General features: G+C 38.2%; 59 protein-coding genes, 2 riboswitches and 1 other annotated feature (1 of these 62 running past the window's edge). Of the genes, 7 read left to right on the forward strand and 52 right to left on the reverse strand.

Annotation, left to right across the window (positions count from 1 at the left end; translation table 11 throughout):
* Window positions 1–780 precede the first annotated feature (780 nt).
* Window positions 781–3,141, reverse strand: a complete 2,361-nt coding sequence (locus CBF29_RS09745; RefSeq protein ID WP_425469897.1) for a DNA translocase FtsK — start codon at window positions 3,139–3,141, stop codon at window positions 781–783.
* A gap of 118 nt (window positions 3,142–3,259) precedes the next feature.
* On the opposite strand from CBF29_RS09745, the gene CBF29_RS14275 reads away from it, so the two are divergent.
* Window positions 3,260–3,451: a hypothetical protein gene (locus CBF29_RS14275; RefSeq protein WP_245987344.1), complete on the forward strand. Its 192-nt coding sequence runs from the start codon at window positions 3,260–3,262 to the stop codon at window positions 3,449–3,451.
* Window positions 3,452–3,551: 100 nt separating this feature from the next.
* Here the strand turns inward: CBF29_RS14275 and CBF29_RS09755 are convergent, their stop codons facing one another.
* From CBF29_RS09755 to CBF29_RS09795, 9 genes are all read right to left on the reverse strand, one after another.
* A complete protein-coding gene (locus CBF29_RS09755; RefSeq protein ID WP_126809535.1) occupies window positions 3,552–5,642 on the reverse strand; it encodes a DNA topoisomerase 3 in 2,091 nt (696 codons plus the stop codon).
* Entirely contained in the window at window positions 5,563–5,949 is a 387-nt protein-coding gene (locus tag CBF29_RS09760; protein ID WP_126809536.1) for a DUF1033 family protein, read from the reverse strand. Before CBF29_RS09760 ends, CBF29_RS09755 begins: the two co-directional genes overlap by 80 nt.
* A 206-nt stretch (window positions 5,950–6,155) precedes the next feature.
* Window positions 6,156–6,992: a MetQ/NlpA family ABC transporter substrate-binding protein gene (locus tag CBF29_RS09765; protein ID WP_126809537.1), complete on the reverse strand. Its 837-nt coding sequence runs from the start codon at window positions 6,990–6,992 to the stop codon at window positions 6,156–6,158.
* Window positions 6,993–7,011: 19 nt separating this feature from the next.
* Window positions 7,012–7,701, reverse strand: coding sequence for an ABC transporter permease subunit (locus CBF29_RS09770; RefSeq protein ID WP_126809538.1), 690 nt, complete (start codon window positions 7,699–7,701; stop codon window positions 7,012–7,014).
* Window positions 7,694–8,728 (reverse strand): methionine ABC transporter ATP-binding protein, encoded by a 1,035-nt coding sequence (locus CBF29_RS09775; protein WP_126809539.1) that lies wholly within the window; start codon window positions 8,726–8,728, stop codon window positions 7,694–7,696. The genes CBF29_RS09770 and CBF29_RS09775 overlap by 8 nt, the downstream gene beginning before the upstream one ends.
* Window positions 8,729–8,845: 117 nt before the next feature.
* Window positions 8,846–9,099 (reverse strand) — a binding site (T-box leader).
* Between the two features lie 54 nt (window positions 9,100–9,153).
* Window positions 9,154–9,486, reverse strand: coding sequence for a glycine cleavage system H family protein (locus CBF29_RS09780; protein WP_126809540.1), 333 nt, complete (start codon window positions 9,484–9,486; stop codon window positions 9,154–9,156).
* Between the two features lie 15 nt (window positions 9,487–9,501).
* Window positions 9,502–9,852, reverse strand: a complete 351-nt coding sequence (locus CBF29_RS09785) for an arsenate reductase family protein (protein WP_126809541.1) — start codon at window positions 9,850–9,852, stop codon at window positions 9,502–9,504.
* Between the two features lie 116 nt (window positions 9,853–9,968).
* On the reverse strand, window positions 9,969–11,141 hold the full coding sequence (locus tag CBF29_RS09790; protein WP_126809542.1) for an FtsW/RodA/SpoVE family cell cycle protein: 1,173 nt from the start codon (window positions 11,139–11,141) through the stop codon (window positions 9,969–9,971).
* A gap of 107 nt (window positions 11,142–11,248) precedes the next feature.
* Window positions 11,249–12,085, reverse strand: a complete 837-nt coding sequence (locus tag CBF29_RS09795) for a hypothetical protein (protein WP_126809543.1) — start codon at window positions 12,083–12,085, stop codon at window positions 11,249–11,251.
* A 289-nt stretch (window positions 12,086–12,374) separates the two neighbouring features.
* Here CBF29_RS09795 and CBF29_RS09800 point away from each other — a divergent pair, with 289 nt between their 5' ends.
* Window positions 12,375–12,602, forward strand: a complete 228-nt coding sequence (locus CBF29_RS09800) for a hypothetical protein (RefSeq protein WP_126809544.1) — start codon at window positions 12,375–12,377, stop codon at window positions 12,600–12,602.
* Between the two features lie 163 nt (window positions 12,603–12,765).
* Here CBF29_RS09800 and CBF29_RS09805 read toward each other — a convergent pair whose 3' ends face one another.
* From CBF29_RS09805 to CBF29_RS09940, 28 genes are all read right to left on the reverse strand, one after another.
* A complete protein-coding gene (locus tag CBF29_RS09805; RefSeq protein WP_126809545.1) occupies window positions 12,766–13,080 on the reverse strand; it encodes a DMT family transporter in 315 nt (104 codons plus the stop codon).
* Entirely contained in the window at window positions 13,081–13,413 is a 333-nt protein-coding gene (locus tag CBF29_RS09810) for a DMT family transporter (RefSeq protein WP_126809546.1), read from the reverse strand. It abuts the gene before it with no gap.
* Window positions 13,414–13,468: 55 nt separating this feature from the next.
* A riboswitch (guanidine-I (ykkC/yxkD leader) is annotated at window positions 13,469–13,571 on the reverse strand.
* An 87-nt stretch (window positions 13,572–13,658) separates the two neighbouring features.
* Window positions 13,659–14,288, reverse strand: coding sequence for a uracil phosphoribosyltransferase (gene upp / locus CBF29_RS09815; protein WP_126809547.1), 630 nt, complete (start codon window positions 14,286–14,288; stop codon window positions 13,659–13,661).
* Between the two features lie 149 nt (window positions 14,289–14,437).
* Entirely contained in the window at window positions 14,438–15,676 is a 1,239-nt protein-coding gene (gene glyA / locus CBF29_RS09820) for a serine hydroxymethyltransferase (protein ID WP_126809548.1), read from the reverse strand.
* Window positions 15,677–15,695: 19 nt separating this feature from the next.
* Complete coding sequence (locus tag CBF29_RS09825) at window positions 15,696–16,751, reverse strand: L-threonylcarbamoyladenylate synthase (RefSeq protein ID WP_126809549.1); 1,056 nt, start codon at window positions 16,749–16,751, stop codon at window positions 15,696–15,698.
* A gap of 35 nt (window positions 16,752–16,786) precedes the next feature.
* Window positions 16,787–17,626: a peptide chain release factor N(5)-glutamine methyltransferase gene (prmC, locus tag CBF29_RS09830; RefSeq protein WP_126809550.1), complete on the reverse strand. Its 840-nt coding sequence runs from the start codon at window positions 17,624–17,626 to the stop codon at window positions 16,787–16,789.
* A complete protein-coding gene (prfA, locus tag CBF29_RS09835) occupies window positions 17,619–18,692 on the reverse strand; it encodes a peptide chain release factor 1 (RefSeq protein ID WP_126809551.1) in 1,074 nt (357 codons plus the stop codon). Before prfA ends, prmC begins: the two co-directional genes overlap by 8 nt.
* A 197-nt stretch (window positions 18,693–18,889) precedes the next feature.
* Complete coding sequence (locus CBF29_RS09840; protein ID WP_126809552.1) at window positions 18,890–19,459, reverse strand: thymidine kinase; 570 nt, start codon at window positions 19,457–19,459, stop codon at window positions 18,890–18,892.
* Window positions 19,460–19,663: 204 nt separating this feature from the next.
* Complete coding sequence (locus CBF29_RS09845) at window positions 19,664–20,236, reverse strand: YdcF family protein (RefSeq protein ID WP_126809553.1); 573 nt, start codon at window positions 20,234–20,236, stop codon at window positions 19,664–19,666.
* Between the two features lie 101 nt (window positions 20,237–20,337).
* Window positions 20,338–20,925 carry a GNAT family N-acetyltransferase gene (locus tag CBF29_RS09850; protein ID WP_126809554.1) on the reverse strand — a complete coding sequence of 196 codons (588 nt, stop codon included), beginning with the start codon at window positions 20,923–20,925 and terminating at the stop codon, window positions 20,338–20,340.
* A 286-nt stretch (window positions 20,926–21,211) separates the two neighbouring features.
* Entirely contained in the window at window positions 21,212–22,297 is a 1,086-nt protein-coding gene (locus CBF29_RS09855) for an amidohydrolase (RefSeq protein ID WP_126809555.1), read from the reverse strand.
* A 52-nt stretch (window positions 22,298–22,349) separates the two neighbouring features.
* The gene (locus CBF29_RS09860) at window positions 22,350–22,652 is read right to left on the reverse strand and encodes a Dabb family protein (protein WP_126809556.1); all 303 of its coding nucleotides are present in this window, start codon (window positions 22,650–22,652) and stop codon (window positions 22,350–22,352) included.
* Between the two features lie 44 nt (window positions 22,653–22,696).
* Window positions 22,697–23,689: an aspartate-semialdehyde dehydrogenase gene (locus tag CBF29_RS09865; protein WP_126809557.1), complete on the reverse strand. Its 993-nt coding sequence runs from the start codon at window positions 23,687–23,689 to the stop codon at window positions 22,697–22,699.
* A gap of 96 nt (window positions 23,690–23,785) precedes the next feature.
* Complete coding sequence (gene dapB, locus CBF29_RS09870; protein ID WP_126809558.1) at window positions 23,786–24,484, reverse strand: 4-hydroxy-tetrahydrodipicolinate reductase; 699 nt, start codon at window positions 24,482–24,484, stop codon at window positions 23,786–23,788.
* A complete protein-coding gene (gene dapA, locus CBF29_RS09875; protein ID WP_126809559.1) occupies window positions 24,475–25,362 on the reverse strand; it encodes a 4-hydroxy-tetrahydrodipicolinate synthase in 888 nt (295 codons plus the stop codon). Before dapA ends, dapB begins: the two co-directional genes overlap by 10 nt.
* Window positions 25,363–25,425: 63 nt before the next feature.
* Entirely contained in the window at window positions 25,426–26,676 is a 1,251-nt protein-coding gene (gene lysA, locus CBF29_RS09880) for a diaminopimelate decarboxylase (protein WP_126809560.1), read from the reverse strand.
* 193 nt (window positions 26,677–26,869) lie between these two features.
* A riboswitch (Lysine riboswitch) is annotated at window positions 26,870–27,042 on the reverse strand.
* Between the two features lie 116 nt (window positions 27,043–27,158).
* Window positions 27,159–27,779, reverse strand: a complete 621-nt coding sequence (locus tag CBF29_RS09885; RefSeq protein WP_126809594.1) for an amino acid ABC transporter permease — start codon at window positions 27,777–27,779, stop codon at window positions 27,159–27,161.
* A 53-nt stretch (window positions 27,780–27,832) separates the two neighbouring features.
* Window positions 27,833–28,540 carry an amino acid ABC transporter permease gene (locus CBF29_RS09890; RefSeq protein ID WP_245987348.1) on the reverse strand — a complete coding sequence of 236 codons (708 nt, stop codon included), beginning with the start codon at window positions 28,538–28,540 and terminating at the stop codon, window positions 27,833–27,835.
* Between the two features lie 38 nt (window positions 28,541–28,578).
* Window positions 28,579–29,388: a transporter substrate-binding domain-containing protein gene (locus CBF29_RS09895; RefSeq protein ID WP_126809561.1), complete on the reverse strand. Its 810-nt coding sequence runs from the start codon at window positions 29,386–29,388 to the stop codon at window positions 28,579–28,581.
* 38 nt (window positions 29,389–29,426) lie between these two features.
* Entirely contained in the window at window positions 29,427–30,155 is a 729-nt protein-coding gene (locus CBF29_RS09900) for an amino acid ABC transporter ATP-binding protein (RefSeq protein ID WP_126809562.1), read from the reverse strand.
* A 644-nt stretch (window positions 30,156–30,799) separates the two neighbouring features.
* Window positions 30,800–32,059, reverse strand: a complete 1,260-nt coding sequence (gene ilvA, locus CBF29_RS09905; RefSeq protein WP_281272919.1) for a threonine ammonia-lyase IlvA — start codon at window positions 32,057–32,059, stop codon at window positions 30,800–30,802.
* Window positions 32,060–32,076: 17 nt separating this feature from the next.
* On the reverse strand, window positions 32,077–33,072 hold the full coding sequence (gene ilvC, locus CBF29_RS09910; RefSeq protein WP_126809563.1) for a ketol-acid reductoisomerase: 996 nt from the start codon (window positions 33,070–33,072) through the stop codon (window positions 32,077–32,079).
* 58 nt (window positions 33,073–33,130) lie between these two features.
* Window positions 33,131–33,607 (reverse strand): acetolactate synthase small subunit, encoded by a 477-nt coding sequence (gene ilvN / locus CBF29_RS09915; RefSeq protein ID WP_126809564.1) that lies wholly within the window; start codon window positions 33,605–33,607, stop codon window positions 33,131–33,133.
* 2 nt (window positions 33,608–33,609) lie between these two features.
* Window positions 33,610–35,301 carry a biosynthetic-type acetolactate synthase large subunit gene (gene ilvB, locus CBF29_RS09920; protein ID WP_126809565.1) on the reverse strand — a complete coding sequence of 564 codons (1,692 nt, stop codon included), beginning with the start codon at window positions 35,299–35,301 and terminating at the stop codon, window positions 33,610–33,612.
* Between the two features lie 12 nt (window positions 35,302–35,313).
* Window positions 35,314–37,005 (reverse strand): dihydroxy-acid dehydratase, encoded by a 1,692-nt coding sequence (gene ilvD, locus CBF29_RS09925; RefSeq protein ID WP_126809566.1) that lies wholly within the window; start codon window positions 37,003–37,005, stop codon window positions 35,314–35,316.
* 402 nt (window positions 37,006–37,407) lie between these two features.
* Window positions 37,408–37,515 carry a DUF3021 family protein gene (locus CBF29_RS14280; RefSeq protein ID WP_126809567.1) on the reverse strand — a complete coding sequence of 36 codons (108 nt, stop codon included), beginning with the start codon at window positions 37,513–37,515 and terminating at the stop codon, window positions 37,408–37,410.
* Window positions 37,515–37,601: a hypothetical protein gene (locus CBF29_RS14285; protein WP_425469898.1), complete on the reverse strand. Its 87-nt coding sequence runs from the start codon at window positions 37,599–37,601 to the stop codon at window positions 37,515–37,517. The genes CBF29_RS14280 and CBF29_RS14285 overlap by 1 nt, the downstream gene beginning before the upstream one ends.
* A gap of 84 nt (window positions 37,602–37,685) precedes the next feature.
* Window positions 37,686–37,985 (reverse strand): hypothetical protein, encoded by a 300-nt coding sequence (locus tag CBF29_RS09940; RefSeq protein ID WP_126809568.1) that lies wholly within the window; start codon window positions 37,983–37,985, stop codon window positions 37,686–37,688.
* Between the two features lie 368 nt (window positions 37,986–38,353).
* On the opposite strand from CBF29_RS09940, the gene CBF29_RS09945 reads away from it, so the two are divergent.
* The 4 genes from CBF29_RS09945 to coaC are packed head-to-tail and all read left to right on the forward strand — an operon-like array spanning window position 38,354 to window position 41,013.
* Window positions 38,354–38,953 (forward strand): TetR/AcrR family transcriptional regulator, encoded by a 600-nt coding sequence (locus tag CBF29_RS09945; RefSeq protein WP_126809569.1) that lies wholly within the window; start codon window positions 38,354–38,356, stop codon window positions 38,951–38,953.
* Between the two features lie 31 nt (window positions 38,954–38,984).
* Window positions 38,985–39,626, forward strand: coding sequence for an ECF transporter S component (locus CBF29_RS09950; RefSeq protein ID WP_126809570.1), 642 nt, complete (start codon window positions 38,985–38,987; stop codon window positions 39,624–39,626).
* Window positions 39,627–39,655: 29 nt separating this feature from the next.
* Entirely contained in the window at window positions 39,656–40,441 is a 786-nt protein-coding gene (locus CBF29_RS09955) for a phosphopantothenoylcysteine decarboxylase domain-containing protein (RefSeq protein ID WP_126809571.1), read from the forward strand.
* The gene (gene coaC, locus CBF29_RS09960; protein WP_126809572.1) at window positions 40,438–41,013 is read left to right on the forward strand and encodes a phosphopantothenoylcysteine decarboxylase; all 576 of its coding nucleotides are present in this window, start codon (window positions 40,438–40,440) and stop codon (window positions 41,011–41,013) included. Before CBF29_RS09955 ends, coaC begins: the two co-directional genes overlap by 4 nt.
* A gap of 367 nt (window positions 41,014–41,380) precedes the next feature.
* Here the strand turns inward: coaC and CBF29_RS09965 are convergent, their stop codons facing one another.
* Genes CBF29_RS09965 through CBF29_RS10000 form a run of 8 tightly spaced genes read right to left on the reverse strand, consistent with a single transcriptional unit; the run spans window position 41,381 to window position 48,642 of the window.
* Window positions 41,381–42,490: a Gfo/Idh/MocA family protein gene (locus CBF29_RS09965; RefSeq protein WP_126809573.1), complete on the reverse strand. Its 1,110-nt coding sequence runs from the start codon at window positions 42,488–42,490 to the stop codon at window positions 41,381–41,383.
* A gap of 21 nt (window positions 42,491–42,511) precedes the next feature.
* Complete coding sequence (locus tag CBF29_RS09970) at window positions 42,512–43,342, reverse strand: carbohydrate ABC transporter permease (protein WP_126809574.1); 831 nt, start codon at window positions 43,340–43,342, stop codon at window positions 42,512–42,514.
* Entirely contained in the window at window positions 43,342–44,229 is an 888-nt protein-coding gene (locus CBF29_RS09975; protein WP_126809598.1) for a carbohydrate ABC transporter permease, read from the reverse strand. The genes CBF29_RS09970 and CBF29_RS09975 overlap by 1 nt, the downstream gene beginning before the upstream one ends.
* Window positions 44,230–44,268: 39 nt before the next feature.
* Entirely contained in the window at window positions 44,269–45,615 is a 1,347-nt protein-coding gene (locus CBF29_RS09980; RefSeq protein ID WP_126809575.1) for an ABC transporter substrate-binding protein, read from the reverse strand.
* 19 nt (window positions 45,616–45,634) lie between these two features.
* The gene (locus tag CBF29_RS09985) at window positions 45,635–46,075 is read right to left on the reverse strand and encodes a NanQ anomerase/TabA/YiaL family protein (protein ID WP_126809576.1); all 441 of its coding nucleotides are present in this window, start codon (window positions 46,073–46,075) and stop codon (window positions 45,635–45,637) included.
* A gap of 12 nt (window positions 46,076–46,087) precedes the next feature.
* A complete protein-coding gene (locus tag CBF29_RS09990; RefSeq protein WP_126809577.1) occupies window positions 46,088–46,999 on the reverse strand; it encodes a dihydrodipicolinate synthase family protein in 912 nt (303 codons plus the stop codon).
* A 46-nt stretch (window positions 47,000–47,045) separates the two neighbouring features.
* A complete protein-coding gene (locus CBF29_RS09995) occupies window positions 47,046–47,933 on the reverse strand; it encodes an ROK family protein (RefSeq protein WP_211334274.1) in 888 nt (295 codons plus the stop codon).
* On the reverse strand, window positions 47,920–48,642 hold the full coding sequence (locus tag CBF29_RS10000; protein WP_126809578.1) for an N-acetylmannosamine-6-phosphate 2-epimerase: 723 nt from the start codon (window positions 48,640–48,642) through the stop codon (window positions 47,920–47,922). Before CBF29_RS10000 ends, CBF29_RS09995 begins: the two co-directional genes overlap by 14 nt.
* Window positions 48,643–48,878: 236 nt before the next feature.
* Between CBF29_RS10000 and CBF29_RS10005 the strand changes: the two genes are divergently transcribed.
* Window positions 48,879–49,691 (forward strand): MurR/RpiR family transcriptional regulator, encoded by an 813-nt coding sequence (locus CBF29_RS10005; protein ID WP_126809579.1) that lies wholly within the window; start codon window positions 48,879–48,881, stop codon window positions 49,689–49,691.
* 934 nt (window positions 49,692–50,625) lie between these two features.
* Here the strand turns inward: CBF29_RS10005 and purD are convergent.
* The 6 genes from purD to purL all read right to left on the reverse strand — a co-directional run.
* The gene (purD, locus tag CBF29_RS10010) at window positions 50,626–51,888 is read right to left on the reverse strand and encodes a phosphoribosylamine--glycine ligase (RefSeq protein WP_126809580.1); all 1,263 of its coding nucleotides are present in this window, start codon (window positions 51,886–51,888) and stop codon (window positions 50,626–50,628) included.
* Window positions 51,889–51,953: 65 nt separating this feature from the next.
* The gene (purH, locus tag CBF29_RS10015; protein ID WP_126809581.1) at window positions 51,954–53,492 is read right to left on the reverse strand and encodes a bifunctional phosphoribosylaminoimidazolecarboxamide formyltransferase/IMP cyclohydrolase; all 1,539 of its coding nucleotides are present in this window, start codon (window positions 53,490–53,492) and stop codon (window positions 51,954–51,956) included.
* Window positions 53,489–54,094, reverse strand: a complete 606-nt coding sequence (purN, locus tag CBF29_RS10020) for a phosphoribosylglycinamide formyltransferase (protein WP_126809582.1) — start codon at window positions 54,092–54,094, stop codon at window positions 53,489–53,491. Before purN ends, purH begins: the two co-directional genes overlap by 4 nt.
* 102 nt (window positions 54,095–54,196) lie before the next feature.
* Complete coding sequence (gene purM, locus CBF29_RS10025; RefSeq protein ID WP_126809583.1) at window positions 54,197–55,240, reverse strand: phosphoribosylformylglycinamidine cyclo-ligase; 1,044 nt, start codon at window positions 55,238–55,240, stop codon at window positions 54,197–54,199.
* A gap of 125 nt (window positions 55,241–55,365) precedes the next feature.
* Window positions 55,366–56,811, reverse strand: a complete 1,446-nt coding sequence (purF, locus tag CBF29_RS10030; protein ID WP_126809584.1) for an amidophosphoribosyltransferase — start codon at window positions 56,809–56,811, stop codon at window positions 55,366–55,368.
* Window positions 56,796–57,671: the 3' end of a phosphoribosylformylglycinamidine synthase subunit PurL gene (gene purL, locus CBF29_RS10035; protein WP_126809585.1), read on the reverse strand. 1,347 nt of this gene lie beyond the right edge of the window; 876 of the gene's 2,223 nt are visible here — the last part of the coding sequence; its start codon lies beyond the right edge, outside the window — the gene reads right to left on this strand; it ends in the stop codon at window positions 56,796–56,798. Before purL ends, purF begins: the two co-directional genes overlap by 16 nt.

Raw genomic sequence — 57,671 nt, forward strand, 5'->3', positions numbered from 1 at the left:
TTAGGCGCTTTAACCATAACAGATTGGGGCTCTTTTTGTACACCCAAAGGGTGTTAAAATAAAACAAGATAAACACCGTCACAAAAGTGTTTATCTTGTTTTTTCAAATAAGTATGAATTATCCAGGATTATCATTAAAAATTAATTCTCAACTTGAAAAAAGTGTCGTAAATTCAAAAGCACAATAAACTTTTAAAGTCCATAATCGCAAGGTGTGCAGTCTATAAAATATTTCCAAAACATTCTTACATTTTTGAAAAAAACGCATATTATCCGAATGTATAATTTAATGGTATCTTTAATTATAATCATTGTCAATTGAAAGTCGATATTATTTAACCATTTGCCAAGTTAACCGCTTACTTTCTTCATAATAGCATTAGGTATACAATCTCATCTCAAATCTATATCTAATTAAAAACATCATGATTATCAAAATAATAGTGACTGTATTAAGTAAGTCTATCTCTGCTAGTCATGTCTATACACAATTTTAACTCCTTATACCTCTTTTACTGTAAGATTAAATAAGTCAAAGTAAAAAAGTGTTTTGAATGTTCCACTATTGGCTTATTCCGTTTTGTGTCAGATAGACCATAAAGAACTTTATTTCATACAACGTGCGTTTAGCATTTTCAAGAACAAAAAAATCTACCCAGGCTAATTGCCTAGGTAGAAATCTAGCTTCATAGATTAAATTTACCCCTACCGGTATTATCCAACAAAAAGCCGGAAATTTTTCTGTCTTTAATTCTCATGTCAAACCCTATGTTCTACCTATTAGTCATTTTCTCCATCTAAGCTTTCTTCAGATGTTAAGGCCGATATTAAAACCTTTCTTGGTTTGCTGCCTTCTGAGGGACCTACAACGCCATGAGCTTCCATTTCGTCAATTAAGCGGGCGGCACGATTGTAACCAATTCTAAAACGTCTTTGCAACATGGAAATGCTCGCCGTCTCCAATTCTGAAATCATCGTCACTGCTTCTTCATACAACTCATCCTGAGACTCACCGGTAGAAGTTTGCGGCTCTTCACTCGGCATCATATCTTCTTGGTAATCAGCACCTTGCTGATTAGTAACATAAGTGACAATGTCTTCCACTTCCGAATCAGAAATAAAAGCTCCTTGTACACGAATCGGTTTATTTTCTCCCATCGGAAGAAACAGCATATCTCCTCGTCCGAGAAGTTTTTCTGCCCCGTTACTGTCAATAATCGTTCTTGAATCCGTACCGCTAGAAACAGCAAAAGCAATTCGTGACGGCACATTTGCCTTAATAATCCCAGTAATTACATCTACACTCGGACGCTGGGTTGCCAAAATCATATGAATCCCTGCGGCCCTTGCCATTTGTGCCAATCGTGTAATTGCATCTTCGACTTCATTGCTCGCAACCATCATCAAATCTGCCAATTCATCCACTATGACCACAATATAAGGCAGCACTGGACGATTTTCTCCATCTTCCATATTGTGTTTGATAATTAATTGATTGTAGCCCGTCATATTTCTGACGCCAGTAGAAGCAAACAGCTCGTAACGTTTTTCCATTTCTTGAACTACTTTTTGCAAAGCTTGAGAAGCTTTACGAGGATTAGTTACCACAGGCGTCAATAGATGAGGGATACCATTGTAAACATTTAGCTCTACCATTTTAGGATCGATCATCATTAACTTGACTTCATGAGGTTTTGCTCTCATCAAAATACTTGTAATGATACCATTGATACAGACTGACTTTCCGCTACCAGTGGACCCGGCAATTAAAAGATGGGGCATCTTGGACAAATCTGCTGAGATGACTTGACCGGAAATATCTCTTCCTAAAGGAACTTCTAGTATTTTGTCATCATCTTTTGCTTGAGATTCGACAATATCACGAAACGACACCGTACTCACTGTGCCATTCGGTACTTCGATTCCTATTAGAGATTTCCCTGGAATAGGAGCTTCCATTCGAATATCTTTCGCTGCCAAAGCTAGGGCAATATCATCAGAAAGATTGACAATTTTACTCACTTTTACTCCTACGGCAGGCTGAATTTCATATTTAGTGACCGAAGGACCTAAACTTGCCTTAACAACTTTGGCTTCCACGCCAAAACTCTTAAAGGTTCTTTCCAAAGTATCAACATTTGTCTGAATAGCATCATACTCAGCACTTTGATCCGTCAACGGAATCTCATTCAGTAAAGAAGAAGGAGGCAATTGATAATCACGATTTTCAATTTCTTGCGGAATTTCGAATTCCAAACTTTCTTCTTCCTCTTGTTGCATTCCAGACTTTTGAGCGGCTTTATCATTATAAGTATGCTGGTAGCTGTCGATTTCCAAAGATAGTTGTTCCGATTCCCCTAAGTCCTCGGAAAAATCTTTTTGCAAGGTTTCTTTTGCCAGTTCTTCCCCCGGTGTCAACCTTCGCACTTGATTACGTTCTTCTTCTTTTCTTTGTTCTTCTAAAGCTGCCATTTTCTCAGCTTTTTTGATTTTTTTTGCTTCAGCTTTTTCTTGACGTTTTGCTGCACTCTTTTGCATATAATCTTTGATTTTCAACCCAAAATGGGAGAAATGCTCCCATTTAAGATTAAAGAGTAAAACTAAACCAAAAGCTGCCAACAATCCGGCAAGGATATATGTCCCCAGCTGTGCAACTAGAAAATAAGTCACGGTATATAAAGCCCCACCGATCATGCCGCCTCCAACCGATTGTTTGATCGTATTCAAGCGGACGTCTGCAAGAAGTTTTTCCCAAGTCATACTTAAAATATTTGTTTCTCCAGAAACAGCTCCTTTAAATAACCACGCATGCAAGAATATCAAAACAGAGAGATAGACTAATAGACCGCCATAAAATAATTTTGGGTTTTTAAATCGGATGTCTTTCCCCATGATCATCAAGATAAATCCATAAATCATCAAGATCACACCGAAAAAACGAAAAGTATCTCCTACTAATAGTCGAAAGACATTTCCAATCAGCATGCCTAAAAACCCAAGCTTGAGTGCTCCAAATAATCCAAATAAAATGAATGCTAAACCAATGAAAAAGAAGGTGAGTTTTTCCTGCTTGGCTTGCTGTTTTTTTGTTTTTTTCTTTTTTTTGTTTTTCTTGGCCATTAAAACCCTCCTATTTACCATAAAGTCTTGGCACTTTTGACTATCAGTCGAACTAGATATACTAAGTCATCTGCCTTCACTTCCTTATTTATTATACACTAATTTAATAGAAATACATCCCAAAAAAGCAAATGGCTATTTGCTAGATTCTGATAATAAAAAACTGTCTACACAAAGATTGTTCTGTGCCAACAGTTTTGAATTGTTATTGAATCAAGGCAGAATTAAAATCATGCCTGGTGGCGGAGTAACTTACGAAAATTATCTAAGTGTCGCTGAAAATTTAAATGTCAACGAAGCACACGGAACAAAAATCGTAGCATTTGATTAGACTCAATAGAGACAACCGAACGTTTTAACAATGTTCTCATAAGTCAAATAAAACTTAGTTGATGAAACCAAAAAGCTGTCATTAAAAGACAGCTTTTTGATTATTTTTTATTTTCTTCCATCGCAGCTTTTAAGGCTGCTGCCAATGGACTTTCTTCCGGCTCCTGTGGTTGACTATACTTTTTCAATAATTTCTTTTCTTCATGTTTAGTCATTTTTTTCTTCCGATCCTGCTTCGTCCCAACTTTTTCAGTAATCACGCAATACTTGCAACGGAAAAAATCACCATTTTTCCCTGAATGGATTTCCATTTTCCGATGGCATTGCGGACACCTTTTATTTGAAACCTTCGGATCTTTGCGCCTTGAATAACTGCATTCTGAATTAGTACAAACATAAATTTTCCCTTGGCGTGTGTTTTTTTCACGAAGTTTTTCGCCGCACTCTGGGCATTTCTTTTCAGTGATTGAAAAATCCGTGTATTTTTGTTCGCTCTGCTTAATTTCGCTGACCAGTCGAGCAGTATCTTTTTCTATTGAGCGGATAAACGTCTGACGCTTTAACTTTCCTTTTGCAATTTCCTCTAGCTGGTTCTCCCACTTCTCTGTCAACTCAGGGGTCACAAGAGAAGGATTCACCAATTGAAGCAGCTGTTTTCCTTTTGGTGTTACCATCAAACGATTCTGATTACGCTCCATCAACTCGGCATTTATCAATCGTTCGATGATTTCTGCTCGTGTGGCTGGGGTTCCAAGATTATGTTTCTCCATTTTTGCCAGCAACGTGCCTTCATTTAAAGGACTAGGCGGCGAGGTGACTTCTTTTTTTATTTCAAAACTCGCAGCAACAGTCTCCCCTTCTTTAAAATCAACAGATTTCAAAGGACTCTCTTTCTCTTTAGCAAGCTTCCAGCCCGGTGTCACTACTTGTGTTTGCAGCAGATTGACTTTTTTATTTCCAAAAGCAATTTCCACTTTCTGTTGATTAACGACATGAGCACCTTGAAACAAGCCTAAAAAGCGTTCAGTAATCAGTTGATAAATCCGATGCTCCTCTTGGTCCATTTTTTCACTCCGTGGCGCCTGCTCGGTCGGTATCAATCCGTGATGGTCTGTCACTTTAGCATCCTGAAATACTTTTTTCTGCTTGACTATCGCACCGCCGCGCAATATTTTTTTTCCTTCTTCTGGAAAATAACTTGTGACAGCTTGTACTCTTTCTTTCATCGTTGCCGCCATATCCGTTGTTAAATATTTTGAATCTGTCCTCGGATAGGATACGATTTTATGAATTTCATAGAGTCTTTGAACGATAGACAATGTTTTTTTAGCAGAATAGCTATATCTTTGATTAGCTTCCCGCTGAATTTCAGTTAAGTCGTAAGGCAGAGGCGCAGCTTCAGTTTTGCGTTTTTCCGCCACTTTTGCAACTTTTCCTTGGACGGATTGCATTGATTTGACGACTGCCTCTGCAGCCTCATAATCTTTTAGGGAATGGGGCGGTTGGATTTGCACCTTCCCAACCAGTCCTTTCACAGTTGCCTCAATAATATAATATTGTTGAGGTTTAAATGTTTCAATCTGTTTTTCTTGTTCTCTGACCATGGCCAACGTAGGCGTCTGAACACGTCCGGCAGACAAATTATCTTCATACTTAACCGTCAAGGCACGAGTTACATTTAACCCGACCAGCCAATCAGCTTCAGAACGGGCAATCGCAGACTCGTATAAATTATCATACTTTTCGCTTGGCTGCAGCTTTTTAAAGCCATCTTTGATTGCCTTAGTTGTTTGAGAAGAAATCCATAAACGCTTGACCGGCTTATTGAAACGCACGTATTCAAGTATCCATCTGGCGACTAGCTCTCCTTCTCTTCCAGCATCTGTGGCAACTACCGCTTCTTTGATATCTTTACGCTGGGCAAGCCTCTGGATCGCCTTCAACTGTCCCATTGTTTTTGGCAGTGGTTTGATTCCCACATTTTTGGGAATCATCGGCAAAGTATCAAACCGCCACTCCCGCCATTCTTTTTTATAATCTTCCGGCATTTTTAAAGTCAATAAGTGCCCCAATGCCCAAGTCACCACCACATCTTTTCCCTCGATATAGTTTTTACTCTTTTGATTCGCTCCTAGAACTTTGGCTAAATCTCTGGCAACACTTGGCTTTTCCGCTATAATTAATCGTTTCATCTTTTCCCTTTCCATCAACAACAATTTTTTGATTGTCTTTTAAAATCATTAACCCGTGAAATAATTGTACCTCGTCATCGCACTCTTCGCAAAAATGGGTATTCCCATCTTGCCAAAAGGCAGTTAAAAACCCCGGTTTCTCATTAACATGGTCATTTTGACTTTTTAATTCACAAAATTTTTCCCCGAAACATACTTTTGCCTGTTCAAAATCTTTGAACTCTTTTTTTTCAATGATATCTTTTTCCCAATCCTCGAAAAACCACCAAGGTTCATTTTCCCCGTAGATTTTTATTACTTGGTACATACGCTATCACCCTCGATATCTAGTTTGGTTTAAGACTAGTTTAAAATTAATCAAGGGTTAATGCAAGTTTTCCGACTGATAGTCCCACTGCTGCCAGCTTTTTTTTCTGATGCTCGTTGTATCAGCACTTCGATGACCATCGTTGAAAGTTTCAGATAAATTAAAAACAGCCGGAGAAAAACAACATCTCTTCGGCTGTTAAGATTTTATTTTTTAACTGGTTTGATTTTGCCATTCCATTTTTCTTCAATCCATTGTTGAGTTTCTGAATCATGAAGGGCATCAACTAATTTCTTGATTCTCTCATCGTCTTTATCCTCTGAACGAACAGCCACAAGATTGGCATACGGTGCATTGTCGCTTTCTACGATAATACCGTCTCTTTCAGGTGCCAAATCAATTGTTCCAGCAAAATTGGCATTGATTGCAATCAAGTCTGCTTCATCATTTTGGTAAGCTGTGGTCAACAGTTCCGCATTGACATCATTTTTAAAGACCAGGTTTTTCGGATTTTCTACAATGTCCTCAAAAGTTGCAGTTTTGACATCCACGCCCTCTTTAACTTTCACTAGACCTGCTTCTTGAAGTATAGCGATGTTACGACCCCAGTCGGTTTTAGAATTACTGACTAATACCGTTGCACCATCTTTTAAATCTCTGATATCTTTAACACTTTGAGAATAAAAGGCCATCAGTTCTATATGAATATTGCCCGCATTCACAAAATCATAGCCATTTTCAGCTTTAGCTTCTTCAAAGAAAGGGATATGTTGGAAATAGTTGGCATCAATCTCTCCTTCTGCTAAAGTTTTATTAGGTAAAACATAGTCTTGAAACTCAACGATTTCTAGTTCGATACCCTCTTTTTCAAGCTTTGGTTTGACATGTTCCAAAATCTCCGCGTGGGGAGTTGGACTAGCGCCGACCTTCAAAACTTTATTATCAGCTTTTCCTTCTTCTTTTCCAGCTTCGCCACCTCCACAAGCAGCCAAACTAAAAGCCAAACATCCAATTCCTAAAACACTTAATAATTTTTTCTTCATTTTCTTTCCTCCTAATATTTTATCTTTTATCAACTCTTGTGACTAATAAATCACCAATCCACTGAATAATAAAAACAATCACTAAAATCAAAATCGTGGCAAATAGGGTCGTCGTTAAATCCCCCTGCATATATCCTTGGTAATAAGCCAGTTGCCCCAGCCCGCCTCCGCCGACTGCTCCTGCCATGGCAGTAAAACCAATCATTGTAATGGTAGTGACAGTAATTCCTGAAATCAACGCCGGCCTGCTTTCTGCCAGCAAGATTTTCCAAACAATCTCCAATTTGCTTGCACCCATCCCATCAGCAGCTTCCAACACGCCTTCATCTACTTCTCTAAAAGCAATCTCCACTAATCTTGCATAAAATGGCGTTGCGGAAATCACTAATGCCGGTATGGCAGCTTTCGCGCCTAAAAAAGTCCCCAGCAGCGCTTTGGTAAATGGTATCAGAAGCAATATCAAAATAATAAACGGAATGGAGCGAAATATGTTACTGAGAATTGAGACTACGGAATAGAAAAAACTTGATGATTTTTTGTTACTCTTAGCCAGACTATATAAAATCAGCCCTAGAAGAAGTCCTAAAACAATCACAAATACCATTGAAACAATCGTCATCATTAAGGTCTCCTGAGTTGCTGTCTTGAATTTTTCAGCATCTAAATTTGAAAAATCAAAATAGGTAGCCTTAATCCCTTTGTTATTCATCTCCTACCACCTCCACACCAACACCTTCAAGGATAAATTTATTTAGCGCTGCTCTGATTTCTTCTTCCTCACCAGTAAGTTCCACAATCAGCGTTCCAAAAGAGGAGTGATTGATTTCCTGAATTTGTCCTTGGATGACACTGATATCTACATCAAATTCTTTGATGACTTGAGACAAAATCGGATGTTTAGATTTTTCCCCTCTGAAAGTCAGTTGAGCAATTTTTCCTTGGGTATAATTTTTACTAAAGTAATCCAAGGTATTTTCTTCCACCACTTCGGGAAAAGTTTCCTGTTGAACAAAACGTTTCGTCACTTCTTCTTTAGGGTGACTGAATACTTCCATGACGTTCCCTTGCTCAACGATTTTTCCTTCTTCCATCACAGCCACTTTATGACAAATCTTGCGGATCACATGCATTTCATGGGTAATCAATACAATGGTCACCCCTAAGTCCTGATTGATTTGTTTCAATAATTGCAGCACTTCATCGGTCGTCTGAGGGTCCAGTGCACTGGTGGCCTCATCACACAGCAAGATTTTCGGATGATTGGCTAGCGCCCGGGCAATTCCCACACGTTGTTTTTGTCCTCCCGAAAGCTGTCCCGGATAGGCTGAACCTCTGCCGTCCAAACCAACAAGATGCAATAATTCTTCGGCCCGTTCACAGCGCTTGTCAGCAGGAACTTTTGCTAATTCCAAAGGAAGCATAATGTTTTCCAAGACGGTGCGTGACCATAGTAAATTAAAATGTTGAAAAATCATCCCGATGTCTTTACGAAACTGTCTCAACTCTTTTGCCTTTAAATGAGCAATTTCTTGCTGATTGACAGTTAATCTGCCTTCAGTAGTTTCTTCCAGACCATTGAGTAGTCTCAGTAATGTACTTTTTCCAGCACCTGAATAACCAACAATCCCGAATATTTCTCCTTCTTCCACCGTAAAATCTACTTGATCTACTGCCAAAATCGTATCATTTTTAACTTCAAATCGTTTTGTAACTTTTTTCAAGCTAATAAGCGACATGACGTTCCCTCCCAAAATATTAATCTTCTGAATTTTTCCGTAATTTTTAAATTTTGGCTTATCAGAAGAAAAATCTTCTTTTTACAAATAAAAAAGCTTCCGTCCTATTTCTAATGAAATAAGGACGAAAGCGTTGCTTCGTGTTACCACCTTTATTTGTTACTTTCTCACAAAAGTAACCTCTCCCAGTACGCAAGAAAACTTTTAATACTGTGACACGCTAACGGGTGTAGTCGTAACGGACTGACTGTTTACAGCTCATCCATTCTGCTCAAAGACCATTTTCCATAACTTTCCGGTTATCCCTTCTCACCAATTGGGGATTCTCTTTAAACTTTCCTGATATGTACTTTTCTTTTCAAAGCATTTATTTTTAAATTTGATTGTTAGTTTAACAGTATTCTGATAGATTGTCAACTATTTTTTCAAAGTGCCTGAAAATCTTCGTCGGTGACTTCAGAGATCACCAACAGCCACGCTTCGGCTTCATCCTCGCTATCCAGTAGTGAAGGTTCATCCACAGCTTTCTCGTTAACTTCCAGGACTTTGCCGTTTAGAGGACTTAATAATTCGGTCACAGCTTTTTCTGCTTCCACATCAGCAAATGCTTCATCTTTAATCAGCGTGCTCCCAACTTTAGGCAGCGACACAAATGTGATACTCCCTAATTCATCCTGTCCGTCATTTGTCAGTCCTAGACGATAATTTTGACCTTCTTCAGCAATCCAAAGATATTTTCCTGATGTTTTCTTTTTCATAAACTTCCCTCCAAATTACAGCAGTGTTTCGTATTCTGATTCTTTAAAGCCAAGTAATAATTGACTGCCATTTTCTAAAATAGGACGTTTGACCAGCATGCCCCGCTCGCTTAATTTTTGTGCAGCGTCTTCTTCAGATAATGAATAAACAACTTCTTTTAAATTTTCTTTACGATAAATGATTCCAGAAGTATTAAAAAATTTATGAATAGGAATGTTTGTCTCTTTCATCCACTGTACAAACTGCTCTTTTGTAGGCGTATCATTAATCAAATCTATCAATTGATATTCTACCTCATGTTGATCCAACCAAGCCTTTGCCCGTTTGCACGTAGAACATTTGTCATACCAATAAAAATTAATCATTTGCATCCCTCATTTCTAATTAGTCAGCATTCAGTATATCATAGAATGAATCGAGTTTTAAGGCACAATGAAACAAAAATAAAGTCTTATTAAATCGACAGCATGCAAACGATTATCTAGGCAGTTAAATAATCTTCTTGCTGGAATCTCATAGAAAGGATGATGCCGATGCCAATCATATTCCCCAACAAAGCAGAACCTCCCTGACTGATAAACGGCAAGGGGATTCCCGTCAGCGGTAAGAGTCCGATATTCGCACCGATATTTTCAAAAACATGAAATAAAATCATCATGATGATCCCAGTTGCAATATATGTGTAAAATTCATTGTTTGTGTCAAAACAAACACGGATCATCCGGTAAATTAAAAGAAAATACATGAAAATGACGAAGACACTTCCGATAAAGCCGAAATTTTCCGCAATTACTGTAAAAATCATATCCGATTCTCGTACAGGTATTTCAACTTCGGATACGTTAAACCCTTTGCCCACTAATCCGCCTGAGCCGATAGCGGTCAGCGCTTGTGCCTGTTGATAAGAATTTCCAGTGGGGTCATGAAAAGGATTTTGCCAAGAGTCTATCCGCAGCAACTGATATTGCTTTACGCCAAGTCCCTGCAAAAATTCCCGACCCGTTTCAGTGGTGACGGCATAAATCACTCCAACGACAAGTAAGATAGCCAGCCCAATCGATGGTAATAAGATTTTCCAAGATATCCCAGACATCAAGAAAACACCGCAAAAAATCGCAAAAAATACCAGCAACGTACCAAAATCATGTTGAAATCGCAGTAACACTGCAATAGGGATAGTGACCGCCACCATCTTTCCGATCAAGATAAAATCTTGTTTGGTTGTGTGTTCTTCTTGAAGATTGTGTCGCGTCACAATAAAAGCTAAAATCAAAATATAAGCAATTTTCATCAGTTCTGAAGGTTGAAAGGAAAGACCGCCTAGATACACCCAGTTTTTTGACCCCGTCAATGCTACGACTCTTGGGTCAGAAAAATACAAGGGCAAGACCATTAACACCAAACCTAAACCATAAAAAAGAACAGATAATTTCCACCATAATTTTGATGTGAACTGCATCAAAACCGCAATAGCAACAACCCCGATAGCCAACCAGAGGACATTTTTAAACATCTGGGCAGTCACATCTTGTTTTATCGGATTGACACTCAAGGCTACATATTGGGCAACCAGACCCACTAAACACAAAACAAAAACCGGCAAGATGATGCCGTAATCTATTCGATTATCTAAACTGATAGTTTTTTTATTCATTCTTATACTCTTTTCTTTTAGTCTGCATCTCATCATACACATCATTATACAAAAATTAATTTGTAAAAAATACTACGTTATGTTTATTTAAATGTTTTTTAACTTGATTAGCGATTTTGTAAAATCACATCGCTGGTGATAGGGACTCGTTCCAATGTGGCAACTTTTTCTTTCTTATCATCAAAAGAAATGTTTTCTAGATGCTCAGCCAATTTGCTTTGTCCGCTAAAGTCTTCTGTTGTAAAAATAGATGTATGTTTAAAATCTTTCAGCTGGTCAATGGCATTTTCGCAAGGTCCCTCTGCCATATAAGCTTGTTGGTACTTTGATGCCGCCAAAGAATCCAGCGTTTTATCTGAATTTTTTTCCATGTCTTCAAATGAAACGTAGGGATTGACCAAATAGACAGCATCACTTGTTTGATTTGTTATCAGTAAATAATCCAAAACAATCCGACTTCCGATGCCTTCACTGATCCAAGAGAAGGATGTCAAAGCGCTGTGGTTTTCCTCTGCAAGTTGTCGAATGACTTCTTGAACATTTGTCAATCGTTCAGTTGTCTTCGCAAATGAGTAATCATTTCCAGTGCTTTCATTCAGCTCTACAACCATATATCCTTGACGAGCCAGCACTGCCCCTTCAGTTTCAAGCCAGTCTGTCCGAGGACTTCCCAAAGGGTGATAATACACGATGGGGAACAAATGAGACTGGTTTTTCTGATAAATGGCAGTCAAACGATGGGCATGGAGCGTAGATTTGTAGTAGACCACATCTTCTTTAACGACCAACTCATCTTCAACAACGCTTTCTAATGAGGTTAAAACCTCTTTTTTACTTTGATTGTAATGCTCTAAAATCGGGAAAGGTGTGAACATGATAATATAAAAAGCAAATAGCAGTAAAACACCGCCCACAATTAGACTGTTTTTAAAAATTTCTTTCATCATTGCTTCCAACCTTCATTATCAAAAATTTTCATTAGTAATTGCAGGCAGCTCAAGGAAACGCCAAATCAACTAATATCACAAATGATGACTTTTTAAAAAATAACAATAAAAATCATCTGCTCTCACAGGTTAGTTCAAAACTATTTTACTACAAAAAACCTTCGTTGACGACTATCATCATCGAGGGCAGAATATTGCAAACATGTGTTTCCATCGAAATTATGTTATAATATAGTTAATAGACTGTTATTATGTCCATGTTTATACAGGAAGGTGGAAAAAAAGCATGTTTTATACTTCAAATAAAGACATTAGTCAAAACGGAAAAGAATTTTTACCTGACACGAAAGTTCGATTTTCAATCCAGAATGAAATTGAGACAGGAACTGTTATTAAACAAAAAGTCAACTCCGCAATTATCGAGATTGAAGAAACTGTCAATAATCGAGACCTTATTTTTCAAACTCAAGGAATGGTCGTTATCAGCTACAAAGATTTGACGATTATTAACTGATAAGCTCACCTCGTTAGTCTACTTTATCTGCTGGTTCTCCATGAAAACAGCTAAAAATGAAATAACGCCAGAACAAACAACAAAACCGAACAACGAAAGTGTTTTTAAGCACCTCGTTGTTCGGTTTTACTTTCTTGATTGTTATAAAGATAATTTCACTTATTTAAGAAATTACTTTTAATCCGACAGCTGCACCGATGATCAACAGTAAACAAGCAATCCTCTGCCAACTCTTCTCTTCGCCATACATAAGCATTCCCATGATTGCTCCGCCAGAAGCACCGATACCCGTCCAAATAGCGTAGGCTGTCCCCATGGTGATTTCATTCATTGCCAAATTCAGCAAATAAAAACTGACGCCAAAACCGAGAACCAAGTAAATGACGGATAAAAGATTTTTTTTCCTGTTAAAATAATTGATCAATGAAACACCTACCATTTCAAATAACCCAGCGAAAATCAAGTAAATCCAAGCCATCTATTTTTCCTCCTTCGTCTGATCTGTCAACATTTTTAAGCCAACAACGCCTACTAAAAGCAATCCGATAAACAAAACTTTCGCCAAAGATAATGGCGCATCAAACAAGAGTGTGTCCATCAGTACAGTCCCTGTTGTTCCTAGACCGACAAAAACAGCATAAGCTGTCCCCACAGGCAATTTTTGCGTCGCAGTGATCAATAAATAAAAACTGATAAATATAGCGATGAATGTCATCAGCCAGTGAAAAATCGAAGCAGAATGTTTTAAGCCAATCACCCATCCTACTTCAAATATTGCGGCAATAATAATCTTTGACCAGTACTTATTCATACAATCCATCCTTTCAATATAAAAAAGCCTGGGAAAATATTGTCTTTCAACAATATTCTCCCAGGCTTTTATCCTTCCGTGGTACGTAAATTTTTTACGCGTTTTCTCTTGGACCAGTCTATCTGTAATTAAGATACGGAACCCTAGAAAATCTTTCAAACCACTTCATTATAATAGAGTGGTAATATAAATCAATAAAAAACCAGCGAATGTTAGAAAATTCTTACATTATGTCTTTTAACTATTTATTTTGTACCAAACAATCTATCTCCCGCATCACCAAGACCAGGAACAATATAGCCATGCTCGTCCAGTGCTTCATCCAGTCCTGCTGTAATAATATCTACATCGGGATGAGCCTCTTGCAAAGCTTTTACCCCTTCAGGCGCTGCTACAAGACAAACAAACTTGATGTTTGTGCCGCCGCGTTTTTTCAAGGCATCTACCGCTAAGATTGCTGATCCCCCTGTCGCTAACATCGGATCGACAACAAACAACTGACGTGTTTCTATATCAGATGGCAATTTCACAAAATACTCTACTGGTTCCAATGTTTCATGATCACGGTACATACCGATATGTCCTACCTTAGCAGCTGGAATCAACTCTAACATGCCATCGACCATGCCAATACCTGCACGAAGAATCGGAATGATAGCAACTTTCTTTCCGGAAAGTGTTCTTTGCGTCGTTTTTCCCATTGGTGTTTCAACTTCGACTTCTTCCAAAGGCATATCCCTTGAAACTTCGTAAGCCATCAGCATTGCTATTTCGTTCACAACCTCACGAAAAACTTTAGTCCCGCAATTCTTATCACGAATAATCGTTAATTTGTGTTGAATCAATGGATGATCCATTACTTGAAATTTTCCCATTTCGATTCTCCTCTTTCATTTAAGTTTGGCTTCTGCTATTTTCCAGATTTTCCCCAATCATACTCTTAGAAATAGAAGCGATATTTAAATTTTACTCTTATCTATTGTAAAGCAAAAACGCAAGATTGACTAGTCAATCTTGCATTTTTTTAAGAATATAAAGGAAACTTTTCTGTAATCGCACGAACTTCCTTGCGAATATTGGATAGCTTCGTTTCATCCTGATAATTTGAAAGTGCCTCATCAATCAATTCAGCTACACGAGTTACGTTTGCTTCACGCATACCTCTCGTCGTCACAGCTGGTGTCCCAATCCGAATCCCGCTTGTTTGGAAAGGACTCAGCACTTCAAATGGAATAGTATTTTTATTGACCGTAATATTGACATCGTCCAAGATTTTTTCAGCTTCCTTGCCAGTCAAACCATAGTCTGTCACTTCGATCAACAAGACATGGTTTTCCACATCTCCGCTCACTAAACGGCCATTGGCAGAACGATTAAAGACTTTTGCCATCGCTTTGGCATTATCGATCACTTGTTGCTGATAATCTTTAAAGTCTTCCTCGAGAGCTTCCTGAAAGCAGACTGCCTTGGCTGCAATGACATGTTCTAAAGGGCCTCCTTGAATGCCCGGAAAAATATTACTATTGATTTTTTTAGCCAAAGCCTCATCGTTTGTTAAAATCAAGCCGCCGCGAGGGCCACGCAACGTTTTATGTGTGGTAGATGTCACGATGTCCGCATAGTCCACCGGATTTTGATGGAGTCCTGCCGCAACAAGACCGGCAATATGAGCCATGTCCACCATCAATTTTGCTCCCACGGCATCTGCGATTTCCCGGAATTTTTTAAAGTCCAGCAATCGGCCGTACGCACTGGCACCAGCCACAATCAATTTTGGCTTGACTTCCCGAGCTTTTATCATCACCACATCATAGTCGATCACTTCTGTCACAGGATCAACACCATACGGACGAAAGTTATATGTTTTTCCGCTGAAATTAACCGCCGAACCGTGAGTCAAATGCCCTCCATGAGTTAGATCCATCCCTAAAACTGTATCGCCAGGCTCAATTAAGCTTAAGTAAGCTGCAGTATTCGCCTGAGAACCTGAATGAGCTTGAACATTGGCAAATTTGGCGTTAAACAATTCTTTTGCTCTTTCGATTGCCAAATTCTCTACAACGTCAACAAACTCACACCCGCCATAATATCTCTTTCCCGGGTACCCTTCGGCATATTTATTGGTCAAGACGCTTCCTTGCGCGGCCATCACAGCTTCCGAAACAAAATTTTCTGAAGCGATCAGTTCGATATTATGTTCCTGTCTATCCTTTTCATTTGCAATTGCTTCCCATAACACTGGGTCTTGTTTTTTAAAACTCATGGCTTGCACTCCCTTGTAGTTAATAATCTGATTGTATCATATTACCTTCGGAAGATTGAAAGTATTTTTGGTTTGCCGCTTTTTTAAGCCGATTCATGTAAGCTAAACCTTTTCCCTTATCAGAATAAGTTTCAACAAAAATAACATCCAATTTTGGGGTCACTTCGTCTAATGCACGCAAACCCGAAAATAACTGTCTCATACTCTCAGTTACATCGCTTTCTTCACTTAAATAAAATATCTCTAGACTTTTTCCGATAAAAGGTTTCAAACGTGCCTTTGATCCTAACAAACCAGCTCTCAAACCACTATCTTCTGCCCACTTTACAGCCTCCTGCCAATTCTGTTTTTTTGCATCAATCATATAGACAGGAACTTCTGGTGCATAATGTTTATATTTCATTCCGGGTGATTTAGGTGTCTCCTCTGCCCCAGCCAATGAACAATCTATCGCTGCCTTGTCAATCACTTGTTCCAAGTCTTCTTTTGTCACTGCTCCAGGGCGCAAAATCATCGGCGGGTTAGTGGTCATATCAAGAACCGTCGACTCAACACCGACCTTTGTCGGTCCATCATCCAAAACACCGGCAATTTTACCTCTCAAGTCATGCAGAACATGTTCGGCGGTTGTTGGGCTAGGCTTTCCCGAAATATTGGCACTAGGTCCCACTAAAGGTCGACCTGTCTTTTTGATTAACGATAACGTCAGATGATTATCAGGCATCCGAAAAGCGGCTGTACTTAAACCGCCTGTGACCACAGGATTAAAAGCATCTGGCTTGATTTCAAAAATCAACGTCAGCGGTCCCGGCCAAAAAGCAGCCATAATTTTTTTTGCTTCTGAAGTTATCCCTTGGGCGTAAAGAGACACATCCTCTTTTGATGCCACATGGACAATCAACGGATTATCAGAAGGACGTCCTTTAGCCTCAAACACTTTTTTTACCGCTTCAGAGTTGGTGGCATCGGCCCCCAAACCGTAAACTGTTTCAGTTGGAAAGGCCACTAACTCGCCCTTTAATAACGCAGAAACCGCCTGTTGCAGCTGCGGTGTCCCCCATTTTTTGTCACTCATTTTTTTCGCCTCTATCGTCATTAAACTTAAATTCTTTATTTCATTTCCAACATCCGGTCATGTCCACTCAAATCTTTATGGACTAGAATCTTTTTCGTTGGGAATGCCGCCTGATACATCTGTTGAATGGCTCTTCCCTGCTTATAACCATATTCAAAATACACCCGACCATCAACGGCTAAAACTCTTGGAATTTCTCGTACAAAACGCTCATAAAAATCTAGTCCCTCATTCTCAGCAAATAAAGCCGTTTTTGGTTCATACTTACGAACACTCTCGTCCATTTCGTCCCATTCATTCTCGCTGATGTAAGGGGGATTAGAAACAATCAAATCGACCTGTTCGTCCTTTACCGGTTCCAGCAAATCACCTAAGCGAAAATCGATATCCAATCCTTGACTTGCAGCATTTTCTTTAGCTACCTTCAAAGCCTCTTCCGACACATCAACAGCAATCACCTGCCACGAGGGTTTCAAGCGTTTCAACGTGATAGCAATCACACCTGTGCCAGTTCCCACATCTACCACCGTCAGATGTTCTTTTTCTTCGTTTTCACGCAAAATCAATGCCACGAGCTCTTCTGTCTCTGGTCGTGGAATCAGCGTATCCCCAGTGACTTTAAATTTTTCACCATAAAAATATTCATGCCCGATAATATATTGAGCCGGTTTATCCAATGCAAATTCGTAAATATCTTTTTCAAATTGTTCCCTAACTTCTACAGGCATTGGTTTCCTTAACTCCATCACAAGCTCGGTTTTTTTCCAGTCTAACCGTCTCATCATCAGATATTCAGCGGCTTCCCGTTCTTTTTTTCTTTCGGTTAAAAAAGAAGAAGCCCAATAGAGGGCCTCCCCATAAGTTTTACTATCCATTCTGCATCTGCTCCAATTTTTGAGTTTGGTCGTAGATGATTAAAGCATCGATGATATCATCTAATTCACCAGATAGAATTCTGTCAAGTTGTTGAATAGTCAAACCGATACGGTGGTCTGTCACACGATTTTGCGGGAAATTATACGTCCGGATTCTCTCAGAGCGGTCCCCTGTTCCTACAGCGGATTTACGATTGGCATCATACTCGCTTTGTGCTTCCTGTTGAAGCTTGTCATATATCCTGGCACGCAATATCTGCATCGCTTTTTCCCGATTTTGTAATTGAGAACGTTGATCCTGCATGGCAACAACAATACCGGTAGGTTCATGAGTCAAACGAACCGCCGAAGCTGTTTTATTGACGTGCTGACCCCCTGCACCGCTGGCATGATAAATATCCACTCTGATATCTTTTTCATCCAACTCCATTTCAACTTCTTCTGCTTCTGGAAGCACAACGACAGTTGCCGTCGATGTATGAACTCGTCCTTGAGACTCTGTGGTTGGGACACGCTGTACACGGTGAGCACCGTTCTCATATTTTAGTTTAGAATACACGTTGTTTCCGGTAATCATGGCTATGACTTCTTTATAGCCGCCAATCCCAGTCACATTAGCTTCCAGTATCTCAAACCGCCAGCCTTGAGACTGGGCATAGCTTTGATACATATCAAGTAAATCTCCTGCAAATAATTGAGCTTCATCTCCACCGGCAGCCCCACGAATTTCCATGATAATATTTTTATCGTCGTTAGGGTCTTTCGGCAACAACAGTATTTTTATTTTTTCTTCCAATTCATCTTTTTCATCTTTTAGTTCGTACAACTCTTCTTTTGCCATTTCTGCCAGCTCATCTTCGAGATTTTCTGCCAGCATTTCTTCAGCATCGCCAATGCCTTTCATAACTTCTTTATAACGACGGTATACTTCTACCGTTTCTCGTGTGTTCGCCTCTTCTTTGGATAATTCCATAAAGCGGCGGTTATCCGTAATAACTTCCGGATCGCTTAACAGCTCACCTAATTCCTCATAACGGTCTTCTACCGCTTGTAATTGATCAAACATGTATAGTCTCCTCTTCTTTCAGTACTCAAGATTATTTTCCATATGATGACATACCGGAAAGTTATCTCCTCAGCGCTTAAGCACTCACACCTAAAACTGATAGTATTAGAATGCTTTTTTTTACATTAAAATTTTTACCCAGCGTTGGCAAGACACTTTTCCTAGTCGTTTAATTTTTTAGTTCTATCATGACACAGCTACAACTTTGGGTCCTTATAGTGTTTTCTGCAAACAGGAAAATATGATTCATTCCCTCCGATTTGAACTTGTTTGCCATGATAGACAGGATTGCCATCCATCATCCGTAAATTCATTGTTGCTTTTTTATGACAAAACCAGCAGATGGTTTTTAATTCTTCGATTTTTTCTGCATAAAGCAGCAAATACTTCGACCCCTCAAAAAGTTCATTACGAAAATCATTTTTTAAGCCAAACGCCATGACGGGTATATCAAGTTCATCCACAACTTGTGCTAATTCAAGGACATGCTGTTTTTCCAAAAACTGAGCTTCATCAATCAGCACGCAATATGGCTTAAATGATAGTCCTTTGATTTCATCGTAGATATTAGTCTCACTAAAAATCGGCATGGCTTCTCTTGAAAGTCCAATCCTGCTGGAAATCATCCCAACACCATCACGTGTATCTAAACCACTGGTCATGAGAATCACCGGTTTATTCTGTTCTTCATAATTATGGGCTACTTTCAAAATTTCAATTGTTTTCCCACTATTCATTGTACCGTATTTAAAAAATAATTGAGCCATTTCCTACAACCTACTTTATTATTTTCTTCCTCAAATAGTATAACGGAAAATCCAGTAAAAATCATCTTATTTGGAAAATTAAATTCCAAGCTCAACTTTAAACAGGCTCTGTCTGCCTCAAGAGATGCAACTTGATTAACGCAAAAAATAACGGTTGACAAGCTGATGAACGCCTATCAATCGTTATTTTTATGTTTTAAACACTTACCAGTCAAAGATCAACCCATAACCTAAAGCCGCGATTTCTCGTAAATTCATCTTGAGTGTAGCAGAATTTTCAGATTTTGCCGGCAATCCTGTCACGTCCTCCAGTCCTAAACGCTTTGCTAACAGTATCGCACGGTATTGATGAAAATCACTGGTACAAATAACAGACTTTCCCAAATCTTTCTTATTCATGGCATTTTGGATATTTTCTTTTGTTCTTGTGGAAGTCCCTTCTTTTATGATTCTTTCTTCACTGATGTTATTATTTTTCAAGTAATTTTCCATAACATTGGCTTCAGTATCAGTTTCATCCGATCCTTGTCCGCCACAAACCACGACTTGAGTGTTAGGATTTTCTTCAAGATAGATAAGACTTTCATCCAACCGTTCTTTTAAGGATACACTTGGATAGGCTGGGTCACCCTTTACCTGTGCACCCAAAATCAGCAACGTATCTGCATCTGCTGCAGGCTGAAAATTTTTACCTGTGTGAATCAAATAAAAAATTATAGTTAAATAAACTAAACCTATGCCTAATATCAGCACGACGATTCTCTTTAGGAATTTCACTGCACAACGACATCCCTTCGATTATTTCTTTGATTAGATTATGAAGGAGTTCGCCCCAAAGGTCGAGTTAAATTTTCATAAAGATATCACTAGAAATGATATTAGTCATTCTTTTCAAAAAGGTCTCTAAATATATCGCTGGTCAGCCACTCTTCCCGCAAAAGACCAAAACTGATTGAATCAAAATATTCGCCCTCATAATATCGTACCTTACGAATATTTGCCTCCAGCATCATATTTAATTTCTTGCCGATTTTTACCATGCGATAATTACCTGACCAAGTGGTAAAACCGATTTTGAGCAACTCCGTCTGAGTAGAAAAAATATGATGAATCCACATCCGGCAAATTTCTGTTCCAAGCCCTTGATTCCAATACTCATGAACAAATATGACGACACCGAATTCCAGCCATTTTTTTAACTCGCCATCTTCCCATTCCCACGATACCGCGCCAATGATTTGGTTTTGATATAACACTAAATAAGTTTTAGGACTTTCAACCCAAGAAGGTCCGATCAAACAGGTAAACTGCTCCAAACTATATTTAGGCTCGTTGAAATATGGACCGTTCCATTTCATCCATTGGGGTTCATCGGTATCATAAGCACGATGCCAGATGTCCGATAAATCTGCGCCATCAACCGGCCGTAAAAGTAAATCTCCATTTTTAATTGATTTCAATGCCATTTGCCCAACCTCCCACGAAGATTATCCCATTACAGCTATTATAACAAACCTTTATTTTAAAAGATAATTGATTCTGTTTCAAAGACTAGGGAGCTTTTTGGATTTCTGTAAAAACTTGGAACGAATAGCCAATGTAAAAAAATTCAAAACCTTTTAAGTCTAAACTAATAGTTCTTCTTTGAATTATCAGTACAAAAAAATACCCTTACTAATCTTCGAAATGACTAATAAGAGTATTCACGACATCAAACTTTGAGTTAATGAAAAAATTATTTTTCACTGCTATTTATTTCAAATACAAAATATTTTTGTAAAAATCAAACCCTTTATACAAGACGCGAGAATCAAAATCAAAGGTTGATTCGTGAAGTGACGGCGTGTTTCCAATACCTAGAAATGAAAAAACTGATGGAATAAATGACGTGTAATTGCCAAAATCTTCAGACTGCATCACTGGCTTTTCTAAAGGATGAATGCCAAGTTCCTGTGATAACTTTGAAAATAACTTTTCATCGTTAATGACTGCATCACACCCGTCCTTATAGTTGAGTGTTATCTGACATTGGAACTTCTCTTGACTTACTTCAACAATCTTTTCAAGTGCTAGTTTCATCTCCTGGTGAACATGATTATCATAAGAACGTATTGTTCCATAGACTTTAGCTTCACTGGCAATCACGTTTCTGACGGTTCCAGCACCCATCTGACCGAACTTCAACAAATGATCAACGGTCGGGTCGATCGTTTCTTCATAATCGTAGATAGCATTTAGCAACCGGCAGGCAACTTGCAACGCGTCCACACCTTTACGTCTTTCAGCAATATGCATCGACTTTCCATGAACGGTAATATTCACATCAGAAGCTTGAGACATCAATTCCTTGCCTTTTGAAAAAACATTTCCCTTTGGCAATCCCGGCCATAAATGGAAACCATAAAATTCTGATACACTATATTTCTGAAGCAAGCCAGAATCAATGATACTTTGAGAACCTCCCAATGCTTCTTCGGAAGGCTGGAAAACCAAGACAATATTTTTTTCTAATTTGTGAACATGTTTTTCCAAATAATCGAATATTCCCAAAACCATCGCCATATGCCCATCATGCCCGCAAGCATGCATAAAACCAGAATGTTGGGAAACAAAGTCATGGTCAGTCTCTTCCGTAATCGGCAATCCATCAATATCTGCACGAAAACCGATTGTTTTATCTTTTCCATTATCATAGAAAATGATTATTCCAGTTTCTCCAACTTCGTGTAAGATACCCGATGTTTTTTTCACATGATCATAAAGATACGATTTGGTTTCAAATTCCTGAAATCCTATTTCAGGTATTAAATGCAGTTCTCGGCGATACTGTTCTAACATTTTTTACCCACTTTTCTACCCTATTATTTCCTAGTGTATTTTTTATCTCAAGCTATCCTTCAAAGAAATCAAGACACACTCGGTCAGTTGTTACTTGTTTAATGAACTCACTGACACGAAGGTGATCAGGATGAACCTGATAGTCTGCCAAGGATTTTTCATTTTCATAAAGTCCATTCAACATGAGCCCATGAGTGCTTGAACGAAGTAAAGAAATTTCTACCTCAATTGAAATAACACCAGGAATGGTCGAACCCAAAGCTTCCACAGCTAATTTTATTTTACGTGCATTCGCTAAATTTTCTTCCTCAGAAGACCCCTCTTTGAAATTCCAAGCAACAATATGCCGAATCATTTAAAAGCTCCTAACATTTTTATTTTTATCCCTAGAAATATTGACTAAATCAAATCATGTTGAGCCATTTTTAATGCAATTTGAGCAGCGTTGCTGGCAGCTCCTTTACGAATATTGTCAGCCACACAATATAAAAGCAGACCTTTCTCGGCAGCAAGGTCACGGCGAATCCGTCCAACAAACACATCATCTGTTCCGTTAGCTAATGTTGAAACAGGATAAAGATGATTTGGTCCATCATCCACTACTTTAATTCCTTCAAAGTTGCTTAAAACTTCCCTGACCTGATCTAAATCAAAGTCTTTCTCCAATTCGACAGAGATACTGACACCGTGTCCATTAAGAACAGGGACTCTGACACAAGTCGCACTTATCGGCAAATCAGGAGTATGCAGCATTTTTTTTGTTTCATTGATCATTTTCATTTCTTCTTTGGTATAGCCGTCTTCAAGAAAAACATCAATTTCGGGAATACACGTTTCAGTGATATTATGGGGATAGAAAGCTGGTTCGTTACCTTTTCTAGTTTCCAGCAAGTCATTGATGCCATTTTGACCGCTGCCGCTGACTGCTTGATAGGTAGCATAGCCCACCCGAGTCAAACCGAAAGATTCTTGTAATGCTTTTAACGGTAAAACCGCCTGTGTCGTAGAACAGTTTGGATTAGCAATCAGTGAGTGTCCTTCCACATCATTGAAATTCACTTCAGGAACCACTAAAGGAATTGTCGGATCTTCACGAAACATACTGGAATTATCGATGACTTTGGCACCAGCCTTGACAGCAATCGGTGCAAATTTTTCGGCGATACCCCCACCGGCGCTAAATAATGCTAAATCTATCCCTGAAAAGGACTCTTCTGTCAGCTCTTCTACAACTAATTCTTGTCCTTTAAATGCTAAAGTTTTCCCTGCACTTCGTTTTGAAGCCAAAAGTTTTAAGGATGCCAACGGAAAATCATACTCATCCAAGACTTGCAAAAAAGTTTGCCCGACGGCTCCAGTGGCTCCAACAATACATACGTGATATTTTTTCATCTATTTCCATCCTTTATCATTCTTTTGATGCTTCAAGCACCTCAAATTATTCTAATTTATTCCTTTGATTCGCAGACTAAACTAGCTTTATGCAGATTAAAACAAACAATCTTCCATAGAATACAAACCTGGTCCCTGTTTCATCAACCACTCTGCTCCGACGAGTGCGCCTTTGGCAAATATCTTCTTGGAAAAAGCTTCATGCTTGATAGAAAGCAATTCATCTGTTCCTGCAAAAATCACCTCATGTTCACCGACGATGGTTCCTCCACGCAAAGCATGAACGCCAACTTCTCTAGCCTGTCTAGGTGCAATCCCTTCACGACCGTAAACCGGAGTGAACTCCCCTGTTTCCATAACGCTGTCTAATAACATCTTAGCTGTTCCAGAAGGTGCATCTAATTTCTTATTGTGATGCTTTTCTATGATTTCAATATCAAAAGTTTCTCCTAGGCTTTCTGCTAATTGTTTGACCACCTGATTCATCACAATAACACCCAAACTATAATTCCCGCTAAAAAGAACAGGGATTTTCTCTGCTGTTTTTTCGATCAGCTCAAGTTCCTGATTGCTATATCCTGTCGTAGCAATCACAACAGGGATATTATTTTTTACCCCATAAGCTAAAATATTAGTTAAATTTGCTGGATTAGAAAAATCAATCAGTACATCAGCGGTTATCGTTTCGTCTTGCGGGAAAACATCCCACATTTTGACCATCTGATAGGAAGTGTCTTTGATAACCTCCTCCAATGTCATCCCCATTTGTCCATTGCCGACCACACCTATTTCCATTCCAATGCCTCCCTATAACTTTTCAAAACTTCAGACAATAATTTCTCGTTAGCCTCTGATAAATCCGCTAAAGGAAGACGCAAAGGTCCGACTTGGAAACCTAACATATTCATGGCATTTTTGACTGGGATTGGATTTGTTTCAACAAATAAAGTGTTGATTAATTGTAAATGATTTTGCTGAATCTGCAGTGATGTAGCAATGTCCCCGTCTTCAAATGTTTTGACCAATTCATGAACTTCTTTTGGCATGATATTGGCCCAAACACTGATAACACCAGTGCCTCCAACGCTTAATAACGGAAAAATAGTGTCGTCATTACCACTCAGCAAGCTGAAATCATCCGTAATAAGTTTAGAAACTTCCATGACATAAGAAATATCGCCCGAAGCTTCCTTGATTGCCACAATATTTGGATGCAGACTCAATTCTTTCAACACTGGAATAGATATCTGACAGCCTGTTCGGCTTGGTACATTGTAAAGGATGATAGGGATATTAACTTTGTCAGCTACTGTCAGGAAGTGTTGTTTCATCCCTTCTTCATTGGTCTTATTGTAATAAGGAGTGATTAGCAATAAACCGTCCACACCCATCCCCTCAAACAGCAGACTTCTGTGCAGTGCTTCTTGCGTACTATTACTGCCGCTTCCGGCAATAATCGGAATCCGCCCGTTAGACGTTTTTACAGCACAAGCGACAATTTCTTTTTCTTCATCTATGGTCAAAGTTGGTGATTCTCCCGTGGTCCCAAAAACGACGATACCATCAGTATCATTATCTATATGCCAGTTAATCAGTGTCTCTAATTTTTCAAAGTCCACTTTCCCTTCCTGCGTAAATGGCGTTACAAGCGCAACAATCGACCCTTTAAACATAATGTATCTCCACCTTTTTATTTTTTCGCTATTTTAATTTTCTTTTGACTAAGACAGAATATTTTATCTTCTGACATCGTTTCTCAACAGATCTTTAAATGTTTGTCGTTTAATGACTTCTTTTGCAACGCCATCTTTTACAAAAATCACAGCTGGGGTAGTCGCCCGATTATAATTACTGCTCATGGAATAACCATAAGCACCCGTGGAATAGACAGCCAAGATATCTCCTTGAGCTACTTCAGGCAAATATGTATCTTCGATGACCACATCGCCAGATTCACACATTTTACCTGCAATAGTCACTTTATTGGTTTTTTCTTTTCCTAATTGTGTCACAGCATCACAACTATATTTAGCTTGATAAAGCGCCGGACGAATATTATCCGTCATCCCGCCATCTACGAAAACGTAATGTTTATTAGGAGTTTTTTTCTGATAACCGATAGTATAAAGTGTTGTCCCGGCTTCCCCAATCAAACTTCTGCCCGGTTCGATCATCAGCGCATTTATTTGAATTGCTCGTTTGGCCAAAGCTGCTTCTGTTACATGAACCAGCTGTGCAACAACTTCTGGTATACTTAAAGGTTTATCTTCCTTCGTATATCTGATACCAAAGCCGCCGCCAATATTTAATGACAAACGCTGAGGAAATCCCGCAACTAAATCAACAAGTTTGTCAATAGCCGCAAACCAAGCATCCATTTCAAAAATCTGAGAGCCTATGTGAGAATGGAAGCCTTCCAGCTCTAACCAACGGCTTGATTCTATTGTTGCTATACTTTCTAAATATTCTTCACTTTCCAAGGCCATGCCAAACTTAGAATCCACATAGGAAGTGATGATATATTCATGGGTGTGTGCCTCAATGCCTAAATTTAAGCGCAACATCACAGAAATACTTTTTTCCTGTTTTAGTGCTTCCTGTTCCAATCCTTTCAATTCCATTAAATTATCACAGACAAAATGAGTGATTCCTTCTGAAACTGCAAATTCGATTTCTTCCGGTGTTTTATTGTTGCCATGAAAATATATCTTATCAGCAGGAAAATCAGCTTCCAATGCTGTGAAAATTTCCCCGCCGCTTACCACATCCAAGTAAAGACCGGCATCTTCTATCTTATGAAGCAGTTCAATACATTGAAAAGCTTTTGAAGCATACAATACTTTCGTCTCAAATAATTCAGACTTGAAATTTTCGGTATATTCACAGATTCGATTATCAATCTTAGCTTCATCATAAACGTATAGCGGCGTGCCATAGGTTTTTGCTAAAGACTCAGCTGAAATCCCACCAATTATTAACTCTGACATCCTATCATTCTCCTTTTTCTTTTGGCTCGGCTTCAGCCTGTTCTAAAATATAACACTTATCCTTTATAAAACTGTCACCAGAGAGTTTCTCCAATGAAAATCGCAAACAATTAATTTTTTCTTCACTTGGATAAAAATGTTATACAAAAAAGGCCCATACGTCAAGTATAGGCTCCATCACTATGTTTCAAACTTATGATTCAGCGCCTCTACTTATACAAGTAGGAGTGATATAGGTCTTCCCCATACCCCCACGATTCTTATCTGCCGATAAAGCCTCGTTCGGCAGTGATTACCTTTCGGGTATGATCAACAAATGCCTTCTCCCATACCTTACTCATTTACACTGCAACCTCTTTATGAAATTAAATTGATGATATCATGTAACATTAAAATTGTCTATGGCAAAAATTAAAAAATTTTCATCCACTCTCTCTGTTGCCAAACGATAAACTGAAAACGACAAAATAACCAAAATTTAGTTAGTAGGCTTTTGACCATTTTTTGGATAAGCGCCGAGCATATTGGGAAATCGTAAAGTTTACAATAAAATAAACAATTGCCACAATACCGTACAACGCAAATACTTGAGAGGTAGCAGTGTAACGTCCCATTAAGATATTCGCTTTTCCAAGAAGCTCTTGTAAGGCCAACACTGACCATAAAAAACTGGTATCTTTGATAACTGTTACAAATTGAGACATAATTGCCGGCAACATACTGCGAAATGCTTGAGGTAAAATAATGTAGCGCATTACCTGGATCTGGTTAAAGCCTTGTGAAGTAGCAGCTTCAATCTGTCCAGTCCCCACACTGTTTAATCCCCCGCGAATGATTTCTGCCAAAGCAGCTGTTGTGAAAACTGTAAAGCTCACAATCCCTGCTGGAGTGGATTTTAAACGGAAAACTAAAAAAATCACAAAAATCCACAGCAGATTTGGGACATTTCGAACGACTTCTATATAGATAGTAGCTAAAAGTTTCAGAGGCCCTTTCTCCATATTTCTGAAAATGGCTAAAACAGTCCCAAAAATCATACTTAATAAAATAGCAACAGCTGATATATAAAGGGTCAGACCTAAACCTTCCAGTATAAATCTCATATTATTGAAAGTGAAAATTTGTCCTATGGTATCCAAAATGTTTTCCTCCTCTCTTATTTGCTATACAACTTTTTATTTTTCTCTTCCAGTTTTCTAGCAACTGATGCAAGGGGAAAACAAAGAATGAAATATAAGATTGCAGCAAACGCAAATGCAGGTATGTAATGCAGATTGACTGATGACCAACTATTTGCCGTAAACATGATATCCGCACCGGAAATAATGGCGATAACAGATGTGTTTTTAATTAAGTTTACCGCCTGGTTCGTCAAAGGAGGCAGCATCACGCGCCAAGCCTGAGGCAAAACAACATAACCCATGGCCTTCCAATAAGTAAATCCTTGAGACATGGCTGCTTCCAGCTGACCTCTAGGAATTGATCCGATGCCCGATCGTACAACCTCAGATATATACGCACCGTGGTATAAGCCTACACAGATGATTCCGATCAAATAGACTGGCATGACCACTCCCACCAGCGGCAAACCATAATAAACAAAAAAGACCTGAATCAACAGAGGTGTATTTTGGAAAAATTCGACATAAATTCTTACCAATCCTCTGGTCACTGGATTTTTTGCCTGTGAGACAATCCCAAATAACAAGCCGATAATAAAGGCAAGCAAGATAGCCCCGATAGAAAGAACAATTGTATAACCAAAGGACTTCATAAAGACTGGGAGGTCTTTAAATAAAGCCTCCCAACGGAATAAGGCAAAGGGCCCTGTGTTTAAAAAAGAAATAAATCCAACTAACAAAATATTTTCCCCCTTCACATGATAATTGACGGGATGAAAATTTATTTTAACCCGTTATTAGCATAGATTTCATCTAACGTCCCATCAGATTCCCATCCTTCGATCAATTTGTTTAGATGTTCATGTAATTCTTTATTGCTTTTCTTTGTTGCCACGCCATATTCCTGTGGTGAAAAGCCGTCGTCTAAAATCTTCGTGCCTTTGTCTACATAACCTGTCAAAATCGACTTGTCTACGGAAAAAGCATCAATTCTTTTAGAAGTCAACGCTGTTTTTAATTCAGGATAAGTTGAATATTCGCTGAATTCAAGTGTGATACCTATTTCTTTAGCTTTTTCTTCCAATGATTGTTTGGTTGTCGCTGTCTGTGCTACACCAATCATTTTCCCGTCTAAGTCTTTCATTGAATCTACACCCTCGTCATTACGGACCAAAAATCCAATTTCATCTTGATAGTATGGTGTAGAAAAATTGTATGTTTCTTTACGTTCATCTGTAATGGTAAAAGTTGCAATAATCATGTCCACTTCTCCATTGTCCAATAAAGGACCGCGAGTCTTTGCAGTCACTCCGACAAACTCAATATTGTCTTCACTGCCAGTTAAATCTTTGGCAATTTTCTTAGACAATTCAATCTCCATACCTTCATGCTTATTAGTATCAGGATTCAAAAAACCAAAATTTGGTACATCTTCTTTGATCCCTATTTTTACGACACCAGCTTTTTTTATTTTTTCCAGACCGTTGTCTGCACTTTTCTTATCGCTGTCATCATTGTTTGAACAACCTGCTATCAAACCAAGAGACAGCACGACTGCCATACCTAATAAAACGGCTTTAAATTTTTTCATAACTTCTTCCATCCTTTCTTATGATTAATGATTAATGATTAGTGATTAATAATTTTGCTTAAAAATCCTTGGACTCTCGGATTTTGAGTTTTATTGAAAAACTCATCTGGTGTCCCTGTTTCTATGATTGAGCCGTTGTCCATGAAAACAATCCGGTCAGCCACCGAACGGGCAAAGCCCATCTCATGAGTCACCACTACCATGGTGATATTCATTTCGGCTAATCCGGCAATAACATCCAGCACTTCTTGAATCATTTCTGGGTCTAAAGCAGACGTTGGTTCATCAAAGAGAATCGCCAACGGATGCATATTCAAAGCTCTCGCAATCGCCACACGCTGCTGCTGTCCTCCAGACAGTTGAGCCGGGTAAGCATTTGCTTTATCGGCAAGTCCTACGCGCTCTAAATATTCCATCCCAGTTCTTTCAGCATCTTCTTTTTTCACCTTTTGAACTTTTATCGGCGCAAGTGTCAAGTTTTCCAACACTGTCTTATGAGCATAAAGATTAAAATCTTGAAACACCATGGCGACTTTTTCACGAACTCGGTGGATAGGGGCCGATTTTTTTGTCACATCTATATTGTTGATGACAATTCTGCCGTCAGTCACATCTTCGAGTTTATTCATACAGCGAATTAGAGTACTTTTTCCTGAACCAGAAGGCCCTAGTATAACGACTTTCTCCCCAGCTTCTATTTCCAGAGAAATATCCTTCAGTGCTTGAAAATCACCATAAAATTTATTTACATTTTCTATTTCAATCAATTTGCGCAACATCCTTTCTCTAAAAAATGAGAATACTCTAATTTTAGGTACGTGTAAGATTATATCACATTTAATCATTTTGACCTAGAATTATTCAAAAATTAAATGATATTTCCTAACCCTTCAAACCCTTGATTTATCAACTCATATATTATGAAAACAAGCCATTGTTTTAGTCTTTACTGATAAAACATCAAGAAAAACGAATCATAACGATTAAAATAATCTCCCTTTTTATTAGAGAATTATTAAATCTTTGGGCATAAAAATTATAAAATGAAAGTTTAAATCACTCAAAAAAACGACTGAAAAGCCGTTTATATCGAAAACTGTTGATCAAAACTTTCTAAATATCCGATTTGCCAAATTAAGCTCAGATATCGAATTTAAGTTAGAATTTTTACAAACTTCTAAAACTATGACATCCCCACATCTCTCTATTATATTTTTTAAGATAGGCTTTTGTCAAATGACTTTTAAATTCCCCGCTTTATCTTACAGTTTAAAATAAATTTATATATAAGTTACTTTTTGTGAAAAACAACATTTGTTTAAACTCCAGATGAAAAACACAGCAAGCTAATATAGTTTCTTGCTGTGTTTCCTTCAAATAATATCTTATTTCAGATAAAACTCATGTTTTTTTAGACCAACAGAGTAAACAACGATTGATTTTCATTGAGATTGATATAGTTTGGATCAAAGACTGACATCCGTTCCAATAGACTTGCAATATCCTTCTGATCATTTAATAAAATACCAATCACCACTGGTCCGCTGCCCCGATTGACTTTTTTCGTATATTCGAATTTTGTTATATCGTCTCTAGGACCTAAAACATCTGTAACAAATTCCTTCAAAGCACCTGCTCTTTGAGGAAAATTAATAACAAAATAATGTTTTAACCCTTCATAAAGTAGAGAGCGTTCTTCGATTTCCTGCATACGGCTGATATCATTGTTTCCGCCGCTGATCACGCACACCACTGTTTTTCCAACAATTTTTTCTTTGTATCTCTCCAAAACAGAAACGCTTAACGCTCCCGCCGGCTCAGCGACAATCGCTTGTTTCGTATAAAGTTCAAGTATCGTGGAGCAAACCAATCCTTCGTCTACTGCGACAACATCGTCTACGAAATGTTTGGCGTGCTCAAGATTTATTTCCCCGACTTCTTTGACAGCTGCCCCATCGACAAATTTATCGATTTGATTTAGAGGAATAACTTTTCCCTGTTCGATCGATGTTTTCATTGATGCGGCACCATTAGGTTCAACTCCCACAATTTTGGTGTAAGGACTTTTTTCTTTTGTGTAAGCTGAAATACCGCTGATTAATCCGCCTCCGCCTATGGCAGTGAAAATGTAGTCCAATTGACGTTCTTCTTTCGCTAAGTCCTGAAAAACCTCAACAGCTACTGTTCCCTGTCCGGCGATGATATGTTGATCGTTAAAAGGATCTATGAAAGCTTTATTCTTTTCTTGGGCGTAACGTTTGGCAGCTTCGGCGGAAGCATCAAACGTGTCCCCCACTAATCGAATTGTTACAAATTCTTCCCCAAAAAATTTTACCTGTGATATCTTTTGATTGGGTGTTGTGGTGGGCATAAAGATCGTCGCATTTACCTTCATTTTATTACACGTGTATGCTACACCTTGTGCATGATTGCCGGCGCTTGCACAAACCACGCCATTGTCTAAAATCGCTGTCGGTGTATTGGCGATGGCATAGTAAGCCCCCCTAAGTTTAAAAGAACGAACTTTTTGCAAATCTTCTCTTTTAAGGTACACATGGCAATGATACTTATTCGACAAGTAGTCATCATACTGTAATTCAGTATGAGTGACCACTTTTTTAAGCATCTCATGTGCTTTCAGGACATCTTCCTTTCTTACTAATTCAACCAAAAGACTTCACCCCTTTTTTATGCATCCTTTTTAACAAAAGGCATCATAGCACGCAACTCTGCTCCAACCTTCTCTATTTGATGTCCTTTTTGCTCTTCACGCATTCTGTGGAATTCTTTAAATCCATTCGCATTATCTGCAACAAAATCCTTAGCAAACTTTCCACTTTGAATATCTGCTAATACTTCTTTCATATGAGCTTTTGTTTCTGATGTGACAATACGAGGACCAGAAACATAATCACCGTACTCTGCAGTGTTCGAGATAGAGTAACGCATTTTTTCCATCCCACCTTCATACATCAGATCCACAATAAGTTTCAGCTCATGAAGTACTTCAAAATAAGCAATTTCAGGTTGGTAACCGGCTTCCACTAACGTTTCAAAACCAGCTTGAACTAAGTGAGTCGTCCCACCGCATAGAACAGCCTGTTCACCAAACAAATCAGTTTCTGTTTCTTCTTTGAAAGTAGTTTCCAAAACTCCCACACGAGTGGCGCCAATCCCTTTAGCGTAGGACAATGCAACTTCTCTTGCCTTGCCGGTTGCGTCTTGATAAACTGCGAAAAGTGCTGGCACTGCAAAGCCTTCTACAAAAGTTCTTCTAACTAAATGCCCTGGTCCTTTAGGTGCAACCAGGAAAACATCCACGTTTTTCGGAGGAACAATAACATCAAAATGAATATTAAAACCATGGGCAAACACTAGCGCATTACCGTCCACCAAATTAGGCTCGATTTCTTCTTGATAAAGTTTCCCTTGAACTTCATCAGGCGCTAAAACCATTACGATATCCGCTTTTTTAGTTGCTTCAAAGACTGGATATACATCAAAGCCGTCTTTTGAGGCCGCATCAGCTGATTTCCCTTTGCGAACCCCAATGATGACCTGATTGCCGTTATCACGCAAGTTTTGCGCATGAGCATGTCCTTGTGAGCCATACCCTAAAATAGCGATAGTTTTCCCTTCTAATTCATTTGTTGTCACTGCGTCTTCATAATATACTTTTGTCATTTTTCTTCCTCCTAATTTGTCTGCTTCATAATTGATGTTCGAGACATCATTTAATCATTTATAAACTTCTAGCCAAGCCAGTCACACCGGTACGAGCTAATTCTTTGATTCCATACGGTTTGACCAACTCAACGAAAGCATCTACCTTATCACTGGTGCCTGTCACTTGAATTAAAATCGTTTTGCTTCCCACATCAATCACACTGGCCCTAAATGGCTCTATCAAAGCAAATAACTCTGAACGGTTGGCTGTGGGAGCATTGACTCTTACTAAAGCCAATTCCCTTTCTAAATAAGCAACTTCTGTTAAATCAACAACTTTCAGTACATCGATTTGTTTGTTTAACTGTTTTAAAACTTGTTCGACTTCTTCTGATGATCCTACCATAACAAAAGTGATTCTAGAAATACCTTCTTTTTCTGTCACTCCCACTGAAATACTTTCAATATTAAATTGTCTTCTTGTGAGGACGCCACTGACCCGATTTAAAACTCCGGAACTGTTGCGGACTTTTGCCGAAATGATTCTTCTCATGATTACTCAACTCCAATCATTTCATCATTATTTTTACCAGCTGGAACCATTGGCAAGACGTGTTCCGTTGGTGAAATTACTACTTCGATTAGCATCGGTCCTTCCTCATTAAAGGCCTCTTTCAAGTCCTCCTCAAAAGTAAGGGGATCGTCGATTCTTTTTCCTTTGATATGATAAGCTTCCGCAAGTTTGATGAAATCCGGCTGATCAGCAAAGACTGATTCAGAACGTCGTTCATCAAAAAAGCATTCTTGCCACTGTCTGACCATTCCTAAAGAATGATTATTTAACAGGACAAACTTAATAGATAATTGATTGAGATTTAAAATTGCCAATTCCTGATTGGTCATCTGGAATCCGCCGTCGCCGACAAAAACCACAACTTCTTTATCAGGACAAGCAATTTTTGCACCTATAGCTGCAGGAATCCCATAACCCATGGTCCCTAAACCGCCACTAGTAATGATTTGCTTTTCTCTAGAAAAAGGATAATATTGAGCCACCCACATCTGATGCTGTCCCACATCCGTGACAACGATAGCTTCTCCCTGCGTTATTTCTCCAACAAGTTCAATCACCCGCTGTGGTTTGATTTCATCTTGCTGCTGTCGATCAAAGGTAAACGGATAGGCCTTTATTCTGGATAGATTATGTTCCTTCCATTCATCATGACTTACTTTCTCAACATCATCATTCAACAAATGCTGCAACACTCTCTTGATATCTCCTACAATCGGAATATCCGTATTGATGACCTTGCCGATTTCTGCGGGGTCAATGTCTACATGAACTATGGTTGCCCCTGCAGCAAATTTTTCCGGACAGCTGGCAAGGCGGTCATCAAACCGTGAGCCAAAATTAATCAGTAAATCACATTCAGTTATTGCCATGTTGGCCGGATATGAGCCGTGCATGCCACCCATTCCTAAAAACAAATCGTAATCATAAGGAACTGTCCCCAGTCCCAGCAAAGTATTCACCACTGGCAGTTCATACTTTTTAACGAATGTCGTCAATTCTTGACTGGCCTCACTGCCAATCACTCCAGCTCCTGCCAGAACCAAAGGCTTTTTTGAATTAGATAAACTTTCCAATAGTTTAGTCATCTGCATCTTATTAGGTTCATAGGTCGGCTGATAGCTTTCCAACTCTATATCATCAACTTTAGGCTCATCTGTCTCCAGTGTTGTAATATCCTTAGGCAAGTCAATCACGACGGGGCCTTTTCTTCCGCTTGTTGCAATATGAAAAGCCTCATTGATAATTTTCGGCAAATCTTTTACACAACGAACTTGATAATTGTACTTGGTAATCGGCATGGTCAATCCCATGATATCTGCTTCTTGAAACGCATCTTTGCCGATTCCAGCAGTTCCTACTTGTCCTGTGAAAACCACTAGTGGGACTGAATCTCCCATGGCATCCGCAATCCCAGTCAAAACATTCGTCGCTCCCGGTCCGCTTGTGGCAATCACCACTCCCGGTTTTCCGCTGGCTTTTGCATATCCTTCAGCGGCATGGACAGCTCCCTGCTCGTGTCTAGTCAGTACGTGGCGGATATCACTATCATAAAGTTCGTCATATAAAGGAAGAACTGCTCCGCCGGGATAACCAAAAATTACTTCCACTTGCTGTTTTTCCAAAGCTTCAAGTAAAAGCCGCGTGCCTTTTTTTATTTTGTTCTCCTCCTCCATTTACTTCTCCTCCTAGTTTAGTAATTCATCTGGAATCTTCATCACGCCGCCTGTATGGGCAGAAGTGACTAACGCTGTGTAACGTGCCAAATAACCAGTTTTTACTTTTGCTTTAAACGGCAACAACTTTTGCTTTCTTTCAGCCAACATATCATCATTAACTGAAACATTGATTGTACGTTCAGTTAAGTCAATCACAATCTCATCCCCATCTTCTATCAAAGCAATAGGTCCACCGGCAGCTGCCTCAGGAGACATGTGTCCTACAGCGATTCCTCTGGTAGCTCCTGAAAAACGGCCATCTGTAATTAGAGCCACATCTTTGCCTAACCCTCGCCCGATGATACTTGAGGTTGGAGCAAGCATTTCCGGCATTCCCGGTCCCCCTTTTGGCCCTTCATAGCGGATTACCACCACGTGCCCTTTCGTCACTGTATGGTCATCAATGGCTGCCACAGCTTCATCATGGGAAGAAAAACATATCGCCTTTCCTTTAAATACTTTTATCGAAGGATCCACACCGCCGACTTTGATAACTGCACCTTTGGGGGCAATATTTCCATAGAGTATCGACAGACCACCCACCGGACTGTAAGCATTCTCCTTTGGCCGAATAACTTCCGGATTTTTTATTTTTGCATCTGCTACATTTTCCCTCAAAGTTTTCCCGGTGACAGTGATTCGATCCGGGTGAATAGCACCCTCGATATCAACCAGTTCCTTGATAATCGCTGGAACACCACCAGCTTCATGGACATCATGCATAGAATATGCAGATGAAGGAGCAATCTTTGAAAGATAAGGTATACGTTCAGCAATTTTATTAATATTTTCTAAATCGTAATCAATCTCTGCTTCGTTGGCAATGGCTAAGGTATGCAACACCGTGTTAGTCGAGCCGCCCATTGCCATATCCAAAGCGAAAGCATCATCAATCGCTTCCTTAGTAACTATATCTCTTGGTTTGATTCCTTTTTTAACAAGATCCATCAAATGAAAGGCGGACTGTCTGACCAATTCTTTTCGTTCATCAGAGACAGCTAAGATAGTTCCATTACCCGGTAACGCTAATCCTAAAATTTCCATCAAACAGTTCATTGAATTGGCAGTAAACATCCCGGCACAAGATCCGCAAGTTGGACAAGCATTTTGCTCCATTTGCCTAAATTCCTCAGGCGTCAGTTTTCCTTCTTTAAAAGAACCGACAGCTTCGAACATCGTAGAAAGTGTCATCGATCTTCCTTGAGGGTCAATCCCAGCTTTCATAGGCCCTCCTGAACAAAATATCCCCGGCACGTTCGTCCTCATTGCTGCTAAAATCATTCCGGGAGTGATTTTATCGCAATTAGGAATATAAAAAACTCCGTCAAACCAATGGGCGTTGATCACTGTTTCAGCTGAATCAGCGATAAGTTCACGACTTGGTAATGAATAACGCATACCGATATGCCCCATGGCAATCCCATCATCTACTCCAATCGTATTAAACTCAAATGGGATGCCCCCTGCTTCTCTGATGGCTTCTTTGGCAATGTCTGCTAGTTCACGCAGATGCACATGTCCCGGCACAATATCAATATAGGAATTGCAAATTGCAATGAAAGGCTTGCCCATATCCTTTGCACTTTTTACTTGTCCTGTTGCGTAGAGCAAACTTCTGGCAGGTGCCGCATCTATACCTTTTTTTATTTTGTCACTTCTCAAATCCATTCACTCCTTCAGTTATAATGACTCAAGTGTCTTGTTCTCAATCTTGTGTCTCTTTCTTTTGCAATATTTGCTTCTTTAGTTTAAGAAATAAAAAAGCACTCCATCTTGATTACTCAAAAATGGAATGCTTCGATGAATAAGAATCCCATTATCTTATGACAAACAGGACTCGAACATTTGCAAACTTCTCAAATGGTCTAAGCCCTCGGTTGTAATAAAATAATGACAAATAGATTCTTATAAGATTTCATATCAGATAACTACTCCTTAAAATTAAAGATTCATTAGAAAATTAAAACTTATTAATAAATAGGATACATTCCCTTGCGTGAAAAGTCAACACTTTTTTATTAAATAGTTGAAATATTCTGATAATTCAACTATATTGGTGAAAAATCACCTTTTTGATAGCCTTTTATTTATTTCTGAAGCTGATTTTTTCCCTTTTAAATATTCATTTAACCAAATAATAATGTAAATGACGATAAATACTGGAAGAACCACTAAAAAAAATCAGGCCAGTTATTAAAATAAGATGTGATAAAAACAAATAACATGGTTAATAAAAAATGAATGATCAGCTGTGTCAATGTAGAAATTTTCCCCTATCATAAATTTGTGGCAAAAAACCAATACATCCACTCATGATGATAATACTGATGATTTCTTTCTTCTCAATTAAAAATACTGTATCTGATGAAACGATACATCGGTTCTCTTGCCTGATATTTCCCTTGTATTGCGTAGATGGTCAGTTCGTCACCAAAGTCTTCAACTGCAATGACATCAACTTTCTTTAGCATGATTATTTTGTCAAAGAGTGTTACAGGGACAACTTCGGATTGACTGCCCAACTCTTTTTTTTCAATGGTTTGCATAAGTTCTTTAACTTCTTCTGTTAATTTATTGGCGGATATTGTGAAGACGACCTCATCAGATGGTAATTTACCATTAACGTTAAATTTAACTTTCAAAGGACTGCCACCTCCATCTATTTTCTCTCTTATAAATCTGGCAAAGAATTATAGTTATGTCGTTTTTTCAAAACCACCAAAACACAAAAAGTTAATAGAATTAAACTGAATCTGACCAGTAATTCTTGACTGTAAGTGGTAGGTTTTTGTTAAATTTTTAATTGTCAGAAATGTCACAACGTTCAACCCCTTCCTGAATCCAATGATAATAGAGTTTTCTGAAAATGTATCGATAACTAAGCTAAGCGGAAGAAAATATCAGATGAAAGAATTTTTATCAGTATGAAAACAAATGATTGACACTTCCTTCAAGACATGGTAAATTATAAAAAATGACACGCGTGTCATTTTAAGAAAGGGATGCGTATATGTCACAAAAAACTAGCGGAAAAATTCGTGAGGAAAAACGAAAAATGATTCTAGAAAAATCTCGGAAAGTTTTCGGACAAAAAGGATATTCTAACGTGACCATGAAAGACATTGTAGATGCCTGCCAAATCAGTCGGGGGGGACTATATCTTTACTTTTCTTCAATAGAAGAACTTTTTCAAGAAGTTGTGATTGACCAGTCGAAGAAGAAATTCAATATCATCAATCAAATGGTAGAAGAAAATCAGCCTTTCGATAAAATTCTTTCTTTGTATCTGGAATTACAGAAAAATCGTTTGCTGAATATTGATGATGTGATATTAGTTGCAACCTATGAGTACTATCGCTCTCACCAGACAGAAGAACAAATTCAGTTCCAGCATAGTTATGTTTCCTATTTAAAAGAGATTATTTACAATGTTCTTGCCTTAGGTGTCAAGCAAAAGGCAATTACCAATCAAAATATTGATGAAATTGCGGATACCTTTATTTTTTTACTTGAAGGAATGAGTGTGTTTCGTACGTTTAATCAATTATCAGAAATACAAATCACTCAGCAACTTAATCTTTTAGAAACATTATTAGAAAAAAGCAATTAGCTTCAAGAAAAAATTTAAGGAGTGGGTTCCGATTAAAAAAATCAAAACTCAAAGCTTAGTTATCTTAGCCATTTTCACCGCCATCATCTTTTTATTGAGTTTCACACCTATCGGCTTTATTCAGTTAGGTTTTATCAAAGCAACAATTATCCATGTTCCCGTCATCATCGGCTCGATTTTACTAGGACCAAAAAAAGGAGCTTTTCTGGGATTTGTTTTCGGTCTGACCAGTTTCATCAGCAACACTACTGCTCCGGTCGTCAGTTCCTTTGTTTTTTCTCCATTTATTCCCTTACCGGGGACGGATCATGGCAGTTATTTAGCGCTGATTATTTGTTTTGTTCCTAGAATTTTGACAGGTGTTGTGCCTTATTTCGTTTATCATTTTTTTAAAAAATATATTAAAAACAAAGATTCACTATCGTTTGCTATTGCAGGGGTTCTTGGTACAATGACCAACACTCTCCTTGTCATGAATGGGATATTTTTTCTTTTTGGCAACGAGTATGCGCTTGTCAAAGATATCAATATCAACGCAGTGTATACAGTTATTCTGAGTATCATTGTCACCAATGGCGTGATGGAGTCGATTGTGGCAGGCGTTATTGTTACACTTGTTTGCAAATCACTATTGAAAAATAAAAAAATCACGCAGATGCTTGAAACACTCTAAATTGACATAGCCAAAGGAGCAAATAAAAGATGAATATCTTGATTACAGCAGGCGGTACAAAAGAAAAAATAGACGATGTCCGCTACATTGCCAATCACTCCACAGGAAAACTGGGAGCAGCTATGGCAGAAGCTTTTGCAAAAGACGCTGAAAATAGTATCGTATATCTTCATGGAACTGGTGCCATCGTCCCGCGGCGCCCTAATGTTTTTCCAATCGAAATATTTTCCACAGAGGATTTAAAAAACCAGCTGGAAAATCAACTAAATAATAAACAGTTTACTGCGGTCATCCACAGCATGGCTGTCAGTGATTACACAGTATCAAATACTTTCAGTGAGTCAGACTTTTTATCGGCATTCAGTGAAAAAATCCCCATAACTCAGGAAACAAGTCAGCTTCTGTGGACCAAAGACGAACTGCTAGCCGCCTTGGAAAAACAATTTGAAGCAATGGCGGTTCAGGAAAAAAACAAAATCAGTTCTAATTTTGATCATCTGCTGATAAGGTTGGAAAAAAATCCTAAAATCATTCAAAAAATTAAACTTTTGCAGCCTGAAACGATTTTAGTCGGTTTCAAACTTCTTGTGGATACTTCGGAAACAAACTTAGTCAGTGTTGCCCGCAATTTGTTGGAGAAAAACAACTGTGACTATGTCTTGGCCAATGATTTGACCACTATCAAAGGAGACAAGCATCATGGAATCCTAGTTGGCAGCGACCAAAGCACTCAAATAGCTGAAACTAAGCAAGAAATTGCTGAAATAATCGTAAATACTATTAAAGACAAATCAAAAACGAGGGAAAATAAATGACAAATATTTTACTAGGCGTTTCGGGCAGTATCTCTGCTTATAAGGCAGCTGACATCACAAGCCAGTTTGCCAAAAAAGGATGGACGGTCGACGTGGTCATGACAAAAAACAGTCAAGAATTCATCACACCGTTAACTCTCCAATCATTGTCAAAAAAAACGGTTCATTCTGATTTGATGATTGAGCATTCACCAGAAAACATCACCCATATCGACTTGGCTAAAGCAGCTGATTTATTCATTATTGCCCCTGCCACCGCTAATATCATTGCTAAACTGGCAAACGGACTTGCCGATGACTTGCTCTCCGCAGTGGCATTGGCCTTTCCCAATCCCAATATGCCGAAGTTAATTGCTCCTGCAATGAACACCTATATGTATGAGCACCCGATAGTTCAAAAAAATCTGCTTACACTAAAAGAAATCGGCTATGAAATCATTGAGCCAAAGGAAAGTTTGCTAGCCTGCGGTGATTTTGGCAAAGGCGCGTTACAAGACGTTGAGTTAATCGTCAGACGAGTCGAGGAAGAAATAAATAAAAATAATGAGACTTACAGTGTTGAATATTCTTAGAATTCAGATTATTTTAGGTATTGATTTAAATGAATCATATTGGGATATTAAGACATAAAATTCAAAAGCCATTTATGGTCCACTCAAATTGTGCCTCCTGCCAAAGAGTACAAATAGTGACCATAAATGGCTTATAATCGTTTTACCTATACAAAATTACTATGATAGATTCCCTTTTTCTGATATTGAATATCGAAAGAAGTAGTAAGAAGATAATAGATAACCATTCAAATTATCAGTCAAGAAATTATCCAGATTAAGTAGAAAATTCTGAAAGAAAAAACTTAATCCAGCAACCAGTTAAAAAAATTTGTGCATGAAAAATTATCTTCTAATTTGACTTGATAATCCGCACTATAAAATATTTCTATTTCCGTCTGATTTCGCTTAGTTTTACTTTCCTATCTTCTTTTAGTGACAAAGTGCAAGCATCGGCCGTCGCAATAGAAGATCTTGCTGCCTTACCATTCAACAAGTTTTCAAATTCTTTGTCTGGGGCTTCGCCATTCATAATATTATGGAAATAAAGCATTTCTTTTTTCATAATACTGTGCAACCACATCGGCGGTGTTTTGCCTGGTTGACCGTATTGAATAGCACCATCCATGTCTGTTCCACGATAGATGGCTGTTCTATTGTCATCTTCTTCTTGAGTTTCGTGGACTAGAAATTTCTCTTCCCCCTCTTCAGTTTTTAATGTCATAGCCACATTATTCATGTCTATCTTTATTGCCCCTAAAGTTCCTTGAATTAATAAATAATGTTCTGTCCATCGAAAAGCTGACCCGTATTCAAGAATCGCGAATTTATTATCTTCAAATTCTAGGTTAATAAATAGCATATCATCCTCATCACCAAATTCTTCTCCTTGGTGTGCCACATTTCCACCAGTCATTGTTGCAGTCAATGGATCTCCTAAGATGAATTGAATACAATCTAGTTCATGAATGTGGTGGTATAAATGTCCACCTGATTTACTGCGTATTTTCTTCCAAATAACTTCTTTTTGAGGTTCTTCCCAACCATTTCTAGCTGAATGACAATACAAAACTTCCCCGATTTTACCTTCTTCAATTAGTTTTTTAGCTGTTCTAACACCATTAAAGAAATTCATAACGTGTCCCGCCATAAAAATTAGTCCTTTATCATCACAAACTCTTACCATTTCATCACAGTCTTCAAAAGAAAGGGCAATTGGCTTTTCACAAAATACATGAACATCGTGTTCAGCAGCTTTTAGGACAGCTTCCTTATGCAGATAATTTGGTGATGCTACAATTACAGCATCCACATCTTCTCGACTAAATAATGTATCTAAATCTGTTTCAAAATCACAATCTAATTCTTTAGCAATTATTTCTGCATTATTTGGATCATAAACTGCTACAATTTCTGCTCCTTGATTTTGCTTCATAATTCTTGCGAGTTCTGCACCAAAATACCCTACTCCTACAACCGCATAACCTGTTTTACTCATTTCAACTCTCCCTGATTTAATTTATTTTGTGGCGCCTTCTGCTAAACCACTACTTATTTTATTTTGGATAAACACAAAGAATATTACCGATGGCAAGACGACTAAGCTTGATGCTGCCATCATTTGACCCCAATCTAATATTTCTTGATTTTCTAAAGCTCTTAAAGCCACCGCAATGGTCATTTTTTCTGTACTATTAATCAAAATTAATGAATATAAAAATTCATTCCAAGCATTTATAAACGTGTAGATAGCTGTTGCTACAATTCCGGGTGCCACGATTGGTAAAACTACTTGAATAAATACTTGTAGTTTATTGGCACCGTCAATTCTAGCTGCTTCCTCAATTCCTAACGGGACTGTTTCGAAAAAACCGACCAAAAGCCAAACAGCATAAGGAACACTAAATGATAAATAGACAATAATTAAACCTATCCTAGTATTGACTAAACCCAATGCTCCGATAATGACAGAGTAAGGAATAGCTAACAAAATTGGCGGGAACATATAAGTGGTAATTAATAATCTGGTTAAAGCTTTTCCAACTCTTGGGAAAAATCTAACCACTCCATAAGCTGCTAAAGCTGAAATCGTTACAGCTACAAAAGTTGTAGCTAGTGCAATCACCAGACTATTAACAATATAGTTCCCAAAATTCAATTCAGATAATACATAGCGAAAATTATCAAACGTCCATTGTTTAGGTAAAATGTTGGTAGGATACTGATTGATTTCTCCCGGTCCTTTAAAAGCTGATAAAATAATCCAAAGTAAAGGAAAAACTGCGACAATTGAGGCTAAAATTAATGTTAAATATTTAATAATCGTTCTGACGGACAATTTTTTCCTCATTACACATTCTCCTTTTCCTTTTTATCTGAATAGTAAAAATAAATTGAACAAACTATTAATAAGAAGATCAGCATGATAATAGTAATAGCAGATGATTTTCCTAATAGTTTAAGACCCCACCCCATTTTGTAAGCATAAATAGGTAAAGTCATTGTAACATTAGCTGGACCACCACCAGTTAATAAGTAAACCATATCAAAGTTTGTGAAAACCCAGATAGTTCTTAAAATAACTAGCAAACCTACCACCTTACTAATGTGTGGGATTGTCACACTAACAAAAGTTTGCCAAGTACTAGCACCATCCATTTTTGCCGCTTCATATTGTTCCTCTGGAATGGTTTGAAGGGCAGACAAAATGTTCACCATAATCATCGGTGTTCCAAACCATAGATTGACGAATAGTATCGTTGGAAAAACCAAAGTGCCCGAACTAAGGAATTGCGGTAAAGTGTCGGTCAATCCCAAATTAACTAACATAGTTGGAATAAAACCATAGACTCCGTTCAATAAAAACTTCCAAATAACCGCAATTACCACAACAGGAAACGCCCAAGGGACGATAAGCAGTACACGGAACATTTTTTTTCCTATTTTGATACTATTCAGCAACATTGCTAATATAAATCCTAAGATAACTTGTCCTCCGATAGATGCCACAGTCCATTTTATTGACATGAAAAATGCTTTATAGAATTGTTCATCAGCAAGTATCTTCTTATAGTTTTGCAGCCCTACAAATGTGCTTACTGGTCTCGTTAAATGTTTAGAGGTAAAGCTGTAAACAACACTTGAGAGAACTGGATACAAAAGTAAAGAAACAATAACTAAAATCGCTGGTAGTATAAATAACCAAGAAGTATAATTTATCTTTTTAATTCTTTTTATCACTCATTCCCCTCCTACTCCATCATCAATGAATGACGACTATTGTTCCACACTACTGAATATTTCGTTTAACTCCTCTTCTGCTGCCTTAGCTGCTTTTTCAACTTGTACATCATTAGTTATAATATCTTGGAACATACTCTCAATAATACCTTGAGAAACTAATAAACCTGCTTGAACACTAGGACCATGTTCATATCCAATAGCTGTTCCCTTTGCCACCGCATCACTAATAACTTTTTCTGCGTGAGAGAATTGTTTAACTATTTTATTTTCTTTATACGCCGGTTCTTCACTAATATCATTCAATGAAGGCAACATACCTACTGGTGTAGCAGAAAGGAACTCAATATAACGATCTTTTTCAAATAAGTATTCTATAAACGCTTTACAAACTTCTGGATGCTCTGAATTTTCCCACACAACCATAGGAATATTTGCAGTTTCAATCCCCAATTCCTCATCATCTTTATTTACTTTTGGAATAGGAGCAGCATCAATATATTCAAGCAAATCTGGCGAGTTAGCCTCTACTCCAGCGATTTGGAAACCGCTATTAAAGTCAAAAGCTGTTTTTCCTTGGTAATAGAGAGTAGCTTGGTCCAGTACATTATAAGAAATGGAATCTTTAGGTGAAGCCTTTTCATAAATATCAACCCAGAACTTAATTCCTTCAATCGCTGCATCACTAGTTATATTTGCCTTTAAATCATCAGTTAATAAACTTTCTCCGTGACTTCTAACATAATAATTCAAGTATCTAGTTCCTAAGAAGTCATTAGAACCTGTTGGGAAAGATGCACCGTAGACGCCATCTTTCGTTAAAATCTCTGCTGCCTTTGCAAATTCATCCCATGTTTCTGGTATTTCCAAATTATTCTCTTCTAATAAATCTTTTCGAATCCACATCACTTGAGCATGAGAATACAAAGGAATTGAATAATCATTACCATCTACGTGCCCTTCACCGATTGACATCTCAGAAAAGCGATTACGACCAATACTGTCAATCAAATCATTCAAAGGCACGACTGCTCCTGAATCAATCATTTCCACCACATGATTCGGTAAGGCCGTACTCATATCAGGTACATTATTAGAAGCTAAACCTGTAGTCCATTTTTGATAAAAGTCATCCCACGAGAATGATTCAATTTTAATTTTTACACCAGGATGTTCTTTTTCAAAATCTTCTGCAGATTTTTGAATTGATTCCATCCGAGGTCCTTGAGTAAATGAATGCCAAAACGTGATTTCGCCATTTAATTCACCGTCAACAGTTGCCTCATCCTTTTTATCTTTTCCACCACAAGCACTAATTAAAAATATCGACGCTAATAAAGCAAAGCCCCAGACTAACATTTTCTTTTTAAATAATTTTCTCATGAACTTCTTCCTTTCATTTTTAAATTCCTTCAATTTTACCCACAAATTTAGTTATTTCTTTCGTGTCATCACTTATCTTCCCCCCCACTTTATGAGCCTCACTAGGGTAACAAATTAAAAAATCGCCTGGTTTCAATATTACTTCTACTTGAGCATTTCCACTTAAAAACATAATATCTTTACTAGTATCATAGGATTCTAATTCATCTAAAACAGCTGCATCTGCCAAATCTATTTTTTCTTCACCAGATAAAATATAATGCACATCAATAAATTTTTTGTGATTTTCAAATACTCTTTTTTCTTCGGATTTAGCTGTAAAAACTATTTTGTTAATTGTCATTTTTTGCCTTGAAATTAGCTCACTTTGCCCACTATAATCCTTCATCGTTTTTAACATCAGATAGATTTCTTCCATCTCCTGATATCTTTGAATATTTTTTACATTATCAATAATCATTTGCCCGACTCCTTAGACCAAAGATGCCTTTGCAGCTTCAATCATGTCATAACATTCTTTAATGGTACTAAAATCTTGTTCCTCAACATTTGGTAAAGGTTCGCGAACACCTCCAATATTCACTCCTTGCAACTCTAATACTTTTTTGATAACTGCATAAATGTTACCTTTGCATGAAGTAAGTTTAGCAATAATTAAATTGACTTGATTCTGAATGGCTAACGCTTGAGCCATCTCATTATTTTTTATGTGCTGATCCATGGCAATGAAAAGCTCGGGCATTACACCATAGGTTCCACCAATTCCTCCTTCTGCGCCCATTACTCTACCACCAACAAACTGCTCATCTGGCCCGTTAAAAACAATGGAAGGCTTCTCACTAAAAATTTTAAAATTATTGATATCCTGCACAGGCATGGAAGAATTTTTAACGCCTATCACTTGCTTGTTTGCCATCATTTCTTGGAATAACTTAACTGAAAGCGAATAACCAGTAGTCTGAGGAATATTATAAATAATAAAATCCAATTCAGTAGCTTCTAGAATGCTTGTCCAGTAAGCTTTAATCGCATGTTCTTGTAAGACAAAATAAATCGGCGGAATTGCAGCTAAAGCATCAACACCTAATTTTTCAGCATGTTCAGCCAGTTCAATACTATCACGAGTTGAACTGGCAGCTACGTGGGCGATGATCAGCATTTCATCTCCAATAGCTTCAACCACTGTTTCCAAAACTAGTTTTCTCTCGGCAACATTTTGATAAATACATTCACCACTACTCCCACCTACATAAAGTCCCTTGATTCCTTTATTTAAAAAATATTTTGCTAGCTTTCTGATTCTCTCTGTTGAGATATTACCCTCATCATCGTAACAAGCATAAAATGCAGGTATAACTGTTTTATATTTATCTAATTTTGACATCCAAATATCTCCCTTTTATATGTTTTATAACTTACTTCACGAAAATTTAGTCTATATTTTGTAGCTTTTTGAAATGGAACAACGCACCCAGCAAGTTGGCGGTCTTATTATTTTCTGCAAAAACAATCGTACTATTATTGAAAAAAGTATCCTCTATATTTGCGGCAACTTTAGTCAACAACTTTTCATACAAGTAGTCTTTCTGATTTATGATTCCTCCAGCAACGATTATCTTTTCTGGAGATAATAAGTACATAATATTGATAATCGCGACACTTAAGTTTTCAAGAAGGTAATCAATTTCTTCTATACTTACTTCATCTCCTGTTTTTGCTGCTTCAAAAATTTCTTTACCATTTAAGTTAACCTTTTTTTTCTGACCGACTCGTTCAATCAGACTGGTCGCGGAAGCAATATCTTGAATGTTTTCATTCGAAACCTTCATATATCCTATTTCACCAGCTGAGTAGTTTTTACCATGGTAGATTGAACCGCCTAACATTATTGCTCCACCAATCCCCGTACCAATCGTCAGACAAACTAATGAATTACTGCCTTTTCCACTTCCTTTCCAATACTCTCCCAATGCTGTACAATTTACATCATTTTCTACTTCACATGGTAAATTGAAAATAGTTTCAATTGTTTTTTTTATTTGTGTCCCTTTGTATTCTGGAATAGTATAACCAGAATAAATTACTTCACCCTTTTCAGAATCAATAACTCCTGAACTTGCTACACAAATTCCTTTAATCGAATAACTTTTGATTGTTTCGGACACAATCCCTAGCAAGATGTCCAAAACTGATTTCTCTCCATTTTTTGAAGATACAGAATCTAGTTTAGATAAAAGAACTCCAGATTGATCAAATAGTCCATATTGAATACTCATCCCTCCAACATCTAGACAAAGATAAACATTATTTCCTGTCACTTTTGTTCCCCTTTCCCATTTTATTAATTTCAGAAACGAATGTTAAAGTAATTTGTTGTGGTCGAGTGATTGCTCCTCCAATAACAACACAATGACAACCTAATTCAAGAACTTTCCTGGCTTTTAACGGGGTGTCAATTTTCCCTTCAGCAATAACTGGCAAATTGGTTGCTTTCAATACTTCTTTTAAAAATATAAAATCATCATCAGCAATATTTTCATGTTGAGTCTCATCTGTATAACCATATAAAGTAGTACCAATAATTTCAAAACCTATCTCCTCGGCCTTTTTTACGTCGGCAATTGAGCTTGTGTCTGCCATTAATAAAGTATTAGGATATTCCGCCTTGATAGTTGTAACTATATCCTTTAATTTTTCTTCGTTGGGTCTTTTGCGCAAGGTGGCATCCATTGCAACTATTTCTACACCTGTTGCACAAATTTCTCGAACCTCAGCCAAAGTTGGTGTAATAAAAACAGGTGAATCTGGATAAACTTTTTTTAAAATTCCGATAATAGGAACTGATACTGTTTCTTGAATCGCTTTAATATCCTTAACAGAATTAGCCCGTATACCAACAGCCCCAGATTGAACGGCTGCCAATGCCATACGTGACATAATAAAGGAACTGTGTAAAGGCTCCTCTTCCAATGCTTGACAAGAAACAATTAAGTTGTCTTTTAAATGTTTTAAAGTTTTATTTTCCATCTTTTGCTCCTAACCTTTTATAATCCACTAGTGGTAACGCTCGCATTTTTAGTATACACCAAGAAATCTATTTTTGCAATACATTTATTATGAAAACCATTTTCTTGTTCGTGGTTTAAATTTAACTCTTAAAATAGCTAAGTTAGAAAACTATTTTCTAGTTGCTTAAATATTGATAATCATTTAGAATTTATTACATATCGTCTTTCAACCTTAATCAAGAAAGGAGAGTTATCATGACCATCATTGAAGAAATTCAAGATAGCTTCCCGATTTTTTCCGAGAAAGAAAAACAAATTGCTACATACCTATTACAAAATAATAACGAAATCAAAAACATTAATATTTCTGATTTAGCTAAATTAACAAATACTTCTCCTGCAACCATTACTCGTTTCGCCAAAAAAATTGGTTGTAAAAGTTTTGTTGAATTAAAGATTCATTTAAATGCTTCAATGATTGAAATTCCTAAAGATGACCACAATCAAAAAGCCGATCAAATTTATGATTTTTACTCAAAAGTAATTAAAAATACGCAACGCATGACTAAAATAGACCAAATAAAAAAAGTTGTCACTTTGATTGAAAAAGCTGATCGAGTCTTGGTTTTCGGTGCAGGAAGTTCAGGTTTAACTGCTACTGAATTAACTTATCGTTTATTACGAATGGGATTAAATGCTTCAGCAATCACTGATCCTCACTTTATGATTATCAGCAGTTCTATTGCAACAAAAAAAGATTTAGTCATTGGTATTTCAACAACAGGAGAAACTACAGAAGTTCTAAATGCCATGAAACTAGCTAAAAAAGCTCACGCTAAAATAGTTAGTTTAACTAGTTTTTCGAAAAGCTCTATTTCTCAATTAAGTAACGTCAGTTTAGTCTCTTATAGCAGCAAATTCATAGACAATAAACGCTTTATTAATTCTCAATTTGCGACACTTTATATCATTGATATCATTACCACTCTATTACTTGAAAAAGACGAATATCGCCATAATATGGAGCATACTATTGATGTAATTACAAAATCATTAGAAGATGAATAATTTAAAAATAAAGATAAGCTTCATCTTCATAGAGGGAGTATGTCAAATGTTTGGAAATCTTGAAAACGTCATTTTATTTATTTGCATTCATATTTTTGTATTCTTCTCCTGTAAAACACAAACCAAGGGGAAATACTTCATTACGGGCATGAGTGCGTTTTATTTAGAATAAGTCAAAAGTTCGTTTCTTCACACTGAAATTGTGACGGATTGGTTTTATATTATCCAGCAAATCATCCGAACGCCTAATTACTTGAGAATTCGAACCACGACTCGTTATCATAAAATAGATTCTGTATAATAAAAACGGCTCAAACATTATTCGAAGCTAATTTTAAAGGATTATTATCAACTGTATAGTTCAACATATCGCTATAATTGCTACTTCCGATACCCAATGTCCCAAAAAGCAATCGTTGACAATCTGAGTAGCTATGATGAACTTTAGAGATTGCATACACTACCTGCCAATTACGTTTATAACACTATGAACGTAAAAATAGCCAATCATTTTTAAATTTCATTCAGTCCTTAGACAGACGACGCCAAAATGGTCTCAGGATAAATTCGTCTTCTTGAACAAATACAAACAAGGTATCAACAATACCTTTGAAACGGACTATATTTGAAACGGACTATAATAGTACCTCGGAAGGCTTAAACAACAAAATTAAAGTAATGAAGCGCGTCGTCTATGACTACAGATGTTTTCTCAACTTGTGCGTTATAATTTATCTTATTCAGGGACTAATTTTGTAAGATCAGTCAAAGATAAAAAAGAGCTCTATAATTTATTGAACTGATGAATCAATTTAATCTACACGAACGCTATTTGACGGAGAACCTAGATTAATAAAAACCAATAACTAAAAGCAGGCGAATCGTGTAACAGATTCGCCTGCTTTTTATTGATTTTGCTGATTTATATTTACTGTTACAATGAACCCTTAATCGCCTTATCCCCAATATCAATACGATAAAATGTCCCGTCCGTATCGACAATTGACAAAGCATCATAGACTTTTTTCTGTGCTTCCTTCAAATCATTACCTGTTGCCGCAACTAGATAGACTCTTCCGCCATCAGTCACCAGATTTCCGGAATCTTCTGCTACTCCTGCATAGGAAACCGTCACAGTATCAGTGAATTCAGGAATAGGAGCCCCTTTTAAATATTCTCCCGGATAACCTTCTGCTGCAACTACTACACCTAAACAAGACAACTCATGATCCCAAGTCACCACAGGATTTTTCCCATTCAATAAATCATCGAAAATCTGAGCCAAATCACTTGTCAGTCTCGGTAAAATCACCTGTGTTTCCGGATCACCAAATCTTGCGTTAAATTCAATCGTCTTCGGCCCTTCATCTGTTGCAATGAGACCGGCATATAAGATGCCGTTAAACAAAGTACCATTCTCAACCATTCCCTTAGCAGCAGGCTGAAGTATTTCATCAATTGCTGTTTGCACCATCCACTCAGGAATTTGCGGAACTGGAGAATAAGCTCCCATACCGCCAGTATTTGGTCCTTTATCCCCGTCAAAAGCTGCCTTATGGTCTTGGGCGACAACCATGGGGTAAACTTCTTCTCCCCGAACAAAAGCCAGCAGTGAAAATTCTTGGCCTTCAAGAAACTCTTCAATAACCACACGAGTTCCACTCTCGCCAAATCTTTGGTCGACCATCATCTCTTTCAAAGCTTCCAAAGCTTCAAATTCTGTTTCTGCAACCACGACACCTTTTCCGGCAGCTAATCCATCTGCTTTGATGACAATAGGCGCCCCCATTTTTTCAATATACTCTTTGGCTTCCTCGTAAACTGTAAAAACTTGATAATCTGCAGTTGGAATATTATTTTGTTGCATAATTTTTTTAGCAAATTCTTTTGAACCTTCGATCATCGCAGCATTTCTTCTGGGACCATAGATTTTCAGTCCAGCCTTCTCGAAATCATCTACAATGCCGTTTAATAAAGGAACCTCTGGGCCAACAAAAGTCCAATCAATTTGATGCTTTTTAGCAAATTCTATTAATGCTTCATGGTCATCTTCTGCTATGTCAACTGGTTCGATACCATCTTTTATCATCCCAATGTTGCCTTTTGCACAATAAACATTGGTTACCTTTGGACTAGATAGCAGCTTTGTTGCGATTGCATGTTCCCGACCTCCGCTGCCTATCACCAATAATTTCATTTAAGTACGCTCCCTTTGATAATATTAAAAACAGAAAGCTTTGCTTTAAGTTAAAGTGACTTTCATTAATGTCTAAAATGACGAACGTCAGTAAAGACCATAGCCACGCCATATTTATTTGCCATATCGATGGAGTCTTGGTCCTTAATGCTTCCTCCAGGCTGGACGATCGCTTTAATTCCATGTTGTGCAGCATATTCCACACTGTCATTCATTGGGAAATACGCATCGCTTGCCAAAACTGCATTAGTACTCTTCTCTCCTGCTTGTTCAATAGCAATTTTAACGGAGCCTACACGATTCATTTGTCCGGCGCCAATACCCAGAGTCTGCTTGTCATTTGCCACAACGATAGCATTGGATTTGACGTGTTTAACAGCTTTCCACGCAAAAGATAATGCCGATAGTTCTTCTTCTGTAGGTTGTCTGTCTGTGACTACTTTCCACTCCTGCTCATTTTCTTCGATGATGTCTTGATCTTGGACTAATAGACCGCCAAGGACAGAAACAACTTCTCTTTTTGGCGTTTCAGATTTTTTAGAAAAATCAAGAGTCAATAAACGAATGTTTTTCTTTCTTGATAAAATTTCTAAAGCTTTTTCTGAAAAACTTGGCGCAATGATAATTTCTAGGAAAATCTGACTCATATCTTCTGCCGTTTCCTCATCTACTTCACGATTCAGCACAATGATGCCGCCAAAAATAGAGACTGGATCTGCCTCATATGCCGAGCGATAGGCGTCATAAATTGTTTGTCCAGTACCAATACCGCATGGGTTCATATGTTTTAAAACAACCACCGTTGGTTTTTCAAATTCCCGTGCAATTTTAATTGCCGCGTCCCCGTCTTTGATATTATTATAGGATAATTCTTTTCCGTGTAGCTGTTCTGCTTGCGCAATAGAATACTTTCCAGGTAATAATTCTTTGTAAAATTCTGCTTTTTGATGACTGTTTTCCCCATAACGCAGTGTTTGTTTCAACTCAAAGCTTAATGTCAATTTCTCCGGTAATGATTCTCCGGCTGCGCTAGTCAAATACTCTGCAATCAATGCATCATAACTGGCAGTATGGCGAAAAACTTTCGCTGCTAATTTCTTTCGTGTCGCTAATGTCGTGTCGTTAGTTTCACGCAATTCTGCTAGGACGAGCGAGTAATCTTCTGGGTCAACCACGACGGTCACAGATGCAAAGTTTTTTGCAGCCGAACGCAACATACTAGGACCGCCGATATCAATATTTTCGATGGCCTGATTTTCTGTCACATTCTTTTGGGAAATAGTGTCTTTAAAAGGATATAAGTTAACACAAACAAAGTCTATCGGTGAAATGTCATGTGCTTTCATTGCGTCCATATGAGTGTCTAAATCTCGTCTGCCAAGAAGTCCACCATGAATTTTAGGATGCAGAGTTTTCACACGGCCATCCATCATCTCTGGAAATCCAGTCACTTCATCCACGCTGATTGTAGACACACCAGCTTCATCTAATGTCTGCTTTGTTCCTCCGGTAGAAATGATTTCTATGCCGCAAGCCTGCAATTCTTTCGCAAATTCTACGATCCCTTTTTTATCTGAAACACTGATCAATGCTCGTCTTGTCATGATAGATTACGATTCTCCTTTATTTTAAAGTCTAAGTTCCCTTTGCCAATAATTTGTTGAAGCACTTTCGGATAAAGTTCATGTTCTTTTTTATGAATCCGTTCTTCCAAGCTTTCCAATGTGTCATCCGAATGGACTGAAACTTTCCCTTGCGCAATAATCGGACCGGTATCAACACCGGCATCCACAAAATGAATCGTCACACCTGTTTGAGAGACACCAGCTTCAAAAGCATCTTTTATCCCGTGTAAGCCCGGGAATGCCGGCAACAAAGATGGATGAATATTGATGATCCTATTTGGATAAGCCTTCAGCAATTTTTTGCCAATGATACGCATATATCCCGCAAGAACAATCCAATCCACTTGATTTTCCTGCAACACGTCCAAAACTGCCTGCTCATAAGCCTGTCTTGAGTCGAACTCTTTCGGACTAAAGGCTGCTGTCGGAATCTGATACTTCTTGGCTCGATTTAAAACATAGGATTCCCTTTGATCGGAAAAAAGCAAAACAACTTCCATCTCCAGTTCTTTTGCCGCAACAGCCTGCATAATGGCTTCAAAATTACTGCCATTACCAGATGCGAATATTGCAACTTTCATGTTGTTGGTCTCCTTAATTAATATATAACTCCAGTTTAGAGATACAATGCAGCAATAAAATAACAACTTAACCTTTTAAACCTTTATGGTCAAACATTTCTTTTAGCTATTTTTGAAAGTGATTGCTTCTTCCTCTTTCGAAACTACTTTACCAATCAGATAATTTGGCTCATTTGATTCCGCTAAAATCTTCTGAACATTGGCAACATTTTCTTCAGAAACAGCTAATACCATGCCGATACCCATATTAAAAATTTCATACATTTCCAACGCGGGAATGTCCCCATACTTCTGTAAAACATTGAAAATCGGCAATTCAGGCCATGTACCTAAGGTGACTTCAGCCGCTAGTGACTCATCTGGCAGCATTCGCGGGATATTTTCTACAAAGCCTCCCCCAGTAATATGAGCCACACCATTCACTAAGCCTTTTTTTGCAAGTGGTAAAAGAGCATTCACATAAATTCTCGTTGGCGTCAGCAATTCTTCCGCAAGAGTTTTTCCATCAAGTTCAGCCAAAGTATCTTCAAGAGAAAACGAATGATCTTTGAAGAAAATTTTCCGTACTAAAGAATAGCCATTTGAGTGAATACCTGTTGAAGGCAAACCAATCAAGACATCTCCTTCAGCTATTTTTTCTCCTGTGATCAACTGGTCTTTTTCTGCAATACCAACAGCAAAGCCTGCTAAGTCATAGTCTTCCTCACCGTACATTCCTGGCATCTCAGCGGTCTCTCCCCCAATCAACGCTGCGCCAGACTGGACACATCCTTCTGCTACCCCTGCGACTACCTGCTCGATTTGAGCAGGATCATTCTTACCAGTGGCAAGATAGTCCAGAAAATAAAGAGGTTCCGCTCCTTGCGCAACAATATCATTGACACACATAGCTACACAATCAATCCCAATCGTGTCATGCTTGTCTGCTTGAATCGCAAGGAGAAGTTTCGTGCCGACACCGTCTGTTCCGGAGACAAGCACAGGGTGTTTATAATTCAACTCACCAAGGTCAAAACAACCTCCGAACCCTCCGATTTCTCCCATGACTCCCAAGCGTTCTGTTCGCTTAATATGCTTTTTGATTCTTTTCACTACTTCATAGCCAGCTTCTACATCCACACCAGCTTTTGAATAGGCATTTCCCAATTGGACTCTCTCCCTTTCTTCACTATCTCATACACCTTATTTCCGAACGTATAGCAATTCTAAACTTTTTTTGGTTGATGATTTGTCCCTAGTTAATAAGGATAAGTAATCCTAATCATTCGTGACTATTCATCTAAAAAGAAGGTCGTCTCCTCCAGTGATTTAAGGTAACTTTCTTCATAATCGTATAGCTTTGTTGGATAATCACCGTTGAAATGAGCCATACACAAACCTGAATAAGGGGCATCAAAATCTAAGCCAATGCCGTCAATCAGCCCTTGCTCACTTAAATAATACAAGGAGTCTGCTCCAATCCATTCGCGTATTTCTTCCACTGTATGGTTAGCCGCAATCAATTCGTTGCGTGTTTGGATATCAATACCATAAAAACTAGGATATTTTAAAGGCGGAGAAGCGATTCTTACATGGACTTCTTTCGCCCCAGCTTCTTTTAACAACTGAACAATCCTTTTACTGGTAGTTCCGCGAACGATTGAATCGTCCACCATGATCACTTTTTTACCTTCCACAACTCCCCGAACAGCTGATAATTTCATTCTTACACCCTGTTCTCTTAATTCCTGAGTTGGTTGAATAAATGTTCTTGCCACATATTGATTTTTCACTAAGCCCATCTCATAAGGAATGCCAGAAGTTTCTGCATAGCCGCTGGCGGCCGATAGAGAAGAATTAGGAACACCGATGACCATATCTGCCTCAACAGGCGCTTCTTTGGCCAAGTTACTCCCAGTTTTCTTTCGTGCCGAGTGAACATTGATGCCAGCGATATTGGAATCGGGACGGGCAAAATAGACATACTCCATAGAACAAATAGCATATTGGACATCATCCGTATATCGTTCAATGCGATAGCCGTTATCATCAATAATCACGATTTCTCCCGGCTTTACATCGCAAATAAACTTGGCCCCGCTCACTTCAAGGGCACAAGTTTCAGAAGCTACCACATAGGCTCCGTTCGTCATTTGTCCAATAGTTAGAGGACGGAAACCGTTTGGGTCTAAAGCAGCCACCATCTGAGTTTCATTCATCAACAAATAAGCAAAGGCACCTTTGACTACATTCAAAGCCTCTTTCAACTTCTCGATGAACGTTTCCTTGGTGCTCTTGCGTATGAGATGCATTAAGATTTCCGTATCCGATGTGGAATGAAAAATAGTCCCATCTTCTTCTAACATCCTGCGTAATGATTTGGCGTTAGTCAAGTTGCCGTTATGTGCAAGTGCCACTTGCCCATCGTGAAACTCAAACAAAAAAGGCTGGATATTATTCAATGTATTTTTACTTGAAGTTGAATACCTTACATGACCTATGGCGCTTGAACCAGCCAGCATCTCCATGTATGTTTCATCTTGGAAAACTTCTGCTAAAAGCCCATGGCCCCGATGACGTCGAAGAGTCCCGTCTTCGTTGGCAACGATTCCGGCTCCTTCCTGTCCGCGATGCTGTAAACTATGCAACCCAAAGTAAGTGACACGGGCGGCATCTGGGTGTCCCCAGATACCGAAAATCCCGCACTCTTCATTTAAACTTTTTACTTCATAAGACATGGAATGGCTTCCCCCCAAAGTTTCTTAGCTTCCGCAGTTGCCAAATCGATTTCACCATTCTCTGCTGTTATTGATAATTTCCCTTGTTCATTAACTTCACCAATCAATGTTCCGTGGTTGTTGATTAAACTTTCAAATGCCTGCTGATTTTCTTTCTTTACAGAAATTACGAAACGTGACTGTGTTTCAGAAAACAGATTTTCCACCGGCATTGAAACTTTTACCGCAATGCCTAGTTCATTACCAAAAGCAGATTCAGCTAAAGCAACCCCAAGGCCTCCTTCTGAACAGTCATGAGCACTCTCTACGAGACCACTTTGAATAGCTTCTAACACCAAATCTTGGTTTGTTTTTTCTGTTTGTAAATCAAAGGACATTAATTTCCCTTCAATGCGGCCCAACTGTAATTTTTGCAATTCAGACCCGTTAAAGTCTGCAGATGTCTCGCCTATTACATAAATCAAATCTCCTGCTGACTTGAAATCTTGTGTTGTCACATGTTCTAAGTCTTCTATCAGACCGACCATCCCGATTGTTGGTGTAGGATAGATTGCTTTGCCGTCTGTTTCATTATATAAGGACACGTTACCTGAAATAACAGGTGTACCTAACTCACGGCAAGCCGCAGAAATTCCGTCAGCTGATGTCCAAAGTTCCCAATAGCCTTCTGGTTTGTCTGGGGAACCATAGTTAAGACAGTCTGTGATTGCCAAAGGCTGTCCGCCACTGGCAACAATATTTCTGGCAGCTTCTGCCACAACGATTTGTCCGCCAACCTCAGGATCCAAATACAAATAGCGTGCATTACAATCTATCGTCATCGCCAGCGCCTTATTTGTGCCCCGTACCCGCAAAACAGC

The organism is Vagococcus elongatus (assembly GCF_003987645.1).
In the GTDB taxonomy this organism is placed as follows: Bacteria; Bacillota; Bacilli; order Lactobacillales; family Vagococcaceae; genus Vagococcus_A; species Vagococcus_A elongatus.

Coding starts and splice junctions, on each gene's coding strand:
- CBF29_RS09745 (WP_425469897.1), bottom strand. CDS start 3,141: ATGGTAAATAGGAGGGTTTTAATGGCCAAGAAAAACAAAAAAAAGAAA.
- CBF29_RS09755 (WP_126809535.1), bottom strand. CDS start 5,642: ATGAAACGATTAATTATAGCGGAAAAGCCAAGTGTTGCCAGAGATTTA.
- CBF29_RS09760 (WP_126809536.1), bottom strand. CDS start 5,949: ATGTACCAAGTAATAAAAATCTACGGGGAAAATGAACCTTGGTGGTTT.
- CBF29_RS09765 (WP_126809537.1), bottom strand. CDS start 6,992: ATGAAGAAAAAATTATTAAGTGTTTTAGGAATTGGATGTTTGGCTTTT.
- CBF29_RS09770 (WP_126809538.1), bottom strand. CDS start 7,701: ATGAATAACAAAGGGATTAAGGCTACCTATTTTGATTTTTCAAATTTA.
- CBF29_RS09775 (WP_126809539.1), bottom strand. CDS start 8,728: ATGTCGCTTATTAGCTTGAAAAAAGTTACAAAACGATTTGAAGTTAAA.
- CBF29_RS09780 (WP_126809540.1), bottom strand. CDS start 9,486: ATGAAAAAGAAAACATCAGGAAAATATCTTTGGATTGCTGAAGAAGGT.
- CBF29_RS09785 (WP_126809541.1), bottom strand. CDS start 9,852: ATGATTAATTTTTATTGGTATGACAAATGTTCTACGTGCAAACGGGCA.
- CBF29_RS09790 (WP_126809542.1), bottom strand. CDS start 11,141: ATGAATAAAAAAACTATCAGTTTAGATAATCGAATAGATTACGGCATC.
- CBF29_RS09795 (WP_126809543.1), bottom strand. CDS start 12,085: ATGAAAGAAATTTTTAAAAACAGTCTAATTGTGGGCGGTGTTTTACTG.
- CBF29_RS09800 (WP_126809544.1), top strand. CDS start 12,375: ATGTTTTATACTTCAAATAAAGACATTAGTCAAAACGGAAAAGAATTT.
- CBF29_RS09805 (WP_126809545.1), bottom strand. CDS start 13,080: ATGGCTTGGATTTACTTGATTTTCGCTGGGTTATTTGAAATGGTAGGT.
- CBF29_RS09810 (WP_126809546.1), bottom strand. CDS start 13,413: ATGAATAAGTACTGGTCAAAGATTATTATTGCCGCAATATTTGAAGTA.
- upp (WP_126809547.1), bottom strand. CDS start 14,288: ATGGGAAAATTTCAAGTAATGGATCATCCATTGATTCAACACAAATTA.
- glyA (WP_126809548.1), bottom strand. CDS start 15,676: ATGAGTTTTAAAAAACAAGACCCAGTGTTATGGGAAGCAATTGCAAAT.
- CBF29_RS09825 (WP_126809549.1), bottom strand. CDS start 16,751: ATGAGTGACAAAAAATGGGGGACACCGCAGCTGCAACAGGCGGTTTCT.
- prmC (WP_126809550.1), bottom strand. CDS start 17,626: ATGGATAGTAAAACTTATGGGGAGGCCCTCTATTGGGCTTCTTCTTTT.
- prfA (WP_126809551.1), bottom strand. CDS start 18,692: ATGTTTGATCAATTACAAGCGGTAGAAGACCGTTATGAGGAATTAGGT.
- CBF29_RS09840 (WP_126809552.1), bottom strand. CDS start 19,459: ATGGCTCAATTATTTTTTAAATACGGTACAATGAATAGTGGGAAAACA.
- CBF29_RS09850 (WP_126809554.1), bottom strand. CDS start 20,925: ATGGCATTGAAATCAATTAAAAATGGAGATTTACTTTTACGGCCGGTT.
- CBF29_RS09855 (WP_126809555.1), bottom strand. CDS start 22,297: ATGTTAGAACAGTATCGCCGAGAACTGCATTTAATACCTGAAATAGGA.
- CBF29_RS09860 (WP_126809556.1), bottom strand. CDS start 22,652: ATGATTCGGCATATTGTTGCTTGGAATTTCAAAGAGGGGTCTTCTGAG.
- CBF29_RS09865 (WP_126809557.1), bottom strand. CDS start 23,689: ATGAAAAAATATCACGTATGTATTGTTGGAGCCACTGGAGCCGTCGGG.
- dapB (WP_126809558.1), bottom strand. CDS start 24,484: ATGGAAATAGGTGTGGTCGGCAATGGACAAATGGGGATGACATTGGAG.
- dapA (WP_126809559.1), bottom strand. CDS start 25,362: ATGTTTAAAGGGTCGATTGTTGCGCTTGTAACGCCATTTACGCAGGAA.
- lysA (WP_126809560.1), bottom strand. CDS start 26,676: ATGTCAGAGTTAATAATTGGTGGGATTTCAGCTGAGTCTTTAGCAAAA.
- CBF29_RS09885 (WP_126809594.1), bottom strand. CDS start 27,779: ATGAGATTTATACTGGAAGGTTTAGGTCTGACCCTTTATATATCAGCT.
- CBF29_RS09895 (WP_126809561.1), bottom strand. CDS start 29,388: ATGAAAAAATTTAAAGCCGTTTTATTAGGTATGGCAGTCGTGCTGTCT.
- ilvC (WP_126809563.1), bottom strand. CDS start 33,072: ATGACAAAAGTATATTATGAAGACGCAGTGACAACAAATGAATTAGAA.
- ilvN (WP_126809564.1), bottom strand. CDS start 33,607: ATGAGAAGAATCATTTCGGCAAAAGTCCGCAACAGTTCCGGAGTTTTA.
- ilvB (WP_126809565.1), bottom strand. CDS start 35,301: ATGGAGGAGGAGAACAAAATAAAAAAAGGCACGCGGCTTTTACTTGAA.
- CBF29_RS09945 (WP_126809569.1), top strand. CDS start 38,354: ATGTCACAAAAAACTAGCGGAAAAATTCGTGAGGAAAAACGAAAAATG.
- CBF29_RS09955 (WP_126809571.1), top strand. CDS start 39,656: ATGAATATCTTGATTACAGCAGGCGGTACAAAAGAAAAAATAGACGAT.
- coaC (WP_126809572.1), top strand. CDS start 40,438: ATGACAAATATTTTACTAGGCGTTTCGGGCAGTATCTCTGCTTATAAG.
- CBF29_RS09965 (WP_126809573.1), bottom strand. CDS start 42,490: ATGAGTAAAACAGGTTATGCGGTTGTAGGAGTAGGGTATTTTGGTGCA.
- CBF29_RS09970 (WP_126809574.1), bottom strand. CDS start 43,342: ATGAGGAAAAAATTGTCCGTCAGAACGATTATTAAATATTTAACATTA.
- CBF29_RS09980 (WP_126809575.1), bottom strand. CDS start 45,615: ATGAGAAAATTATTTAAAAAGAAAATGTTAGTCTGGGGCTTTGCTTTA.
- CBF29_RS09985 (WP_126809576.1), bottom strand. CDS start 46,075: ATGATTATTGATAATGTAAAAAATATTCAAAGATATCAGGAGATGGAA.
- CBF29_RS09990 (WP_126809577.1), bottom strand. CDS start 46,999: ATGTCAAAATTAGATAAATATAAAACAGTTATACCTGCATTTTATGCT.
- CBF29_RS10000 (WP_126809578.1), bottom strand. CDS start 48,642: ATGGAAAATAAAACTTTAAAACATTTAAAAGACAACTTAATTGTTTCT.
- CBF29_RS10005 (WP_126809579.1), top strand. CDS start 48,879: ATGACCATCATTGAAGAAATTCAAGATAGCTTCCCGATTTTTTCCGAG.
- purD (WP_126809580.1), bottom strand. CDS start 51,888: ATGAAATTATTGGTGATAGGCAGCGGAGGTCGGGAACATGCAATCGCA.
- purH (WP_126809581.1), bottom strand. CDS start 53,492: ATGACAAGACGAGCATTGATCAGTGTTTCAGATAAAAAAGGGATCGTA.
- purN (WP_126809582.1), bottom strand. CDS start 54,094: ATGAAAGTTGCAATATTCGCATCTGGTAATGGCAGTAATTTTGAAGCC.
- purF (WP_126809584.1), bottom strand. CDS start 56,811: ATGTCTTATGAAGTAAAAAGTTTAAATGAAGAGTGCGGGATTTTCGGT.